Origin of the sequence: Paenibacillus thalictri (genome assembly GCF_004307995.1) — a bacterium.
GTDB lineage: Bacteria > Bacillota > Bacilli > Paenibacillales > NBRC-103111 > Paenibacillus_AF > Paenibacillus_AF thalictri.
The window spans coordinates 1-49951 of sequence record NZ_SIRE01000045.1 but is presented as its reverse complement, the minus strand read 5'-3'; the positions used below and the strand labels follow the sequence as shown (position 1 = coordinate 49951).

The following is a 49951-nucleotide window of genomic DNA, read 5'->3' as shown; positions in this document are numbered from 1 at the left end:
TTCCCTTTCCTCCTGTATCCCTTGTTGTCTCAGCAACTCCAAGGTTACAGGAAAGTGATGCTCAGGTGGTCATTTTTTTGATGAGCGAACCCCTGCAGGGTGGTCACAATTTAGATTAGCATTCACAGACTCGACTTTACGGCTTTTTACCTTTGTGTTTAATATTTTTGTAGACCTTCCCAATCGGGTCCCTTCATGTATGCCAATTCCCCAAATTTTTTGGCTGCTATTATCTAAGACCTCATACCCTACAACAACCTCACCTTTTACATGATCGGACAAAATCAACAGTTTAAGAAAAGTACAGTCCGATTGGGGGTTATAAATACCTTTGTTCAAATTGGTCGAGGCCTTATTCCCTTTACTGCCTGCTCTTTTTTCAATGGCAGCTTCTATCTTCTTTTCCTTTTCAGAACCATGATTAGTATGAGCCGTATTCTGACTCGTCAGTTTTTCCAAAAGTTCTTGCTGCATTTGCTGCTTCATCTTTTGCATATCATTGGATATTTTTTTCGTTATTTTCTGCTCCAGGTTCTCTTGGAGTTCTTTGGCATTACTAATATTACGGTTTACGCGTTTAGCGCTTGATGCCTTTCCTCGATTTGCTTTCTTGGAACTCCGTTTAGGTTTAGTTAGCGAATGAATAGTCGCTCTTATCCCCTGCAAGATGGACATCTTTCTCTTACTTTGCCGCGCCATATCCTCCCGCCTTCAGTAACATTCTTTTGTTATTACTATACCACTTTTAATCCGCTACGGAATCAACTTGCAAAAGGGAGGCGGAGCAGATCTTAAGAAATCAAAACCAGTACAGCGGATGCGAAGTACGGTTACATGGTGGGGGACGTTACGTGGGAAGGATTATTTTACTGGAATCATCACACTGTGGACTTTAAAAATGGATGCCCCTATTGCGCCCGGCAGTGGCAATGGCTGCACCTCATAAATTTCCAATGCCGATCCCGGGCGCGCTGCGTGCTTGGTAAGCCACCTCTTTTACGTCCATGACTTTGTTCGGAGGGATTCTCATTTACCCTGAGGCCGTTGTCACTTATGTAGAAGCAGCTCGCAACCGATATGGTTTTTTTGTTTCGCGGTCAGCGAGACTCACCATTACCGATTCAGGTTTTACCCGTGCGATCAAACCCATTGCTTCAATTCGACCAACCATTTCAGAAATGTAGGCTACCGTCTTATTTTTTGCTCCCGTCCCACCATCGATATCGACCATGAAACGAATATCCGCTCCTTGATCCAGATACGGCAATATGATGTCTTCGAGGCGATTTCGCTCAGCATAACTGAACTGGGCGGCAATCTCACTGGAGAAGGTTGTTTCTAATGACAATTTTTCTTGAACAGAACGGATTTCCCTCGGTAGTATCACTTGCCGGCTGCACAGCCATGCGCCACGGCCGACTCGATAAATCACGATGTAACTCACGAATTTCGTGTGTCCTGGATGGGTCTGAGCATCTGTAGTAACTACGAGATCATAAACCGCCCCCGGATCGCTCTCGATGAAACGAGAAATTCGGTCCAGAACGTCGTTAAACTCAAGGTTCTGTTCAGTCGTATTGCGGAACGTCGTTTCATGAATGAATGGGTATTGTCGTATTTTTGTTTTCATGGGATTCACCTGTAATGCAAGGCTGGCTTCTTCCTTTCGTATTGGTTTAGTGGGAGAAGACGGAATCGAACCGCCGAACCCCGAAGGGAACTGATTTACAGTCAGTTGCGTTTAACCTCTTCGCTACTCGCCTTTATTTGGTGCCGGCGAAAGGATTTGAACCTTTGACCTGCTGATTAAAAGTCAGCTGCTCTACCCATTGAGCTACGCCTAAACCCATTTCATGGCCAACTCACACTGTGCGAACCGCTTGTTATGTACTTTTCGTGCGGCCAGCGGGATTTGAACCCGCAACTGAGCTTTCGCTGCACGAGCCTTTGAGGCCCGCATGTCTGCTATTCCATCACAGCCGCATGGCTGCCCCTCCAGGGCTCGAACCTGGGATCGCGGCTTCAAAGACCGCTGCCTTACCCACTTGGCTAAGAGGCAATATTTTGGGGAGACCAACCGGAATCGAACCGGTGATAACGGAGTCACAATCCGTCGCGTTAACCATTTCGCCATGATCTCCATGGAGGTTCGGGCTGGAATTGAACCAGCGGCGCATGACTTTTCAGGCCATCACTCTGCCAACTGAGCTGCCAAACCATTGGAGCGGAATACGGACTCGAACCCACCGAATGCACGATTTTTTTCTGCATAGAAAATGCTACTCGCCCCGCCGTGGTACCATTTGAGTCGCTCATCAGGTTATTCGCCCGAAAGAAGACAAGCACAAACGGACCACTTGCTTGAGTGCAAGTAGCCTTTTACGTACAAAATCTATGGATCAACGGAATTAGATTCAGAACGGTCCGTGATTTAAGATCACGTTAGCACCGCTCCTCCTCTTTCTAGGATTGAACGGTCCAAACGTGGCACGTAAAAGCTACGAATGATCGGCTGGATATAGGCTTCAAGGAAGCTCAAAAATTGCCCTTTAATACCATTTTCGCGCCAAATATCGGCATGCTCATGATTGATCGATATCTCCGGATAACCAAATAACTGCTGCTGACAAGGCTTCTCGCATTGATTTATTAATAATGGCTTTCTCATGACCTATCCCTTCCTTTCATCGTAATTTTCTCATCAGTTCGATTTTGCACTTTAACGCTTTAATGTTTTACCGCTTTACTTATTGCGATATTATCATGGTGCATTTTTGATGTCAACCCTCTTTTTGTAATTTTTATATTTCACCCATCTATATAAATTAAACAAAAGAACTTCCAGGAAGAACGAAGTGCAGTGGAGAAAGGGAATTGTTTTGCCGGCAAGTTTTGGCTTTGAATTCCTGCCATCCGCAGGCCTATTCAATCAAAGGAATTCAAAACAAGCTGTCTGAAGCGGCAAAATAATCCCTTTCGGAACGGAACGGGCTTCCAAGTCATTTGTTCCATTTATATAGAAAAAAAGAAAAAAGACCGCTGAATGCCAGCGATCTTTTCATATCAGGACAAAACCGTCAAAAATGTCGTCTATTTTGTCTACACTTCCTCCCTGTCTTCAAGGAGTTAGGGATATCGAAAAAGTCCGCGTGGCAAGATATATGATTTTGGGACATTAAGAAATAAATGGTCGCCTTTCGTTTGGCTCCACTGCTCAATGCGCTCAACTCCAAATGGATATATGGCCTTTTTCATCCCCGCTCACGCTCCTTTCCATGTTCCTAAATTTTCCTTATCATAAATCAATTACAACTTCAGTGTCAATAGTGGGTGTGATCTATCGTCACAAAAGTAATCTTATGTCCGGACCGAGCTACCGCCGTGCCGGTTGCGCCGGTGGCGTCCCTGCTAACAACATTAGTACAACGAATTTTAAAGCGTTAATCATATGGCCTTAAGTTGTAAGACCATTTTTCTGAATGAGTTACTGCTTGTTGGATATTACGTGATCAAGAAACCGATCTGCGTCGCTATTAAATTTCCAGTTGACTCCAAATTTATCAACTAACATTCCAAAACACGAAGACCAAGGCGTATTGGATACCGGCATGATCACATGACCGCCAACAGACAAATGACTAAAATATTGTTCCAGTTTTTGCTTGTCATCCATGACCAGACTAATCAGAACATTATTCCCTTTCACCAGCTCGCCTGTTGCCGCCTTCATTGAAGGCAAAATGTCCGACATCATGATTTTACCGCCTGCTAATGCTATGGAAGACTCCATGATCATATTTAACTCATTTTCCGGCAGTGGGTAGTTTGGATCTTGCGGGATATCCCCAAATTTCGCTTTTTTTACTTCAATTGCGCTTAGAGCCTCCGAATAAAATTCAATCACTTGTTGTGCATTTCCATCAAAGTTTAAATAGACAATAGCTGCCATCGAGCAATACCTCCTTTTTGTTATAAATGTAGTATAATTTATAAAAGGTGACAGCTATATGTCACTGTTTCATACTGAAGCAGAAAAAGAGGGGAATCCGATGGAAAAGGTTGAGAGACTCATCTCTATCATCATGATCTTGCTGAAAAAAAATGTCGTTTCCACCAAAGAATTCGTTCAATTATTTAACGTCTCCAAAAGAACGATTCTTCGCGATATGGAAACCTTGAGTTTATCAAACATCCCGGTCTATTCGGTCACTGGAGTTCATGGCGGCTACGGTATTATGGATGAATACAAGGTTGATAAACGGCTTTTAAGCAGCTCCGACTTAGAGAATATATTGACTGCGCTCGGCGGATTGGAGCAAATTCTCATTAGCGAAGAAGTTGAAATAACGATCAAAAAAATAGAAGCCATGGTTAGTCCATTGGCTCCGAAAGGTTCGATTCAACTATCTTTTTATGATTGGGAGGGTCGGTCGGAGCTTCGTCAAACCTTGAAAACATGTCAGGAAGCCATATTAAAGAGAAGATTGGTTTCATTTGATTATATAGATAAAAATGGCACAGCGACAAAAAGAACTGTCGAGCCTTATCAGCTTCATTTTAGCGAAACGAGTTGGTATTTGAAAGGATACTGTTTACATCGCATGAGATATAGAACGTTCAAATTATCCCGGATCGAGCATCTTAAGATAAATGAACAAACGTTTAGCCCTAGAGGTGATGTATTGGAACAAGAGCAGGAAGCAAATTATGAGCCGGAGCTAGTCGCAGTCAAGGCGCTGATTTCACCCGGCATAAAAGATCAATTCATTGAGAGATACGGTCGAAAGAGCATTGAAAACTATAGCTCTGATTATTTATTAGCAACAATCCATGTTCCGCAAAACAGTCATGGATTTCAATTTTTAGCGAGCTTCGGTACAAATCTGCAAATCGTAGAGCCCAAAACCTATGTTGAACACTTTCGGAATTATTTAAATAAAATGATGGATAAATATGCTTAACGAGTACATGATCAACATACACGGCTTCTCCGTATTGTCGTGTAAACGAATAAGGATCTACTGTAAGATATACCTATATAAGTTGAACCAAAGAACTGCCTGGAAAGGCAGAGTGAAATGGAGAAAGGGAATGGTCTTGCCAGCGAGTTTTGGCTTTGAATTCCTACAAACCGCAGGCCCATTTCATCAAAGGAATTCAAAACAAGATGTCTGAAGCGGGCAAGACTATCCCTTTCGGAATGAAGCGGACTTCAAATCTTTGGTTCAACTTATATAGATCAAACCGAATTCCCGCCCCACCTTCTCCAAACTGTCGAGGGCAAAAGCAAGATCTTCTTCCGTATGCTGCGCCGTAACGATAAGACGCACGCGCCCTTTGTCCATCGCCACAGTCGGATACAAGATGCTTTGCGCGAAGAGGCCTTCTTCGAGCAATCGATCCGAGAAGTGTGTCGTCCGAATCGGATCACCGACGATAATGGGGATGATCGGCGTCTCGCTGGCACCGGTATCGAAGCCCAAACGCTGCAATGAGCTCCGGAAAGTGTCCGCATTGTGCCACAACCTGGCGACCAGATCCGAGCTATCGCGAAGCACCCGGATTGCAGCCAAGCAGGTTGCCGCAACAGCCGGTGGCTGCGAAGTACTGAAGAGAAACGGCCTCGCGGAGTGAATCAAATGCTCCTTCAGCAGCTGCGCCCCAGCCACATAACCGCCAACGGCGCCAATTGCTTTGGACAACGTGCCGATCTGGACATGCACCCGCCCGTGAAGCCCGAAGTGATCGGTCGAACCCTTGCCATTCTTGCCAAGTACCCCGCTGGCATGCGCGTCGTCGACATATACTATAGCATCATAGGCTTCCGCTAATTGCACGATGTCGGGAAGCGGTGCAATATCGCCGTCCATGCTGAAGACGCCATCGGTCACGATGATGCGTTTACGGTGCTTTTGCGTATTTTTCAGCACGACTTCGAGCTGGTTCATGTCCTTGTGCGCATAGATTTTGCGCGCCGCTTTCGTTAGACGAATGCCATCGATGATGCTCGCATGGTTGAGTTCGTCGGAAATAACAGCATCATCTGCGCCAAGAATCGCGGACAACGCGCCTTGATTCGTCGTGAAGCCGGATTGAAAAACAAGCGCCGCTTCCGTGCCTTTGAATGCGGCCAGCTCAAGCTCAAGCTGCTCGTGAATATCAAGCGTCCCCGTTATGGTCCGCACCGATCCGCTGCCGACACCGTATTTCTCAATTGCCTCAATCGCGGCTTTCTTTAATGCCGGATGATCCGTCAGCCCCAAATAATTGTTGGAGGACATTTGGAGAATACGGCGCCCGTTCAAATACATCCACGTGCCGGAACCGCTCTCCCATACTTTAATCGTACGGTACCGCCCGTCACGTTTCCAGCCTTCGATATCTGCCGCCAAATCATCTAAATATTTCATAGAGTTTCCTCCTAAGTGACATTGAATTAATGCATAAAAACAATTTTGCCGCACTGGCCTTCCTGCATTAAACGGAAAGCTTCCTCATATTGTTCCAGTGTAAATTTATGTGTGATCACCGAGGCCAAATCCACTCGTTTCTGGTTCAATAAACCCTTCATCTGATACCAGGTTTGGTACATTTTGCGGCCGGTGATGCCTTCAACTTTAAGCCCTTTGAAAATGATCTGATTTGTCACATCCAAACTGACTTCCTTTGTCGGAAGGCCCAGCAGAGACACTCTTCCCGCATTTGCGGCCGCTTCGAACGCGTCTGCAATAGCCAGCGGGCTGCCGGACATTTCGAGCACGACTTCAACCCCCTCGCCGTCCGTGAGCTTGCGCAGCTCCTCGGATGTACGCGTTTGCAGTGCGTTGATCGTCACATCCGCTCCCATCTGCAAAGCGATGCCGAGCCGATTCGGATTAATGTCCACGGCGTAGATCGCGCCTGCACCACATGCTCTCGCCACCTTGATCGCCAGCAAACCGATCGGCCCTACGCCGATGATCGCGACTGATTTCCCCACGATATCGCCGGACAACACGGTCTGAACCGCATTGCCAAGCGGATCCTGCAAGCAAGCGATTTCGAATGGCAATTCAGGTGCGTTACAAATAAGATTACTCGCCTTGACGACGGCGAATTCGGCGAAGCAGCCCGGTGCCGTAATACCAAAGCTTTTTGTATGGGGGCACACATGCCCGTTACCCGTCCTGCACGCTTTGCAATTCCCGCAGCTCATGTGCCCTTCAGCGGAGACGTGGTCGCCGAGCTTAACACCGCGAACCCGATCCCCGATTTCGACAACGACGCCGGCAAATTCATGCCCGAAGACATTCGGCGTAATCACCGTTTTTTCCGCCCAAGCATCCCAATTATAAATGTGCAGATCCGTTCCACAAATAGACGTCGCCTTAATTTGCACAAGCACTTCATCGTCGCTGCATGTCGGAATGGGAACTTCTTTTAATACAGCACCAGGTCCTCGATGCTCTTTAACCAACCCTATCATTGATCCGGCCATGATGATTCCCCCTGCGAAAAATACAATATAATATACATACGTACGTTTTAACGCTTATGTATACCATGTTACACGAATGTATGTTATATTGTAAATAGGCGATTTTATCAGACCCAATTTGAATAAAAGGAGTCACACCATGCAAGAACCGATACACAAGATGGTCGGCCGAAAGCTGCTGAACATCCGCAAAACAAGGGGCTTAAGCTTGGATCAGGTGGCCGAGCTGACAGGTGTCAGCAAAGCGATGCTAGGGCAAATCGAGCGCGGTGATTCAAACCCGACGATCTCGGTACTGTGGAAAATCGTAAGCGGACTGCAGATCTCCTTCACCTCGTTGATCGAAGACGATGAGCCGAAAATAACCGTCGTTCGTTCGGATGACTTATCTCCCTTCGAGGAAGAAGACGGCCAATATCGCGCATATCCCCTGTTCCCTTTCCACCCGCAAAAGAACTTCGAAATCTACACGGTCAAAATGTCTTCGCATTGCAGCCATACATCCGAAGCGCACAACGAAGGCGTCGAAGAATACATTTTGATGGTGGAAGGCAAGCTGCAGGTTACGATCGGGCAAGAAAGCTACACGCTGAATGCCGGCGACGGTATCCATTTCACCGCAGACAGACCGCATACTTATACAAATTTAACTGACCGCGAGACCGTCTATAAAACTATCATCTTTTATCCTTCCGCTTAAAGAAAGCAAGCATCACCGACCGGCGGCTTGTGCCTTTCTTTTGTTCTATCTGTACCAAAACGACGGTTTTATTGTACAAGGCTATATACATGTTATTGCCCATGCCGGACGCACAAAAATAAAGCCTAAGGAGGATATGCTCCTTAAGCTTTATTTATCAACTTGTGCTATTCCACGATCTCTTGAAACTGCTGCTTAGTCAATTTCAAACTCTTTTAAGTGATCATCTCCAGTTACGTTTACTTTTGTCGACTCGCGGCGTTGTTCCGCCTCATATTCCTCCCATGTGATACCATAAGGGAAACCGCCATCCGTGTATCCGGCGATAAAATAGAAATTCTCGTCTTGTTCAAGCAGCCTCGTATGATCCGTATTCTGATCGACCCGTTTATTTTTCTTCCTGGCGGGCATAAAACTCACCACCTAAAGCCATCGTAACTGACTATGCAGTTCAGCCAAATTGTCATAAAAACCCCAACCGATACCTTCTGTTTTGGAAACGATCGCTTCCAAACGTTCTTTGAATTCGTCGAACAATTCGCCCAATTCATCTTCATTCACTTGATCAATGATATTAGCATACATGGAAGCCATGCTGTAGTAAAAGCGCCCATCTATATCCCCGTAACTTAAGGTGAAATCAACTCCATTTTCGACGTAGATCAGCTTCAATTCCAGACTGTACTTGACGTTCCCGGTCAATCTCTCGAATTCCGAGATCGCATTTCTCGCTTCCTTCAGCCTAAGCTTGCCGAAACCCCGTTCAGGGAAAAATTCATTTTCAACCTTCTTGCGGTACTCTTGATAGAGGGACTCTACCGCCTCAGCGCCCAGTATTCTTACGGCAAGAAACTTCTCCATATCTTTACTGGCTCCATAACAAGCCTTGACCAAATCGATGAGCCGGTCATTGCTTAGCTGCTTCAGATGCTTATTCAGAGCGGACTTTGTTAGCTTCACGGGCTTTATATCCTCCGGTTTCTTAATCAGTGAAAATCAGCTTGTCCTTCTGTCGAATAAACTACTGATTTACTTCTTCGTATGAGAAATGTTCTGAATCATATCCTTCTTTGACCCAGCTCCAGATTCGCGTCAAAAACAACTTGAATGAACGGCTGGTAATGTCCCTCTGACATGAACATTTCCTCTATGTTATCATCAGTATAACATACGAGATCTTGATTCAGCTCATCTCCGTATGGACCAAGTGAGATCTATACAGTCAGACGGTGCATATTACCATTGACTTCACCCCAGAAGGCGCCTATTGTACTTGGGCTTGTCCGGATCCTCGACAACAACGAGCTTCAGTCCCGGTATGCTGGCAACGTACTTACGGTATTCGAGCCAATCGGTAGGATTTTGTTCTGGATGCTGCGGATTGCTCGGTTCGAACTGCGCCATAATGGTCTAGCCTGCCATCGGCCCCATCTGCGGCATAAAATCGCTAGTTTCTTCAAGGTTGAAGCTCTTTTACAAAAAACGTCTTTGCCCCGGTTCACAGCCCGGAACAAAGACGTTTGATTTTCCTAAATCAATCAGCCAGGTAAATAGGCCTTGGTATTTTGCAGCATCTGTTGAAATAAGCTTTGCGCACCCTTAACATCCAGCGTAACTAACGGATCTTGAATAGACGCTTGAAAGGCCAGTGATTTATCCTTCGTCAACGCCGCCTGAAGCACGGTTTGTTGATTCGCGAAGTGCCGGGCAACCAGGCTATGTGTGATCTCCACTAAAATAGAGCGCTACGTCAATAAAAATTCCACTTCGTTATTATTTATATAAGTAAGTTGATTCGCCCCAAGACCTCTGTAAGCGACCCTCGTGTTTCCTCTTTTAGTAATGACATGAATGGAACGCGGGTTCCACTTTTTACAGATTTGTATGTAGCGGCAGCACAGATTGAAGCTAAGTTCAAATAAATACACCTCACCGACCCGGATATCGGGAGCGCCCCATGTTCTATCATCCTCTGTATTCACCATGAGAATCTGATCCACCCCCATGGCCTCCAATCGTTTTTTTCCATATTTATTGTTAGTAATTGCCAAAAAATTCTCACCCTTTTCCCTAAGCAAACTGAGAAATTCTTTGCCCGCACGGTTTGGAGCGGAGACTATAATATACTCTGTCGCGCTGGATTCGGTTTGCATGCGAAAACTACTCAATGTGTTCTCCTCCTTTGGAGGCAGCACGCGTAGTCGAAGCCATATTTAAATTCTCTGACCACCCTGTTCTGCCTCTCCAAATAGTACGCTTACGAAGTTAGCTGTCGGATTCGGACGTGAGAATCGCCCTACCCGGCATATGCCGGGATTCACCCCACAGAGCATAAGTTTCATGCAGCTGATGTTGGTTCCCCCGCTCCTGCTCTAACAAAATGCAGAACTCAGCGATCAAGTTGCTTTAATGCCGGCTTTCCCTACATTGACGGCGATAAGCAGGACCTCCCTTGGGGCCCTGCTTTTTTTCGATTGTCTACAGTTTATGCTTCTCTTGATGCTATAAAGTCCGGACGTGGCTTTTGCCCGGAACAAGGTTCACCCAGCTTGTTGTGCACACTATTATACACGATAAATACGTTACTTCTAGGATCAGGCGAAATATTACTGTTGGATCCATGCATCAAATTGCAATCAAATAGCAGCACAGAGCCGGCTTTCCCAACAGGTGCAACAATCCCTCCCTGCCGCACCAAATACTTCAGGCTCTCCTGATCGGGAACCCCGTATTCTTGCTTTCTGAGCGACGATTTGTAGTTATTCTCCGGTGTCTGGCCTACGCAGGAGACGAAGATTTGATGCGACCCCGGCACGACCATCAGGGGTCCGTTATTTGCATGATTATCTTCCAAGGCAATAGAGCAGCTCAGTGCTCTCATTCTTGGCATCCCATCCTCCACATGCCACGTTTCAAAATCCGAATGCCAATAAAATTCTTTCCCCGTAAAGCCTTGTTTGAAATTAATTCTGGATTGATGGACATATACGTCACTTCCCAAAATTTGCTTGATGATAGCCTGCATGCTCGGATGCTGCGCCATTTGCTTAAACACCTCATCGTCGCGGTGCACGGCAAATATAGAACGGATTTCATCGCCTCCAGGCTCACGAATCACTTCAGGCTTCTTTTCGTGTTTATTCTGCTCCCAGAGCCTTGCGAGCTCCTCCTTCCACAATTGCACCTGTGATTCGTCAAAAAATTCCTCCAGGAATAAATATCCGTTCTCCTCATAGAAGGCCAACTGATCCTCATTGATCACCGGTTGCTCTATCGAGTGATTGTATACTACGGGGTCTGTCCGGGATATCAGCTTTGGCTCCGGATACACTCTCGAAGGATAGACGTCAGCTGCATTAGACACAGGTTTCAGTGTACTTTGCTCTTTCATGGTCATCGGAATGGCAACTCCTCACTATTATAGTTTAGTTTAAAGGATAGGTTCCTTCGGCATCGTGCACTTCCTGACCTGTGGTAGGCGGATTAAATACACAGATCATACGCATCTGGCTTTTCCCGCGCAGCAGATGCTTCTCGTGTCCATTCAGCACATACAGTGTTCCCGGCTGAATAGGATAGATCGTACCGGTAGCCAGCACTTCGATTTCACCTTCGCCTTCGATACAGTAAACAGCCTCAACATGATTTTTATACCATATTTCCGTTTCCGTGCCGGCTTTAATGATGGTATCGTGAAGCGAGAAGCCCACATTATCCGCCTTAACCAACAATCGTTTACTTGACCAGGTTTCTGTGTCCACATCGAATTTTGTCCCTGTAAAGTCATTGATATTTCTAACAATCATACTCCATGCCTCCTCGGAAATTTCAAATCTTATGCAAGGGCATAATGCCTTGCCGCCAATTCCTTCATGCACTGCTCCAAAATGTCGAGGCCGCGATTAAGACCTGTTTGGTCAATGATTAATGGCGGCATGATCTTGGCCACTTCACTGTCCGTACCCGAGGTTTCCATAATTAATCCTTTGGAGAAGGCAAGCTCGCATAAAGATTCAGCCACACCGTTTGTCTCAAATGCGATTCCTTGCATCAGGCCTCTACCTCTTACCTGACCCTTCAGTTGAGGAAAAGAAGAAACCATGCTGCAGAGTCGAAGGTTTAATAGCTCTCCCTTATCTATGATTTCTTTGGAAAAATCGTTGTTCTCCCAATAACGCAATGCCTCGGATGCTGTGATAAATGCCAGATTATTTCCCCGAAAGGTCCCGTTATGCTCACCCGGCTCCCATATATCCAGTTCAGGCCGGATCAATGTCAAGGCCATGGGCAGGCCATAACCTCCTATTGATTTGGATAAGCATACAATATCAGGCGTAATCCCCGAAGCCTCGAAACTGAAGAAAGTACCGGTTCTTCCGCAGCCCATTTGGACATCGTCCACAATGAGCACGATTTGGTGTTCCTTGCATAGCTTTTCCAGACGGCGCAGCCATTCGGCTCCAGCTACATTGATGCCTCCCTCTCCTTGAATAGTTTCAACGATAATGGCGGCGGGAAGGGAAATTCCACTGCCAGTGTCTTGAATATAATTTTCCATATAATCTATCGTATGAAAATTTTCACCCAAATACCCGTCGTAAGGCATGGATACGCTGTGATGCAGCGGTACACCGGCCCCGCTTCGCTTGAACTTATTCCCGGTAACCGAGAGCGCCCCAAGCGTCATGCCATGGAATGCATTAGTAAATCCTATCACCGTAGAACGCTCCGTAACCTTACGCGCCAACTTCAAGGCGCTTTCAACCGAATTGGCGCCCGTGGGACCTGGAAACTGAACTTTATAAGAAAGCCCTCTTGGCTCAAGGATCACTTGGCGAAACCGTTCCAAAAACTGTTGCTTGGCTTCCGTAGCCATATCCAGACTATGGGTCACCCCGTCTTCTTGAATGTATTGCAGCAGCTTTTGCTTCAATACCGGGTTGTTGTGCCCATAATTAAGCGCCCCGGCTCCTGCAAAAAAATCGATATATTCTTCTCCGGCTGCATCCCATAATGTATAACCTTTGGCTTTTGTAAATACGGTTGGAAACGAACGGCAATAGCTGCGCACCTCCGATTCAAGGGTGTCAAAGACGTGCAGAGATGGCTTTTCTTTTTGTAACGTTTTCATTTGTTGCCTCCTTCTAACTAGTTGGGATGGATGTCTTTTGCAATGGACCTAAGCGGATGAGGGGTTCTTCCTCGTGTTTACCCTCCGGAAACAAAGCCGAAGTATATCCTTTCGAAATGACCATGGAAGTACCGATACGCTCTGAAAGCTTGGACAAGACACGCCGAGAAGCGGAATTTCCAGGTGAGACCGTCGTTTCCAGATAACGAACCTTTTTACAGCTCTCACTCTCCATAAGATGATGAAGAAGCAGCTCGGCAATCCCTTGACCCCTATGCTCTTCAGCTACGGCCATTTGCCATACAAACAGCAGCTCCGGATTTAAAGGATGGATAAAGGAGGTTACGAAGCCTGCCGCTTCACCGTCAATCTCTGCAACAAAGCAGGTGTCGGAAAAATAATCACACAGCATAATGTAGCAATACGAAGAATTAACATCCAAACGGCCGCTGTCTACGGCTAACCTCCATATCCGTTTGCCGTCGTCAGCCTTCGTATTTCTTATGGATAACCTTGAAGCCATTGAGTTCACTCCTATCTATTCAACAGAGGATGAAACTTGTTCCATTCCTCCCATCAGCCAATTTTGTCGAAACCTGCTTAGAAATGATTGCAATCTCGGGCTCTGTGGATTCTCAAAAATTTGCTCCGGGGTCCCCTGTTCAATAATGGAGCCTCCATCAGTAAACAAAATCCGGTCAGCGATCTCCCTTGCGAAATCCATCTCATGTGTGATCAGCAACATGGCCATATCTCCTTCAGCGGCTAAATCCTTAATGACAGCCAGCACTTCACCGACCAACTCGGGGTCCAAAGCAGAGGTTGCTTCATCGAACAACATGACCTTAGGACGCATGACCACAGCCCTTGCAATCGCCACACGCTGCTTTTGCCCGCCGGACAGTTTGGACGGATATTCCTTCACTTTATCGGCGAGCCCGACTTTATCGAGCATTTCAATGGCTCGCTCCTCTGCCTCCGTGCGGCTCATGCCTTGCACATGGATCAGCCCTTCGGTTACATTACGCAGTATTGTCATATGAGGAAATAAGTTAAAATGCTGAAATACCATGCCGATATTGCTCCGTACTCTGTGTAAGTGCTTCTCCTTGGCAGGGATCAGACGGCCCTTGAATTCTTGGTGCCACAGCATTTCCCCGTTTACCTCTATGGTGCCGCTCGTTGGCTGCTCAAGTGTCATTAACATACGGGCAAGAGTCGTTTTGCCTGATCCGCTAGGACCGATGACAGCTACCTTTTCCCCGGGATAAATGTCCAAATCAATGTTGTTTAATACTTGTGTTGAACCGTACGATTTACTTACGTTGCGATATTTGACGATAGGCTGCAGCCCAAGCTTTCCTTCCGGTGTCATTCGTCCGAAAGGCAATCCGGTATCCCCCGTGATATTCAAAGGACAGTCCCCCTTATCGGTTTCTATGGAAGTGAATCTCCAGTCTTTGGATAAGCAGCGATGACGGGTAACTGAGCAGCAGGAACAATAGACCAACCAGCGTGAAGGCTTCCAGGTATCGGAACGAGCCCGAGCCGATCGATTTCGCCGTCTGAAGCAGTTCTACCATCGTAATGGCGGATAAGAGCGGAGTTTCCTTGAACAATGTGATCAAATAGTTACCCATAACCGGAATAACAGGAGTTAAAGCTTGAGGTAAAATGATGCTCATCCACGTATGCTTCGGAGTAAAATTCAATGCTTTGGAAGCTTCCCATTGACCTCGGGGAACGGCCTCAATTCCGGAGCGAAACACCTCTGACAAATACGTGCTGTAATGGTTTCCCAGCCCAATGACGCCTGCAACAAAAGGAGAGAGCGAAATGCCGTAGAGGGGCAGCGCGTAAAAGAGCACGAACAACTGCACAAGCAATGGCGTCGAGCGAATAAATTCAATCCAGCCTCTAGTAGAGCGGGACAACAACTTGCTTTTCGATCTTGCAGTCAACGCTAATAACAAGCCCAGCAGGCATGCGGTCACAAAGCCGAGCAGCGTAGCGCTAATCGTAATAGGCAGCACTCGAACCAGCTCAGGTAAAATTTGAATCGCATACTCCCAACTCCACATGCGCTAACCCCGCCCCCTAGCCGCTCTGCGCTCTGCAATACGAATCGCGCAGGTAAACGCATACGACATGATAAAGTATAGAATCAGCAGCAGAATGAAGATTTCCGGTGTTTTGGAGCTGTCGAAGGTACGCAACACCATCCCCTGATACGTTAAATCCATAAGCGTAATTAAATAGACGAGTGAGGTACCCTTTAGCAGCTCAATCTGCAGGTTGCCGAAGGAAGGAAGCATCCGTACAAGCGCCTGAGGAAGTATAATGCGCCTCATCCGTAAGCCCGGGCTCATATTTAATGCGGCAGCCGCTTCGTATTGCCCCGCAGGTACGGCGAGAATCGAACTTCGTACGACTTCTGATCCGTATGCCCCGTAATTCAAGCCGAGCGCCAGCATCGCTGCCGTCATGGCCGGAATTTGTATATTCAACAGCATCGGTAATGCAAAGTACAGCCAGAAAAGCTGTACCAAAAGCGAAGTGCCTCTAAAAACTTCGACATAGACGATCACCAGAGCACGAATAATTCGAAAGCGGGACAACCGCAGCAGTCCAGCTATAAAAGCAACAGCCGCAGCCAAAATGACGGAGAGAACGGTAATTTCCAGTGTCACAAGAGCTCCCTTCAACAGACTCGGCAGAAACTCTGCTATGGTTGCAAATAACGCCATCCGATCAGCCTTTGGATAGCTGCTCAGCCGTCATATCCCCTGGAAGCTCCTGCTCCGTAAATCCGAAGGGCTTTAAAATCTCAAGCAGCTGTCCTGATTTTTTTAATTTTTCCAATTCCTTATCGAAGGCTTCTTTGAAGGCGGTATCTTCCTTACGGAAGGCTGCAGCTCCGTAGCCTCTTACGCTCTTGCCGTCGATTTCCGGCTGCTTAAAATCCATGACCCGCTCGAGTTTGTCGTCCTTAGCCGACTCCATCATGGCTTGCAGCGATGGTCCTGTCATCGTAATGGCATCCACCCGGCCGGCTTGCAGGGCAGAAACCGCGGAGGGCTGATCCGGCGCCGTTACGATCTGCTCCTTGGCTACGCCGGACTTCATTAAGTAATCATTTTCAATTGCGCCGACCATCACAGCAACCTTCGCTTTTTTATTCGCTGCGATATCCTTATAGCTATGTAATTGCAGCGGATTGCTTTTCTTCACAGCAATCGCCTCTCCGATGCTGTATTCCGGATTGGCAAAGATAACTTCCTTGCTCCGGTCCGGATTAATAAACATGCCGGCAGTAATAATATCGAATCTTTTAGCCTTCAGCCCGGGAATCAGTGATCCGAATTCGGTCAGCACCCCGTTCATTTCTTGGATGCCCATGTTTTTCAAGATCACTCTGGCGACCTCTACGGCCTCGCCGGTCAGCTTGCCGTCCGGTGTAGCGTAAGCGTACGGCTTCTCATTAGCAAATCCGACTGTAATAAAGCCCTGTTTCTTCGCCTTCTCCTGGGTGTTCTCTTGTACCGAAGGCTTAGGTGCGGTATTGGCGGTTTGTGCGGGACTAACCGTGTTTTGGGCTCCACATCCCACAACGGCTGCCGCCAAGAAAATAGTCAACGGATAACATAACAACTTTTTCACGTGCACTCTCCTTTTTCCAATATTATGGGTCCCTTATATAGGGTAACATGATCCGAATTCGATCTCACCCCCGGTTATCCAGTGTCAGCCTTCATTAGCCCTGTTGTCCCTCCCTGAGAGAACATAAGCAGACTTATCCAAGAAAAACCTCCCATATCCCCCCAGATGCTCAATAATACGCAATATTCAATAAAATAATTAAAAAATGAAGAAAAAGAAACATATTAGTTATAATCTTGAGATAAAAGAGTATTTAATTGTGTATTTGGCAACATTTCATTTATATTAATGTTAAAGGAACAAATTTGGGCGTTTTCGCTTGAGCGTTGCCATAGTAGTTGTGGCAGAAATTGTCGCTGGGCTCATCAATGGAAGATGCGGTTGAGCCGATTGGAGATTGATCACAATAAAAAAAGAGGCTGTGCGTATGCATGCCTCTTCAAGGGTTATTCAAACAAAAGTAATAATTGATCTATTTTCAATAATTCTTCATAGACAGTCGGCTTTTTTCCAGAAGCCGCGGCCATTAATCAGGTTTATTTTGACGATGAAGAGGTACATCCCCGTTTAACAATGGATCTTGGGTGGCATACATCCATTCAAATAATTCCTTTGCCAATGAAACCTTGATTTCTTTATACCCTTCGCTATGAGCCAGATTCTCTTTCTCCAATGGATCAAGATATAAGTCAAACAGCATTTCTCGCGGTTTCTCCGTATCAAGAAATCCGTTTTCTACAAGGAAAGAACGGATTTCGCTCGTATCCAGATTGGGCAGCAAATACTCGGTGCGGCCAAAATTGTGAATGTACTTGTACCGCTCCGTGCGGATCGCCCGCATCGGCTCGTATTCCACATGATGGTTGATCTCCGCAAACACGGCGTCCCGGACCGACTCCACCTCTCGCCGCAGCAGAGGCAGCAAGGAGTGCCCCTGCAGCCAAGGCGGCGTCTGTAAGCCTGCCAGCTCGCATATGGTCGGGAACAGATCAAGATGCGACACAAGGGCGTCAACCGCCTCCCCGCGCCGGTCGTGTTGGGGCGTGCGTACGATCAGAGAAACTCCCATGCCGGTATCAAACAAGCTGCACTTCATCCCCGGGAAAGGAAGCCCGTGATCGGTCGTATAAATAAATAACGTATCGGCCCAAGTCCCTGACTCTTTAAGCGCATCCAGCACAATTCCAGCACAATCGTCGGCCGCCCGCGCCGAGGTCAAATATGCAGCCCACAGCTTACGGTTCTCGGCATTGTCGTAAAATTGCGAGGGCACGGCAATATGATCCGGATTGATCAAGGGATCGGCCTTGGGAAAATTGAGATGTGTATTAAACAAGCCCACCGACAGAAAAAACGGCTTCTTGTGCTCCTGCTTGATATAATCTGCGGCCGCCCGCGCATTCTCAAGGTCCCAGTCAACCGAATTAAAGTCAAATACGCTCATATCGTATGTGGGATTTCCGATAATACGGTCGTAACCGATCATCGCCGCTTCCGGAGCCTCATGCTGAATACCGCATAGAGCGGTCTCATAGCCGTTTCCGCCCAAATAGGCCGCTAAATGCCTGCCGTAATCGTCAAGCTGCGCCCCGAGATGGGCCAACCCAAACATGCCTGCGGAATGGGGGGCCATGCCGGTCAACAGCCCCGCCCTGCTGGGGGAGCAGGTAGGCCCGGCGCAATAAGCGTGCCGAAACAGCGCTCCTTCCTCCGCGAGCCGCATAAGATTGGGCGTAGGAACCGCATATCCGTATGGCTGAATATATCTCCCCGTGTCGTGAGTATGCAAATAAACGATATTCATGGTTGAACCAAGTCCTCCCTCTAGCCTTTCCAAGCGGGAGAGTCCGGGCTTTGCGGCAAAACAAACGTATCCTCCGTTTGCTCGATCCACGCCAGCAGCATTGTATGAAGCTCCCGCCTCTTCGCTTGATAAAATACATTATAAGCCAAATTGACTGTTTCGTAAGGGTCTTCGCCAAGGTTGTACATCAGCCAAGGCTGGCTCTCCATCGCCACGTATTTCCACCCGTCCCTCGTTACGATGCCGCGGTAAGGACGGTCGATTCCCTCTTCAGGAATCAGTCCGGTCTGCATGGCCGTCGGAACGGGGAGGCTTAGATAAGCGCTCTCCGGCAGATCCTGCTCAGGCGTGTTGCTGCTCACAATCCACGGCGAATAATCGAAGCCTTGCATGGAAGCAGGCGGCTGAATGCCGCAAAGTCCAAGCGTGGTCGGCGCGATGTCCACATGGTTGAGCAGTGCCGGGCATTCCTGCGTTTTATAGCTTTTTCGCGTCGGTCCGGAGACCAGCAGCGGGATGCGGATCGATTCTTCCCACGGGGCCATCTTACGGAATTGCCCGTGCGAGCCGTGCATGTCTCCATGGTCGCTAAAAAAGACGACATACGTATTTTGATCCAGTCCCAGACGCCTCAATTCATCACGAATCCGTCCCACGTTAAAATCAATACGTTCGATCGCGGCATAATACCCCGCCAGCTCCGCTTGCGCGCGCTCCCTGATTCCCGCCACCGGGGGGACGTTTGGCCTTAATTCGACATTGGCCGCTCTGTGGCGGGACATATCCGCTGCGGGCGCTACATACGGATCGTGGGGCGGCTGCACAGACAGCACACCAAAAAACGGCTGCTCCGGCGCAAGCTCGCTCCGCCGCTTAACCCAGTCCAAGAACAGATCGGTCAACGCATCGGTCTCGTAGCCGTTCAGGCGAAACAGCTGTTCTTCTCCGGACGGGCCGTCGGTATGCACATAGCAATGAAACGGCTGATTATTGTTTTCGTAGGCCCACCAATCCTCAAAGCCGCCCCTGCGCTCCCGCGGGATAAACCGGACCTCCTTGTTATTCCTCGGATCCTTCATATCCAGCTCCGGCCGGTTGCCGTCGACATGCCATTTGCCAATGTAAGCGGTGCGGTAGCCTTGGTCACGGAAGCAATGCGCAACCGTCACTGCATCAACCGATAGCGGGGAATTCAGAGCCGGAACGGAAGACAAGTGCGGATATCGGCCGGTCAGCATCGAACCCCTGAACGGGCAGCACAGCGGCGTGCCCGATACGGCCTGCGTAAAATTCACCCCGTCAATCGCCATGCGATCCAGATTCGGCGTGCTCACATTGGGATCACCCCGGTGGCTCATCGCTTGAGCACGCATCTGATCGACCAATATCCAGATCACATTAGGGCGCTGCTGCACGTTAACGTTCATATCCCCATCATCCTTTCACCGCGCTGCCAACGACGCCTTTGACAAAAAAGCGCTGGAACGAGAAATAAATCAGAAACACCGGGATGGAAGTGAGCACAGTGGCCGCCATCAGCATCGGCCATTCCATCGGAAACTGCGATTTCAACACGGCAAGTCCGACCTGAGCCGTCCGCATCTCATTGGTTTTCGTCATAACCAGCGGATAGAAAAAATCATTCCAGTTATACGTAAACGTAAAAATGACGACCGTGGCAAGAGCCGGCTTAATATTGGGCAAAATAATGCGGAACAACGTTTGATTGCGGCTGCAGCCGTCAATCATCGCCGCTTCCTCCAGTTCTTTGGGCAAAGAAAGCAGAAAATTGCGGATCACAAAAATTGCAAACGGATAGACCATATGCGGGATGATCAACGCTTTGTATTCGTTGATCCAGCCGAACCAGTTCAGCAAAATATAGCTGGGTATCATCGTCGCCTGATGCGGGATCATCATCGTTCCAAGAATGAGCAGAAAAATGAAATCCCTTCCTTTAAACTGCAGGCGTCCGAGCGCATAACCGGCAAAAATCGACGTAAAAGCAACGCCAATCGTCGTAATGACCGTCACAAATAACGAGTTGAACAGAAATCTCCCGACCGGAGCGGCCTGAAACGCCCGTTCAAAGCCGGAGAGGCTGAATACTTGAGGCAATAACGAGAGTCCCGAGGTGAACACCTCGGTTTGGTTTTTCAACGAGGTGCTGACCATCCATACATACGGATACAGGGTCAAGAGAGCGCCTATTGCGGCGATTATATAAACAATCCCATACCGCGATTGAAGTTTGCTCATTGGAGGGTCTCCTTCTTGTTAATAATCGAGTTTTCGGTTAACGAACTTAAACTGAATCAACGTGACAATAAAAATCATCGCAAACAACACAAAACCGATCGCGCTGGCGTATCCCATTTCAAAAAAGTGAAACGCTTTTTCGTAAAGGTAGTTTACAATTACGTTGGTCCGTCCGACAGGTCCGCCTTGGGTCATAATATATACTTGCCCGAATACTTGAAACGAGTTGATTACACCCATCACGCCGATCAGCAGCGTAGCCGGCAGCAGCATCGGCCAAGTAATGGAGGTAAACGTCCGCCAGCGGCCCGCTCCGTCCAACGAAGACGCTTCGTACAGCGATTCGGGAATACCTTGAAGCGCCGCAAGATAAATAACCGCGTAATATCCCATCATCTTCCATACCGACATAATAATAATCGACCATAACGCCCAATCGGGATCGCTGATCCAGCCGGGACCTTGAATGCCGAACAATTTTAAGAAACGATTGATTGCTCCGAAGTTCGGGTCAAATAACGAACTCCACACCATAGCGGCGGCAACCATGGAAACGACAACCGGCGAATAATAAACCGAACGCAATATCCCTACGCCGCGGAAGGTGCGATTCAGCGCAAGCGCAATCAGCAGCGCGCAGACCACGGTCAGAATAACCGATGCAACCGTAAAATGAATCGTATGCAGCACCGATTCCAAAAACTCGTCGTCTTGAAACAGCTGGATATAGTTGCCGAGGCCGATATATTTTTTGACGGGGCTGATAAAATTCCACTCGAAGAAACTTAAGTAAACCATATAAAACATCGGGAACAACATGAATATTAGCACCCAGAGCAGCACGGGGCTTAAATAAATGTATCCCCACACCGTGTCGGTCCGCTCAAGATGATATGCTTTCTTTTTACGCTCGTTGACGTTAGGGACCGCGGATGACATCGCCATCTTGCAACCATCTCCTTTGTGGTCAAGCGGCCCCGCGGACCGCTTGACTTATTGTTCGCCTTACCTGATTTGTCCTTAATTTGCCTTTGGCGAGCTGCTCGCTTGACTATTTGGCCAGCAGCTTGTCTACTTCCACCGCCGCTTTGTTCAAAGCCTCTTTAGGTGTGCTTTTTTGGTACAGCGCTTCATTGATCGCTTTGGACAGCGTCACCACAATGGCGCTATATTGGCCTGTTGCGGGCGGCGTCCAAACATCCGATTTTAACGCTTCATTAAATGGAGTCACAAGAGGCGTCGATTTTACATAGTCCTGATATTCCTTCGTATCGATAATCGCTTGCTGGGCCGGAAGTGAACCCATGCCGGTAATCCATTTGACATTATGCTCCGGTTTTGTCAGCCAAGCGAGAAAATCGTATGCTCCTTCTTTATTTTTGCCTTGTTCAAGCACCGTGATATACCAGCCGCCGAGCGTGCTTCCGGGCTGCTTATCGCCAGGCTGCTTGGCCGTAGCCGTCTTGAACGGGAATGTTTTCGACTGCTCGATCCACGTCGGATGGGATACCATCATGCCTACCGTACCGGTGCCGTACATTTGCGTAATCTGGTTGGCATCCAGCTGCTGAAGCGGCGCCACCTTATACTTGTTGATCAGATCTACCCAGAATTGCAGCGCCTTCTCTCCTTCCGGGGAATTAAACGCGGCTTTCTTCTCGTCCTCCGAAAGCAGACGTCCGCCGGCCTGGGTCAGGAACGACAGCCAGATTTGCCCCGTGTACTGCTCCATCGTGGTCGGCAGCACGATTCCCCATTTGCCCTTGGCCGGGTCGGTCAGCTTCTTGGCCGAATCCACAAGCTCATCCCAGGTTGCCGGCGCTTTGGCGATACCGGCAGCCTGAAACGCGTCCGCGTTGTAATATAATCCCGTCGCGCTAGTTTCTACCGGAACCGCGCGCAGCACTCCGTCTTTGGCGATCAAGCCCCTCAATCCCGGTTGAAACATCTCTTTGGTAATTTTGGTTTTGGCATTTTTGGCAAGATCGTCAATGGAGGCAACCGCCTTAAATGAAATCAGCGCCATCAAATCGGGCGGCCCTGCTGTGTACAGCTCGGGCGGATTGCCGCCGGCAATTTCCGCAGTGATTTTCTGCAGCCGCTCGTTTTGCGGCACGAAGGTAGCGTTTACAACATAGTTGCTTTGAGATTTATTGTATTCATCAACAAGCGCATTCACGATGTCACCCTTTGCGCCTGTAACGGAGTGCGAAAATCGCACCATTTTTGGCGCTGTGCCGCTTCCACCGGTTGGTGCTGCTGTGTTACCCGCGGGAGCGGAAGCCGGCTGTCCTCCTCCCGAACCGGAGCTGCAGCCTGTAATCGCAAGTGTTAAGGTTGCCGTAACGGCGATCATGGACTTTACATATTTCATCTTGAATTGCCTCCTCGTAGTCACTTTATAATTGAAAATTCTACACATCACCGCTGCGCATTGAAAAAGCAATCGTGCGAAACGGAGCCGGAAATCCGCCAGCCCTACAGCTTGGAGGAATCCTATCCATTTCCGCCTACTCCTCGGATTTCAGGAGCGGTCCCACTTCAATCTCCATCTGGGCTAATATATCGGGGATTGATCTTTCCCCGGTTTGGACCAGATCAAACAAAGATTGCATCTTCGTATCAATCTCCTGCCACCGGTAATGATTCGGAATCACCCTCAACCGCGTCTTAATCGGTTCAATGATCGTCTGTCGCAGTCCTTCCGGCGATGGCGGGGCCGCTTGGCTTAAGAAGATGTCGGATTCCAGCACCGATTTGCGGGGCGGTATAAACCAATCCAACTGATCGGTCATCCCCTGCTTGGACGTCATATACTTCACAAACAGCACCGCCTCTTTCATGTGCGGAGAATCTTTGATGACCGAATAACCGGCCAAACCGGTCGCCAGCGGAGCATCCGCTTTTGGCCCAGAGGGCATCGGGGCAATGTCCCAATCGAAATTTTTAATGTTTCGGGCTGTGGCCATATACGCGGGGTTGTCACGGTACATAGCCAGCTTCCCGGACTCGAAGGAAATCATCTCTCCAGGCTTGACGTGAGACTTGTCTTTAAACACCAGGCGCGAATAATATTCCAGGGCTTGAATGCCCTCCGGCGAATTCAGCACGAATCTTTTGTTTTCCCGGTCGAACACATCGGCTCCATACGCCCAGATGAGATCAATCAAGGAGTTCGCCCAATTTTTCCAATCGGGGAACAAACGGATGCCATAAATCCCCTTTGACGAATCGCTAAGCTGTTTGGCCAGCTTGGCCATTTCCTCGTAAGTCCAGCGTCCTTCCTGCAGCAATTCCAGCGGCGTTTTTAAACCTTTTTCCTTAAACAGGCTTTTGTTGAAAAACAGCGGGCGGGGACCCACGCTGAAAGGAATTCCGTACAAACCGCCACGCTGCTCATAAATCTCCAGCATGGAGGGAAGAATATCCTGAAAATCGTAATCGGGATCCGTTCTGAATTCCGACAAATCGACCAAATCCTCATTGTGAATAAATTGCGGGATCATCCGTTCCGTCAAAGTAACGACATCGGGCGCTGTTTTCGAAGCAACCATGATGGACAATTTGTTCTGATAGTCTCTTACCGGAATCGAAATCAGCTCGACCTTAATTCCCGGATACAAACTCATAAATTGCCTCGCCATCTTTTCATATTGCGTTTTTCTATCGTCATCCCCCCTGATGCTCATTCTGATCTTGACGGATTTGGCTTCCGCCGGATTCAGTTTCTGGTCCGGGGAATATGTGCAGCCGGATGTCCAAAGAACAGAAGACAAGCATATCAGGAAACACGCAATTTTTTTTACCATGGTGCTCCTCCCTAAAGACAAGCGCTTACATCAACAGGCAATCTTATTATATAGCAACCGCGTGCCGGTTCGAAACGGACCTCTTTTACGAAAAGGTACCGCATTTTCAGGTGATCTGTCTATTTTTACACCGCTATATTCCCATTATGCATGAAGCAACACGCCATCCCTTCAGCGGTTAATCATCAGCGTTCATATACTCGGGAAACGGTACAGGCAGCTTCTCTCCGCCGCCTACCGAAGCCGGGTCGGCCTGGGTGTACGACGAGATGCCGAGCGATATCCGTGTTTGCTCCTGAAACGCCTGCGCTCTTGTATCCACCGCCTCGGGATCGCATACGTCGAGCAGTCTGCTGTGGCATTGGCCTATGATTGCTTGCACCTCGTCGGACACGCTATCATTGCGGTTAAGGTCATGCATTTCGCGGGGATCGGCCTCCAAGTCGAACAACTGCGGCTTATAGCCCCCGGTGAAATATACATACTTATAATGCCGATAACGAATCATATACATGCCTACCGGCATGCCGTGAGCATGGTATTCGCTGAACACGTAATCTTCCCTGCCGGTATCCTGACGTCCTTTGGCGATGCCGAGCAGCGATCTGCCCTTAATATGCTCGGGAACAGGAACCCGCAACGCTTCGCAAACGGTCGGATATATATCCACCAATGAAACCAGCGTTTCCTCAACTGCGCCTTGTCTGACACCGGGGCCTCTCATAATGAGCGGAATACGTGCCGATTCCTCGAACATGCAGCACTTGAACCATAATCCGTGGTTGCCCAATTGTTCGCCGTGATCGCTGGTGTAAATAATCAGCGTATCTTCCTTCAGGCCTTGTTCCTCAAGAACAGTCAGCAGTTGCCCGATGTTCTCATCCATCTCGGCAATCAGCGAGTAATACCCGACATGCGATTTGCGAATCGTTTCTTCATCAACGCTTTCTCCGCCAAAATGCGTACGCAGTGATTTCAGCGGCTCGTTTAAGGACGCAAACGGCGGTTTGGCTGCCTCGGGAATATCCTTCACCCGCTCGTTGTAATCATCCCAATGCCGCTGTTTCGTCAGAAACGGAAAATGCGGATGCAGAAATCCGACATACAGCATCCAAGACTCATCGCCGGGTTTCTTTCCCTTTAACCATTCGATGGCTTCGTCCCGCACCCCGTCGTCGTAGGAGTCGCCCTGCCGGACCTTGATTTTCTTAAACCGCTCCTCCACCTTCGGTCTCGGCTGATTGCTGCTGCGGAAAAATGCGCCTGCATCCACCTGACTGCGGTGTTTGGGCCGCGGGGCATCCAGACCCGGATAACGTCCTTCGGGATGAAAATCCAGCTTGCCGAAGCTGGTCATCGCAAGCCCGTGCTCATGAAGCCTGTGCGAAATCCCTTCCATTTTGCCGTCATAAGGCGTGGCGTTGTCCCATGTTCCCATCTCATGGACGTATCGGCCGGTAAAAAAGCTGGCCCGTGCGGGAGTACATAGCGGACTGTTGGTGTAACATTGATTAAACATGACGCCTTCTCGCGCCAGCTTGTCCAAATTCGGCGTCTTCACGATGCCATGGCCGCTGCACCCCATTGCTTGATGGGAATGCTCGTCCGACATGATCACTAAGACATTCATGACAGCCCCTCCTTCATTCATGAATTCCCCCAGAAAAACAAAGCGTTTTCATATGTGAGCAAATTCATTATAAGGCATGCCACGCCAGGCTATAAACGGCCGTATTTTCAGAAATGGTGCCTAATTTTCAGGTATACCGGTTTCTCTATACTCGTTGGGCGTCTTTCCCGTCACCTGCTTAAACGTATTGTTGAAATGCTTGGGACTGGCGTAGCCGCAATAAGAGGCTACCTCATAAATTTTCAAATTGGTTTCCTTGAGCAGATGCCTGGCTTTATTCATGCGGATTTCCAGCACATAATCGGTAAAATTACGTCCCGTTTCGGCTTTGAACAAGCCCGACAAATATTGAGGGCTAAGTTGAACCTGCTCGGCGACATATTGCAGCGAAACCTCAACGCCCATCTGACGCTGAACGATTTCCTTGACGACCCGGATGATGCGGCGTTCTTCGCCGGTTTCCGGAGAAACACGGCTTTCATCGGACAAGCTCGTTCCCTGGGGCCATTTGTCCTGGCGAATCCGCTCCAATACACGCGTCAGCTCTAAGTGATCGATCGGCTTCAGCAAATATTCCGTCACATTGTACGTAATCGCTTTTTTGGCGTAGCCAAAATCGGCAAATCCGGAAAGAATTACGATTGCCAGATTTGCATACCGTTCGCGAATTCTCCGGATAAGCTCAAGCCCGTCCATTTCCGGCATGCGGATGTCTGTGATCATCAAATCCAGCCGGGCGGCTTCATTTTCCAGCAAAGACAAGGCCATTCTTCCTCCGGTCGCTTCCGCTACGACCTCGCAGTTTCCAATGACGTTTTCCAGCACGTCCTTTAGACCTTCGCGGATTGGCCTCTCGTCTTCAACAATCATGATCTTCAGCATTTACTGACCTTCCCCTTCCCAGCTGTAAGGAATTTTAATCTGAAACGCCGTTCCGATCTGCGGGGCCGACTGGATGTGAATACCGTACCCGTCCCCGTACAGCAACTGCAATCTTTGATGAATATTCCTCAGTGCGACCCCTTTGACGACACTTCCGAAATGTTCTCCTCCGTGCGAATGCCGCCTTCTGGCTAGCGAAGCCTGAAGCCGCTCCAATGTGCCCGCATCCATGCCTTTTCCGTTGTCCTTTACCCGTATGAGCAAATCGTCCCCCTCTACGGAGGCGCTGATCGTCACCGTAACCGGCTGTTCGCCGTCCATGGCATGTTCGATGACATTTTCCACAAAGGGCTGAAGCAGCAGCTTGGGCACCAGACAATAGTCGAAGGAAGGATCAACGTACATTTCACTGCGCAACTGCTCGCCCAACCGGAATGACTGAATATCGAGATAAGCTTCGACAAACTGCAGCTCATTGCGTAAAATAACCGGCTTCTCCTGCTGGTCCACCGTATATCTCAACAATTTGGCAAGACTGCGTACGATCGAGGATAATACGACGTCCCGGTTCTGCAGCGCCCGAATATTAATCGCTTCCAGCGTGTTGTACATGAAATGCGGATTAATCTGGCTTTGCAGCGCGGCAAGCTCCGCTTCCCTCTCTCGGAGCTTGCGTTCGTATACTTCCTTAACCAGCTGATTCAAGTCAACGACCATCGTGTTAAACACCTCGGCCAACTGGCCGATTTCGTCATTGCTGGTTACCGTCGCCTGCACCTGCAGCGAGCCTTGCTTCAGCAGCTTCATTTTGCTCTGCAGATGCCGGATGGGCTTCACCAGCCGGCCTGCCGCCGCCAGCGCGACCACATAAGCGCAGCCAAGCGCAATCAGGGACACGATGGCCAGAAACCGTATGATCTCATCGGCGTTTTTCCTCAGCTCTTTATACGGAATAATACCCAGTATGCGAAGATTGGCATCCTCCGAATCGAGCGCCATATGCAAATATTGCTCCGGAGGGAACTGCTCCTGCATCGCGTCTTTCACACCGGGATCGCCGGATTCAAAAGGGTAAATCGGCGTCTCCTGAAGGTCGGTGATGAACAGATGGCTGTTATTGCTCAAATTATTCATAGCTATCATGCTCTCCATGCCTTCCTTGGTCATATCCACCTTAATGATACCCAGCATTCTCTTTGTGCCCGGCTCCCGAAGTACCCGGGCAAACGAGATCATTTGTCTGCCCGGTCCTGCATAATAAGATGGCGTGTGCGGCGGAATGACGGTCAGCCCTCCATCCTGGGCCAAAACCCGCTCCCGCCATTCATTCTCCGCGCTATACCAGGCGCGATTGGTCTGGGTTTCAAGGATGGAGAACAACCCGCCGTCATTGGCCAAAATAACGACGTTAAAAATCTCCGCCCGATCAAAAGTGAACGCCGATAAAAACTGGTTCATGCGAAGCAGCTCATCCGAGTTTAAATAAGGCGGCGCGCCTTGCGGCCGATTGTGGCTTCTGAGTATGGCAAGCACCGAATTGTCGTACAGCGGGGATACGGTCAGCCTGTCCATATCCTTGACGTACCGCTCCAAATTAAGGCGGACTTGTCCCATAAGCTGCAGCGTATAAGCACTTGCATCGCGCTCGCTGTTATCGCTCAGCTTCTCGTACGCAAATACGCCGCTGATCACAAACGGCACGGTGATTAGAATGAAAAAAACCGCCATAAATTTAACCCGCAGCGGCATGTAGATACGGTATCGATTCATGCTCCCTTCCCCCTGTAGGCCAATTATAGCACAATCAATACAGGCGATGACGAAGCAAAGAGGAGCGGTCATACGGATCCGCTCCTCTTTCGCCTGCGCATTTTGTTTATGAAAGTTTCATTCCACAACTGGAAGCTGCGTTGCTTCCTTGGGCACCGTCCAGCGCTCGGGCTCGGGCACATCGACAGCCTTCCCCCATCGGGCAAGCAGCACATGGTGTTCCCTTTTTTCTATATATTTCTCTTTAATGGCGGAAATATGCCATGTACCGCGGAGATGTTCCCTGAACTTCAGCACCGCCTCATGGTCGGGACGGTACAGATTATTCAGTTCCTGCGGGTCTGTGGCAATGTGGAACAGTTGAGCGTACGCTTCATACCCTGCATACGCCACATATTTCCATTCACTTTGACGCAGCATGCGCGCAGGCACGATATTCCCGTCCATCTGGTAAACAAACTCGCTGACGATGGTCCGCTCTTGCTGTTGAACGCCTCCAAGCAGCTGAGCTTTCAAGCTGACTCCATCCGGTCTCGGGGCGGTGTCCGCTCCGGCAAAATCGCAGAACGTAGGTCCGATATCCATAATGCTGACAGGCTGCTCGACAATGACTCCCGCGGGTATGTTATCTCCCGCAAATACAAGCGGAATTTTTGCCGAACCTTCGTAGAAAGTGCTTTTCCCGATCAGTCCGTGCTCCCCGGCCTGTTCTCCGTGATCGGACATATAGGCAAAGACGCCTTGGCGGCCGCTGCGCTGTAAATATTGGTTCCATGCCTCGCGCACCTCGCCGATCTGTCTGTCCACATTCTCGATCATGCCAAAATACGCGGATCGCAGCTTAACCAGCACTTCCTCCTTAAGACCGGGGTTGCGAAGGCCGGACAATACGGGGTGAAGCTCTCCTTGTCGGAAAGATTCCGGAATATCGATCCTTTCCTTGTAGTAAGAGTACATATCCGGCGGGGCCACAAACGTATGATGCGGTCCGTAGGTGCCTACCACGATGCATTGCGGTTTGTCGTGATCTTGCTTTAAATAATCCAGAGCAGCCTGAATGACGGCTTTGTCGTATTCCAACACCGGGGACGTCCCGCCGCCGATAATTTTCAGCGATTGATTGGCCATCGTGCCTACATAAGGACCCAGATCGCTGCGAGCGGCGCCGTATCGGCCCCAGAACAAAGGCGTCAGCTCGCCCATGATGCGCCGGGTAAAGCCGTGCCTTTGATCCTCCCCAAGAAAATGCATGCGGCCGCAAAGCACCGTTTCGTACCCTGCCGCTGCCATTCCGTGCAGGAAGGTCGTCTGATCGCTGCCGATCGCTCCTTCGTTGGTGTAAACTCCGGTTTTTTCCGGCAGCTTGCCTGTCAGCATGGACACCCTCGAAGCGACGCAGATTGGCGCAGACGTATACGCGCAGCTCATGACGACTCCGTCTTCGGCCAATTGATCCAGGTTAGGCGTACGCACAATCTTGTGCCCGGCAAATCCGGTGTAATTCGCATGATGCTGGTCGCTTAAAAAAAGCAAAATATCCGGTCTGGACAAATTGATCGTCTCCCCTCTCTGCATGATCCCTTACTGAATATTTTTGCCCCAAGTGCTGGTGGGGTCCTCAATTGCCTGACGCGCAAAGCCGCCCGTCGCTTCCCACCATTCTTCCACCGCTAGCCGCAGCTGCCGCCGAGCTTCCTCCGCATACGCAAGGCCGGCCGCATTCACAAGCTCCTGAGGATCATTCTTCAGATCGTACATTTCCTCCATATCTTCCTCGAGATAATATACGTACTTCCATTCCTGCGTCTGTACCCCGATCAATGGATGGCGTCCCCAATAAGCCTTGTAATGCTCGAAGAAAACACGCTCATCCTGCGGAGCTTCCGCGCGCTCCAGAACGGGAAGCAGCGACCCTCCTTCGCATTCCTCCGGCACCGCAACACCTGCCGCGTCCAGGAGAGTGCCCGTCACGGCGGCTGTCGAAACGAGATCGGGAATAAGCTTGCGCCTAAGCTCCGTTCCCGGAATATGCAGGATCAGCGGCACATTGTACAGTTCCTTATACGGCAGCACTCCCTTTAAACGCAGCCGGTGCGCTCCCTGCATGTCTCCATGATCGCTAGTAAACAGGATCACGGTGTCCTCCAGCATCTGCTTTTCTTCCAGCTTGGCCAGCAAGCGGCCCAAATTCGCATCCATCTGCGCCAGCATCGTCCGGTATTTCCGGGCGTCGTTTCTGACCATATCCTCCGTCAGATCGGATTCGTCGGATGAGGAACGCTCCCGCTGAAACGGCGGTTTGCCGGATAAGTCGTCTTCGTAATAGCTGCTTGGCACCGGCATATCCTCAAGCGGAAATTTGTCCGCAAAACGCTCGATCAGCTCAAACGGCTGCTGCTTCTGCGGCGTGTTCGGATGCGGCATGTACCAGCACAACTTCATGAAGAAATGCTTGGATCCGTCATAATCGTCCAAATAATTGAGAGCTTTAGCCGTGGTGACTGCATCCTTGTGACTGTGATAGCCGGGATGCGCATTTGCTCCGCTGAGATCCAGCCCGTCCGTGCGGTAATCGGTCACCTGGAACTCGTGGTCGGCCGGTGACAAGCCAAGATGCCATTTGCCGAAATAAACGGTCTCAAACCCGGCCTTGTTAAACTCCTTGGCGATGCCCCACTCCTGAGGATCCAGCACATGTCCGATCTGGTACACGCCAACCTGATGCGGGAATTTCCCGGTCATCCAGCTGGCGCGCGAAGGTGAGCACTGCGCCGAAGTGCTGATCGCCCCGGTAAACCGCACGGACCGCTGCGCCAGCCGGTCCAGATTCGGGGTGTAATAGCTTGGGTCCGCACATCCCATCGCGTTTAGCTGCTGCTGGTCCGTGGACACCATAATGACGTTTTTCATTTTCGCCGCCTCCTTTATATTATTTACAGGCCAAGCCGAACAAGCTGCTCCTCGGGAGCTTTGACGTTGATCAGAAATTGCTTTAACCGGGAAAGCATTAACGTTTTGATCTCCGGGTATCGGTCAATGACGTTATGCTCCTGCTCGTAATCCACCGCGTTATGGAACAGCTCATCGTCAAGCGGAACGTAATCGCCGATATCAGTCACCTCAGTTCGAGCCTGCAGCTCCGCTTGCGTCACTCGCGGATTTGCCGCGTTGCTATGCTCGGCGTCAATACCGTAAGGGAACCGGCCCTCACGGAAATACGAAACACGCTCCTGCGATTGCTCGTGCTCCACCTTCTGGCCGAAACCCCATGACGAGAAGTGGGAATCCGTATACCAATAGAGCGGTCCGCGCTGCTGAGGTCTGCGCACATACGTCCATTCGCCGTCCGTAACATACACCGATCCGCCGTATACGCCGAAGCAGCGGTATTCGTCCGACTGCGCGGACGAGCCCGAAATAAACGGCAGCACGCTTTTGCCATGAATGCCTTCCGGAACGGGAACGTCCATCGCTTCCAAAATCGTCGGATACAGATCGGCCATCTGTACAAGCGACTCTTGGCGTTTACCGGTATATTGCGGATGATACACAAGCAGCGGCGTATGGCATATATGGTTGTACAACGTCTGGCTGTGCTTGCCGACCCAGTTGTGCTCGCCGAATAAAAATCCGTGATCGCTGGTAAGCACAATCATCGTATTGTCCATCATGCCAAGCTGCTCTAGCCGGTCGAGCATGTTCCCGAACCACTTGTCCATCAGGCTGATTTCGCCACTGTATAAAGCCCGCATATGCTTGAGCTCCTGCTCGGAGTATTTGTCTGCGGCACCGTAACGGGGCCAGATGACCGATTCGCCCTCATAACCTGGATCGTACCTGTCGATGTACGATTGGGGAGGGTCGAAAGGTTCATGCGGATCAAACAAATCGATCATCAGAAACATATCGTCGCGCTTCTTGTTTTTCGTCAGGCAATCGATCGCCGCCCGAAACACTTTTGGCGTAAAATATGCTTCCTCTTCCTCCATTACCTGCGTATTCCTCGCATACTTCTCCCAATTCGGATTCAGCTTGTCTTTCGAAGCCGGCCACCGGACTTCCGTTTCCGGGTCGGTAATGCAATTGTCGTTTTCCTGACCTCGAATAAATTCCACGCCATGGAAAGAGAAATGATAATTCCCCGCCCCCGCCTGCCACAAATGATAATGATCCGTCACGAGGAACGTCTGTTTCTGATGTCGGCGAAGCCGGGCGGCGAGATCGATCTCGGTATATTCCAGCGGCGACCATCCGCGCCATAAGAAGTTGAAGTTCCCCGTCCACAGGTCTTGTCTTGCAGGCATGCACGGATAGGAGCTCATATAGCTGTTCTCAAACACATGGCATTGCCGGGAGAAGCGATCCAAATTCGGCGTATCCACCCGCTCCATGCCGTAAGCGTTAACATAATCTCTGCGCAGCGTATCGGTCAATAAACAAATTACATTCATGGCATATTGCCTCCTATCGATGTTTCCTTGATGCTGAACCGGATGCCGTAGCGTTCGGTCTGACCCGGCTCCAATACCGGCAGCCGGCCTTCTGCCTTAGCGCTTGTTCTTGGCTTGACAAGGCAGTTGGAAGGTTCGATAGCACAGACATGCAGGCCATCCGTGAACTGGTTCCATCTCCATAAATGCGGGAGCGTCTTATGCGTATATTCGATCGAAGCCTCAAGCCCCAGACCGGGATTGGCGACAACCGCCCCGCCCCATTCATTGGCCTCGGTATATTCACATCCGTAATACAGAACCTCGGGCTGCTTAAGATGAAGGGGAAAGCTTCCCCATCGAGCGCGCTCAATCTCCTCTTGGCGCCCGCGGTCCAGAACGCGCCGAACCCCGGCGACGCTAAGCGAAGCGTCCGGGCCGATCAGCGGAAACCCAAAATTCATATGATATTGAATCATGCAAGGCTCGCTTTGTAAGCCCAGGTTGGTCGCTTCATCGACAATGGAAACGGTCAGGCCGTCGCCCTCCAGCCGGATGGATCTTTGCATCTGCAAATGCCGTCCTTTGGAATCCGCATCGTGAACCTTGCCGCTCACCGTCATGACGTAGTCATCGTCCTGCCATACGCCTTGACAGACAACCGCCGAAGCGGGCGTTCTGCTGATGCTGCCATGTTGCTCATGGAAGGTGTCGCCGTCCCGGCAAAGCGGGCCTACGTTATTTAAACCGCAGGTGGCGAGCAATCCCCCATGAAACCCCTTGGACCAGCCTTCCTGCTGCAAATAAGCAGGCTGCACATACCCTGTCCGGCTGCTCCACGTGAGGGGAATCCCCTTAAAATGCACCCTCCCGATATCCATGCCTCTATCCGGCAGCACCCATAATTGAAGACCTGCGGCATTCCACATATGAATCGCCTGGGTGCCATTCTCCAGTCCTTCCGTGCACTGAAGTTTCTTGAAGCCGCATAACTGGTCCATGCTGCCGATTCTGGCCTCCAGCTCTTGGCGTGTATAGCTATGTCCAAATAAATTCATATCCTCACCCGACCTTTATCCCGCTAAACATATGTTCGATTGCCAGCGAAGCGGCTCCCAAGGAGACGGAGTGCTCCCCGAATGGGGCCGGCATCAAAGTCAGTCCCTCCATTCTTAAGGGAAGCACATGCCTTGCGATGGATTGTTCTACCACAGCCATAAACGAATCCACACGATTCAGGCGGCAGCCCAAAATAATATGGTCCGGATTAAGCAGATTGATCGAACTCGCAATCCCCATGCCCAGCATCTCGCCGATATGCAGCACAGAACGCAGCGCTTTGGCCTCTCCTTGCACGGCAAGCTCAATAATTTCTCCGGCAAGCCGCCAAATGTCCCCACTATCCTCGTGCCGCATGTCTCTTTCCCAATAATGCTCGGCCAAACTATGCTCCGACGCGTACATCTCAAAGCAGCCGGACAACCCGCAGCCGCAAGCTTTCCCCCCGGCTGCAAACAGCGTATGCCCCAACTTCGGAGCAAAGCCAAGTCCTCCACGATACAAGCTGCCCTGGAGCATGATGCCGGAACCGATCCCGAGCCCAACATGAACGTACATGGAAGTGGATGAAGCGCTCATCTTGCCGAAATAATAAGCGCCGGCCAATGCCGCATTTCCGTTCTCCTCTACCGTGACGCTTCGTTGAAACCGTTCCTCAAGCGCACGCCGCAGCGGCACATGGGGCAACAGCGGGTAACGGTTGGAACGAACGATATCCCCGGTTGCGGTGTTGACGATTCCGGGGCACCCGATGCCGATGCCGACGACCCCAAGCGCCGGCATCGCAACCGAGTCCATGGAGGCGGCTATTGCGTCGCCGATATCCTGTATAAACAACTCGGCCGATTGAGCCCGCAGCGGAATGCGATTCTGGCACAATATATCTCCTTCCAGGTTGGCGACAATCACATCCGAGAAGTTAACACCCAACGCCGCTCCGACAACCAGACCTTCCTTGCCGTTAAATTGCAGCATCAAGGGAGGCCGCCCTTGGCTTGTGCTGGCAAAGCCAATCTCGCGTATGAGTAAATCCTGTTTCAATTGCTCCACGCATGAAGTAATCGTTGTTTTGTTTAAACCCGTGATTTGTGCAATTTGCGCTTTGGAAATCGGTCCGTTTTGCCGAATTAATGTAAGCACCGTCAGTTTGTTAATATCCCTCATCAGCCCATGATTTGCCGTCAGCAGTTCCAATTCAATTACCTCCCGGATAGAAAAGAGAGGCGCTGCAGCCTCTCCTACGCCTCACATCCCGTATTATTGCGCAAGCAGCTTATTGACCTCCGCCGCAGCCGCATCCAAAGCTTCTTTTGGCGTTTGCTTCTGATACAGGGCGGATACAATCGCTTTAGCGACACTCACTGTCAATTTACCATATTTGTCTGTTGCAGGGAACGGCTGAATATCGCTTTTTAATGCCGTGTTAAACGCCTCAAGCAGCGGAGTTTGCTTCGTATAATCCTGGTATTCCTTCGTATCCAGCGTCTTCTGCTCGGCGGGAAGATTGCCCATGCCTACGTTCCACTTTACTGCATTGGTGGGCTGCATCAGCCAAGTCAAAAACTCGTACGCGCCTTCGGTATTTTTCCCTTGCGCCGGCACAACGAGATACCAACCTCCCAAGCTGGTCGCGTATTTTTCCCCTTTCGGCAAACGGGCCGTTTTGGTCGTGAACGGGAAATCCTTCGTGGTCTCGATCCATTGCGGGTAACCGATGAACATCCCGGTCTTACCGGCACCGAAGGTTTGCGTAATATTGGCCGCATCCAACTGGGTCAAAGGCGCCACCTTGTATTTCTGAATTAAATCAACCCACAGCTGCAGCGCCTTAACCCCGGCTTCGGAGTTAAATGCGGCTTTCTTGTTGTCTTCGGTCAGCACACGTCCGCCGGCTTGCCCCAAGAAGGAAAACCAAATTTCCGCTGTATTCTGCACTTCCTTGGTTGGCAGCAAAATACCGTATTGCCCCTTGGAGGAATCCGTCAGCTTCTGGGCCGTTTCCACCAATTGATCCCACGTTTCCGGCGCTTTGGAAATACCAGCCGCCTTAAACAGATTTTCGTTATAATAAGTCGTTGTTACGCCAATACTGATTGGAGCGGCCCACAACGTGCCGTCCTTGACGATTACGCTGTCCAATACAGGGAGAAAATCGTCTTTTGTAATTTTCTTCGAACCGGTCTTCGCCAGCTCATCAATCGATTTCAGCACATGAGAGCCTTGCAGCGAAGCCAGATCCGGCGGGCCGGCGGTGAACAGATCGGGCGGATTGCCTGCCGCAACTGCAACCGAAAGTTTCTCCATTCGTTCATTTTGCGGTACATATACCGCTTCTACCTGTATTTTTTTCTGCGACTTATTGTAATCCTCTACAATTTTCTTGACGACATCGCCATTGGAACCGGACAAAGCGTACCAGAACTCCACTTTTTTAGCCGGACCATCCTGCGCTGCCGAACCGCCCGCCGCCGGCTGTTCCTGTTTGCCTGCGGAACTGCACGCAGACAGCAGCAGAGCGCTTGATAATCCCACAATTGCCGAACCTTTCAGAAACCGCTTATTCATTGAATACCATCCCCCTGGACTGGATTTGTTATATAAGCGCCGGCAAATGCCGGTTGCGCCCCACACCAATTAACTGCCAATCATTAACCTTTGACGCCGGATGAAACCGATCCTTGAACGAAGAACCGCTGAAACAAAATGTAGATAATAAAAATCGGAATCGCCGACACGACCGTAGCAGACATTAATAGCGGCCACTGCAGCGTAAATTCGTTCTTCAGCATGGAGAGTCCGACCTGCATCGTCCGCATATTCACTGATTTGGTCATAACAAGCGGCCAGAAAAAGTCGTTCCATACATGCGTAAAGTTCAGAATGATAATACTGGCGATAGCCGGCTTCGATAACGGCAGAAATATTTTATAAAGAATTTGCAGCCGCGAGCATCCGTCCAAATGGGCCGCTTCCTCCAGTTCCTTGGGTAAATTCAGCAGAAAGTTGCGCATCATAAACACCGCAAACGGATACACCAGGAACGGGATGATTAGGGCCTTGTAGGAATCGAGCCAGCCGAAGTTTTTCAGCATAATAAAGCTGGGGATCATCGACGATTGGTGCGGTACCATCATCGTTCCAAGTACGGCGATAAAGATGATGTTTCTACCCGGAAAATGAAGCCGGGACAACGAGTAGCCGGCAAGCAACGACGTAATCACAACGCCGATGGTGGTGACGACGCTGATCATGATGGAATTCATCAAATACACAAAGATCGGAGCGACTTCAAACGCTTTGATATAATTGGCTAAGGAAAGCGACTTCGGAATAATGCTAAGACCTGAGCTGTAGACTTCCCTGTTGGTTTTGAAGCTGGTTGCCAGCATCCACAGGAACGGAAATAAAGTGATCAGACTTCCGCCAAAAGCAAGCACGAAAAGCACAAGCTTCTTTAACTTTTTTTGTTTTTCAACCAAGCCGGGTCACCACCTAAAATTTGATTTTACGATCCATCATTTTAAATTGCACCAGTGTTACAACCATCATAGCAATAAACAAGAAGAGACCGATCGCACTGGCATAACCAACCTCAAAATCGTGGAACGCCACATCGTACAAGTAATACACAATCACGTTGGTGCTGCCCACAGGTCCTCCTGCGGTCAATACGTATATTTGCCCGAACACTTGGAAAGAGTTAATGATCCCCATAATGACAACCAGCATGGTTGCAGGTCTTAATAACGGCCAGGTCACATGGAAAAACTTCTGCAGCGCCGTTGCCCCATCCAAGGAAGCCGCTTCGTAATAGTCGCTGGATATTCCCTGAAGCGCCGCCAAATAAATGACTGCATAATAACCCATGTGTTTCCAAATACTCATCATAATGATCGAATTCATCGCCCAATTCGGATCGTCCAGCCATTTGGGCGAAGGTAATCCGAAAGCATTGACGATTTGCGTAAGCGGGCCGAACTGCGAATCGAACAGGAATCCCCAGATCATCGCCGCCGCAATAACCGAAACGACAACCGGCGAATAAAAGAACCCCCGAACCGCCGTAATCCCGGGTATTTTCTGATTCATCAGAATAGCGATCAGCATCGCCACAATCATCGTCAAAGCTACGTTGCCGATCGTAAAGTACACCGTATGGGCCAACGAGCTGAGAAAAACGTTGTCGGTAAACATTTGGATAAAGTTTTGAATGCCGATAAACGTTTTATTCGGCTCGACCAGATTCCATTTAAAGAAACTCAAGTAAATGATGTAGTACATGGGAAAGGCCATAAATACGCCGATCCATGCGATAACCGGCAGCAAGTAGAGATAGCCTTCGACGGTTTCCCCCATCTTGTAGCCATTGCGCTTCATCATCAGTCGCAGGTTGTTAATGTGAATCCCCTCTTTTCGGTATTAAGTCTAGAATATAGACTATATATGCAAAGTGTCGTACCATCCGATTCGCTTTATAATTCAACATTACTAGTAGTTAACAGTACACCAATCGGATTTAAAAAAACACTTGTCAACGCTTACAAAACGGGCGGTATGGGCTCTCAAGCCCATACCTGCACATCCTGTTCGCTGAGTATCAGCTCATAAATGCTCAAGCTTGCGGCGCCAACAACACCGACCATCTTGCCAAGTGCCGACGACTGCACGTCCACCGGCTCAAATTGGGTCAGAAACGATTTTTCGGCAACGCGATGACGGATCGTTTCTACAAAGGGCAACTGCTCATCCGTAATGGCTCCCGCCAGAATGACACTCTGGATATGAAAGATGTTGTTAAACGACGCCAGCCCTACGGCGATCATATCGGCTGCCTGAATGACGGCCTCTTCCACCCTTCTGTCTCCGGCTTTTATCGCGTGCACAATCTCATCAATATGAGTAAATCCAAGACTTTTGAGCAGCGCCGCTTCCGAGGCGTACCTTTCCAGGCACCCCTTATTCCCGCACCAACACGGGACGCCGCCGCGATCCAGCGTAATGTGGCCAAACTCGCCCGCCCCGGTTATGCCGCCGCGATAAATCTGGTTGCCGAGGATGAGTCCAGCTCCGATCCCTCTGCCGATGTAAACAAACAAGGAGTCGGCGCTCAGCTTGTTCTTGCCGTACATCTTCTCAGCAAGCGCCATCGTTCTGACGTTATTATCCAACAGAACGGGCATTTTTACCCTTGCGGCAAGGGGGCCCGCCACCTCAATATTCTTCCATCCCATATGCTCGGCGCTCAAGATAATGCCCTGCTCATGCTGCACGAGTCCGACGCTGCCGATGCCTACCGAAGACACCGGAAACTGCGAGTTTCTCTTTAAATACTCAACAATCACATTGCCCAAATAATCGACAAACGTATTGGCCGTATACGTCTCGTATGGCTGCATCTCCACATGCTTCACGTCGCCCGCTAAGTTCACAATGCCAAGCTCGATGCGGTCGGAACGAAGATGAACGCCAAGGCTCATATATTTATCCGCGTTGATCGACAACGCGATTGACTTTCTGCCCGAGCGGACCTGATCGCCCTCGACGTTGCCGATCTCTTCGATCCATTCGTGAGCAAGCAGCTCGGCCGTTATATTGGTAATGGTTGCCGGGGTCAGCTTTGTCATCTTTGCGATGTTTTGTCTGGACAACGGCCCGTTGAGCAGCAGAGATTGCAGCACCAACGATCTGTTTAATTGCTTCGCTCTAGCCAAATTATGACCGATTAACGACATCCCCAAGCAGCCTCCGAAATTCCTGATTTACTCATACCTTATATTTGTTTATGAAATATTCGGCCGCATCCTCGCGTCCTTCGCTGCGAAGACGGTCGATCCACCCATCTAGTGTAACATACTTCCATGGCCCCGTCTCCACTACCTGCTGCAGCGGATCCGGGCGGTGTCCTATTTTCCCCAGATTTTGCTGCTGCCATTCCATCATGCGGTGGTCCATTTCCTTGACGATCTCGGGATATTGCTCGGCGACATTGACCGTCTGGAAGGGGTCGTTCTCCATATCGTACAAGGTAACGTCATCAAAACGATATAAGCCGGCATGATACGTGCGAATAAAATACCATTTCTCGTCCCTAACCGCCCGCTGGCATGTATACAATCCGTGGTCCATCACCAGATAATCGCGGCCCTGCCAGTGTTCACCTCTTAAAGCCGGAAGAAACGAAGCGCCGTCCCAGCCGGAAGGAACGCGAAGACCTGCCAGATCGGTAATCGTGGCGATCACGTCCACATTGTAAATAAATCCGTCAACAACTGTCCCCGGCTTGGTCACTCCCGGAATATTGACAATCAAGGGGATATGGTGAACCGCTTCGGTAGCGCTTCCATGCTCCATATAAATGCCCTGCTCCCCCATCGATTCTCCGTGGTCCGCACTAATAATAAAGCATACTTCATCTTCTATGCCCAGTTCCTTCAACACATCGAGCAATTCTCCGACGCACTTATCCATGTAGCTGATTCCGCCGTCATAACCGTTCAGCAGATGCTTGAAATCGTCGCGGTTGCGAATCGTGCGCGGCATTGTGTCGGGAATTGTCGCTGCGGTATGCAGGAAGCTGGCGGAACGCGGGAAGACGTCTTTGGTGTGCTCCGCTATGATTTCTTCGCTTGGAAAATCCTTTGCCGGCGATTCCTGCCACTGATCGGCGTATTCCTTCGGATACGTGTACATGGTGTGCGGATCCCAGTACTGTATATGCAGAAAATAGTTATCGTCCTTGCCGTGCTGCTTCAGCCACGGTATAACCGCCGCATTCACTTCATGCGCGTCTTCATTGCCTTCTTTCAACGTATGGCTGTTCACCTGATCCCAGCCGGCAAAATACCACCATGCATGGTGCCTGTCGCCAAAGGAAGAAAATGTAACAGTCTTGTAACCGGCTTCACGAATGTATCTTGTAAAAAACGGCATGGTCTGGCTATGGCCGTCTCCTTCCGGATAATAGAAGTCATAACCCGGGCCCCAGTGTGTCAGCGCGCCGTGATTGACGGCGAACCGGCCGGACATAAAGCTGGCCCGCGAAGGCACGCATGGCGATGAAGCACAATAACAATCGTTGAATCTCGCGCCGCCTTCTGCGATTTTATCTAAATTAGGGGTCGTGTTGCGTTCGTAACCGTAACAGCCCATATGATCGGGACGAAGTGAATCAATGTCTAGATAAATAATTCTCATCCGAGTTCCTCCAGCGATTTTTCTTATATTAATTAAATTGATTAAATATATATTAGCATATTTCATTGTTTTGTCTACTGTTTTTTTTAATCTCCTCGCATCGTCCGAATCTTCGAAAACGCTAGTTTTCAGGGCGATTTCAGCATACCGAACCCAATTTCGGATATTTCAAAAAATGTGCAGACAAACATGAGAATCCCTCTATTATTTAATCAAATAAATTAATATGAAAGTTTGACACAAGAAGTGATCTCTGTTATTTATCCGAGAAGTTCCTAGCTCTACCTCAAAAAAAGCCCCGCTACCGCACCTGTATGGGTGTGGGCCTCAAGCTACGGTAGTAGCCCGATTCGCTGACAGCAAGCACTTCGCACATCGCCTTGACGGTCCATTGATCCGTCGTTCACGGATGTATGCATAGAGCTGGCGTGCCTTTACCGCTTCCAGTCTTTTGCGAAAAAACCGAGTGCGTCCTTGAGAATTTCATTGGCTCGCGCAAATCCCTATTTCCTTTTCTAATTCGATTTCACGCGCAGTCTTATCGGCAGGCGCATAAGCGTGTCCGCTCCCGATATGCGCTCCGTCGCCGTGCAGAGTTCTTCGCTTTCTCCATTCCTGCAGAGTAGCGGGACGGTCAACGACAGAAAAACAGGCCGAAAAATCAGAAAGCAGCCGTTCACTTCCGGACCCGAAGCTTCCGGATATGAGCACTGCTTCTGCCCCCGCTTCACGGGCAATACTTGCGCCATGTTGAGGGAGCTTGCCGTACAGCGTTTGGCTGTCGCTGCGTCCTTCCCCCGTCAATACCCAGTCCGCGCCGCGGACACAATCCTTGAGTCCAGTCATTTCCTCGACGAACTTTGCCCCTGGGACCAGTTCAGCTCCAAGCGAGAGAAAACTAAAACCTAGTCCTCCTGCTGCGCCGGCGCCAGGCCGATCCCTGTGAACCCCAAATTCATTCAAAGGACCTTGCACCCGTACCTGCCTAATGTTTCCGTTTAACGCCGTCATTAGCACATCAACGGTTCCTTCACCGCCATCTGCCATAGGTATTTTAATTACATGAGCTGAGGAAATCTCATGCTGCACAGCGCGCCCCATGATTTCCGCAACCTATGCGGCAGACAAACTGCCCTTATAAGAATCTGGTGCGATGACTACTCTCACTCTCCTCCTTTCCCAATAGTGCGACGTCGAGAACTCCTCGAAACACTCCGGGAAAGGCAAGCACGTTGTGTACCATATCCAATCTCTTATTTACCACTTTCGTCCCATTAATTAAGCCGGCCAAAGCAGCTATAGCAGGACCATGCTGATCATCATGAAAAACGGGAATATCGAGTTCCTTTTTGAGGCGTTCTTCAATCTCAAACAAGCGGGTGCCGCTATATCCTCTAAATTAATACCGCCAAAGACGGGTTCAATCAACTTGACAGTCTCAACCAGCTTATCGATATCTAAGGAAAAAAGGCATGCTGTTGGGACAACATGCCTTCTTAATCCACCCTCTTTGCGATTTACCCCTTTACCACATTTCGGATTATATCTACCGGAAAGTCCAAAATATAGTCCTCGTAGTTCTGGCCGTTTTGTTTTAATCGGTCTTGTACCGCCCTCACATCGATTTGATGATAATGAAGCGCGTGCAGCGTCGCGCCGTTGGCGATGGTACCATGCTATGTTGCATCCAGCCCCAAACAGATAATCCGGTAAAGCCTTGTTACGACTTGCAGATTGCCTACTTGAATGTATTATTTCATCGATAATTGCCTATACAGTAAAACTATTGAGCTTTCACTCGATTTCGAAGGTGTCCTATTCCTTCAATAAAACAATCCACCACATCGCCATCGCGAACAGCTTCCGACCCCGCCGGCGTTCCTGTCAAAATGACATCACCCGGCATAAGGGTCATAAATCGGCTGATGTATGAAATCATGACATCGATCGGTGTAATGATCCGTTCCATCGAGCTGTCTTGTTTAATGATTCCGTTAACAGCCGCTTTAATGCGTGCAGTCCGGTAATCGAAGTCCGTTTCAAGCACCGGACCAAGAGGACAAAACGTATCGAAGGCTTTACCGATCGTCCAGTGCCCCTCGGGGTGGAAATAATTGAATGCACCGAAGTCATTGGCAACCGTATAGCCGAAAATCGCCTCGTCCGCCTCCTCCGGATTTAGATTTCTCGCGGTTTTCCCGATAACGACGGCAAGTTCCGATTCGAATCTGATCTCCTCCGTTCCGCGAGGCAAGAATACCGGATCATCCGGACCAACCACCGTACCGAGCGGTTTGAAAAACAAAATCGGCATATCGGGAACAGGCGGTTTCTCGCCACCCTCCGCCGCAAAGTTTCTGCCGATGCCTATGATATGCCGAGGAACAAGCGGTGCCTTGAATTGAATATCTCCCAGCGGAAACGTTCTCTTTGTAAATGTACGGGAGCCAAACAGCTCTCCGGTAAATTCTTTAATCGTGTTCCCTTCGATAATGCCATTCAAAGTTTCGGTTTCTCCGGAAACCATAAATCGGGTAAACTTCATCTTTTATCCAACCTTTCATTTCCTCAGTGAGTTTCGATATTTGGCCTCGTTTAGAAGAAAAGAGACACTAATTATTCCTTCGTTGAAGCGACAAATTTCTTCACTTCTACACAGCGGGCAGGTTTAGGAAACAACTTGTCAGGGTTGCAAAGGCTGTGCGGATTGAAAACATCACGAATATCCGTTTGCACCTGAATTTCCCGCTCGTTGAAAATGAATCGCATATCCTCCATCTTCTCAATACCCACTCCGTGCTCCCCCGTAATGGATCCGCCTACGTCCGCGCAAACTTTTAGCACCTCTGAGCCTGCGGCCACCGCTCGCTCTGTCTCTCCGGGCACCCTTGAATCAAATAATATGAGCGGATGAAGATTGCCGTCTCCAGCGTGGAACACATTGGCAATGCGCAGCTTGTATTTAGCACTGATCTCCCCAACCTTCGCTAGGACTTCAGGAAGCTTGCTGCGGGGAATCACCCCATCTTGAACCAGATAATCGGGAGAAATGGTCCCCATTGCGCCAAATGCGGTTTTCCGGTTAGCCCACCAGCGAGCTCTTTCCTGTGCATCATCCGCTTGGCGCACCTCGCGCACCCGGTTTCTTTGGCAAACGGCAATAATGTGGTCGATTTGATCTTGCAAACCTTCCTCGATTCCGTCGACTTCAACAATGAGTACTGCACCTAAATCTCTCGGATATCCAACCGGATAGTTACCCGACTCAACACCTTCAATGGCGATTTTATCCATCATTTCTAGAGCCGCCGGAATGATGCCCGCAGCTATGATTTCCGAGACGGCCCTGCTTGCGTCGTTAACGTCCTCGTATAGGGCGAGTACCGTCTTGACTCCTTGTGGCTTCTTCAGAATTCGGACTGTAATTTCCGTCACGATGCCCATCGTGCCTTCCGATCCTGTAAGGATGCCAAGCAAATCATACCCAGGGCTGTCCAGCGTCCCTCCGGTTTTCACGATGTCCCCGTTCGGGAGAACGAGCTCGAGTCCCAATACGTGATTGGTGGTAACACCGTACTTGAGACAGTGTGCTCCACCGGCATTTTCTCCAACGTTTCCACCGATTGTACATGTTGCTTGGCTGGAAGGATCGGGTGCATAATAGTACCCTTTGGATGAAATGGAATTGGACAACTTCAGATTAATATAACCCGGTTGTAATACCGCTCTGCGATTCAAATAATCGATGCTTAGTAATTTGTTCATCCGCGCAAGGCTGACGATCACTTCCCCCCCTTGCGCTATGGCTCCACCGCTAAGGCCCGTTCCTGCTCCCCGAGGTAAAAAGGGAATTCGCCGTTCATGCAAATATTTGACGGCCCGCGAAACCTCCTCCGTCGACTTCGGGAAAACGACGGCCGCAGGTAGTGATTTTTCAAGCGTATAACCGTCACATTCATACGCAACCAAGTCTTCATACCTGTGCAGAACGGCAGTCGGTCCACCAGTTGCACCATCGCCCGGATGAATTGCTCACGCTGTTCGAGACTGGTGAACCCGTTAGTCGCCGTATTCTTAACGTTATTCATGAGCGATGCGCCTCCTCGTTGTTGTATGCCCAATCGAGCAGTTGTATTGTGTGAACAATTTTCTCCGTCCGGTTATGTCGTACGACCCCTACCTGAAACTGCATCATACATCCGGGATTGCCCATAGACACCGCGTCGCATCCACTAGGAATGTCGTTCATCTTGCGATCCAGAAGCTGTCCCGCCATTTCTGGTTGAGTCAGATTATATATACCTGCACTGCCGCAGCAGCGGTCGGCATCGGGCAGATCGACAATACGCAAGCCGGGGATGGCCGCAAGCAGCCGGCGCGGCTCTACCCGAATTCCTTGTGCGTGCGCCAGATGGCATGCATCGTGATAAGTGATCGTCATGTCGAGTTTCCCTTTTGGCGCGATCAAGCCAAGTTGATCGAGAAACTGCGATACGTCCACAATTTTTTCACTGAACAAATGCGCTTTATCGCGGTAGCGCTCATCACTTTTGAACAATTCTTCGTATTCCTTCAGCGTCGAACCGCAACCTGCCGCATTTACAATAATGGCGTCGATGTCATCGGATAAAAATAAGTCGATATTATGACGTGCCAGTTGCTTCGCTTGATCGCGGTCGCCTGCATGAACGTGCAGAGCACCGCAGCATTTTTGCGCTTTCGGAATCCATACCTCGCAGCCGTTGCGACGCAGAACCCGGATTGTAGCTTCGTTGATGTCGCTGAATACGACATCCATGACACAGCCCGTAAGTACCGCTACTTTCGCCCGTTTGACACCGATGGCCGGCAACGTTTCCGGGTGGGAACGCAGCACCGGAGGCCTGGACAGCTTCGGCAGCGCCTTCTCCATCTCGCGCAAATGCGCAGGAAGGATCCGCATCACGCCTAATTTATCCGCCGCAAAAGCGAGCCCGGACTTCTGGTACAGCCTTAGCAGCTTGCCCAGCATTTGCATTCTTGACGGATACGGGAACAACCCATGCAGGAAAAGCTTGTGAAGCAGTCCCGAGAAGCCTTTTGGAGGATCAGCCTTATACAGCTGACCTCTCGCTTCTTCGATCAATGCGCCCACTTGAACGTTTGCCGGGCAAGCGGTTTCGCAAGCCCGGCAGTCCAGACAAGTAGATACCGGATTTTTGAAAAACTCGTTCAGCTGCATTTTTCCTTCCGCTACAGATTTTATCAGATAGACTCGCCCCCGCGGTGAATGCGGTTCCAATGCAGTTTCCTGATAGGTCGGGCACGCCTCGAGACACATCCCGCAATGCACGCATTGCGAAAATTTTTCCGGATCGGGAGCGTCCTCCCATAAATAATTGGAACGGGTTAACGATACATCGTGGCATGCTGGGGAAACCACTTGCGTTTTTTTGGCACCGTGCTGCGACATTTCAAATCCCTCCTACAAACCGACCCGGATTCAAGATGCGCTTTGGATCGATTTTATTTTTGATCCCTATCATCAAATTCCAATCTTCTGCTTCAGGCCCCCATACATTCAGGTTCATCTTTATGTCGCGAGGAGCGACTTCGATCACCGACCGACCGTTAAGTTGACCGAGGAACGAATTGACTGTATGCAGCCATTCAAAAACCTTCGACTGTTGTACCCAATCCGCTCGTATCGTTGCTCTGCTGATGCCCGTATATAGCCCCCCGTGGAAATCAAGCAGCAGCCCTTTTTCATCAGCTGAATTTTGCAGGACTTCGTAAACGGCCGGCACTTCCGCGATCATGGAGAGCAGCTTGACGCTAACTACAAGCTTGTCGTCAGAAATGTCGTTCGAATTCGGAAGATGCTCCCTCAATCTGGAGAGCACGATCTGGGTTTCTTCTTGTCCCGAGATCTCCATCTGGACCGCAACTCCAAGGCTGTCACAAGTGTGCGCCAGCCAGTTCATTTGAAATCGTACCGAACGCTCCACGTCCTCGAACGATACCAGAAGCATAGGACCTGCAACAGCCTGACCAAGTATATCCTTTCCGAGTCTCCCGTTAACCCATTCTACTGCAGAAGGCTCAAGCTGTGAGTCGAGTAAAATTCCCTGCAGCTTGCGGAGCTTAAGCAATTCCGGGATGCGAATGACCAAAGCCCCAGCGTATACGGGAATTGGACGGATTTTAAAGGTGAGCTCGGTAAAAACCCCCAAAGTGCCCATAGAGCCGATAAATAGTTTGTTCATATCGTAACCGGCCACGTTTTTGACGACCTTTGCACCCGTGCGAATCATCGTTCCATCCGGATAACAAATACGGGATGCAATTAAATAATCTCTCGCTGAGCCGTACATCGCTCTTCTGGGACCTGAAGCATTGGATGCAATGATCCCTCCCAGGGTCGATTGCTCCCCCCATGCCGGATCAAGCGGCAGAAACTGCCCTTCTTTGCCTAAAGCTTGCTGAAGCTCCCTCAGGGTTGTTCCCGGTAGTACAGTGACGGTAAGATCCCCGACGGAATGGTGCAGTAGTCCGGACATTTTTTTTAACGAGAGTATCACATCCGGGCCATCGCCCTGATGTCCAAATGCATCTTTTGTACCTGCGCCCTGTGGTGCGACCCGCACATGGTTTTTGCATGCCCAGCCCAGAATTTCTTCAACCTTCCGTTCCTCGTCTGGAAACACCATCAACGGTGCCTGAAGCTGATATCGCTTCTCACTCTCCATGCGATCAACTGCAACGTTCTCCGGACCAACCATTTCGATCAAATCATGTTTCATATTTTCGGTTGTTAGCTTGACCGTTTCAGGCATTTTCTCACCCTCGCTTAAAATTCGGTAAAAATGTATGATTACTTTTCATTTTAACCATCCCTCACCGCTAATCCTCAATGGATCTCCCCTTCATCGGATCACCACCCCACCATTAAGTTCATTATTATGAACTTAGTTCATAAAATTGTTTATTGTTATTCTCCCACTGCTACTCGACCTTGTCAATAGCAGTGGAGTTTTAAAGTAGAGTCAAATTTCCTACCTCCCGCATATTAAGCTCAAGATAGAAGGCACTCAATTGATGCAACAATAAGTAAAAAAAATCGGCCCAATGATGGGCCATAAATGCTAATATTACTGCCGAACCCGGTGTCTCGTTTTTACTTTTCCCGGCGCCCCGAAACCACTAACTTTTGCCGTTTGGATAATTTGCTCTACCTGAGCTCCTATCGGTATGGCAGCATCGTTATCCTCTGCCATTTTCTTCACCAATACCAAGTCTTTATGCAGCAGATTTAGAGCAAATCCCGGCTGAAACTCATTTTTCTCTACAAATTGAGTACAATGCCGATCATAAATCCGACTCTGTGCGAAGCTATTGCTCAAAATTCGATGCAGCAAATCTTTAGGTAAGCCCATTTTATCGGCAAGCGTCATTGCTTCGCTTGCAGCTTGAGTGTGGATGCCAACCATGAGCTGATTTAACAGCTTAACAATAGCTCCGTTTCTAATATTACCCACATGATAGATGTTTTTTCCCAACTTCTCCAGTATAGGAAGAACCCGATCAAACACCAGATTACTACCACCGACCATGATAGATAACGTCCCTTGCTGAATCCTCTCATTGTCAAGTCATGGCGGCAAAACTGGGATGAATTAACGACCTTCTTCAAGTACCCACCAGAGCTGCGCAAGCTAATCTATACCACGAATATCGAGAGTTACCATCGGCAGCTGCGCAAAGCGACCAAGGGTAAGAGTGTTTTCCCAACGGATGAATCCTTATTGAAAATGCTGTACCTTTCTACGATGGACGTACTGAGAAAGTGGACAGGAAGGGTTCAAAATCTGCTGCAACTGACGGTGTATTGTCCTGAGCGCGTCAAAGTACGCTAAAGCGGCTTTATTTGGAGAGGCGGGCATGGTAGGCTGCCTGCCGGGCGAGGAGGCTCCAAGTCAAGCAGCGACGCAAACTTTTACTAGATTTGGTTTAAAAGGTTACACGATTTTCTTGACAGACTTGTGAATGTCAATGAAAAAGTTGACCACTGCGCTAATCAAAAAGTTGACCACCCGGGCAAAATGAAAACCACAGCTATGTGGTTAATTTTTTCATGAGCGCAAGGCTTGCATGCTCTGCTTGAAGC

46 protein-coding genes, 4 tRNA genes, 2 pseudogenes and 1 riboswitch are annotated in these 49951 nt (G+C 49.6%); of the genes and pseudogenes, 3 read left to right on the top strand and 49 right to left on the bottom strand.

The features are described from left to right. Nucleotides 1-69 precede the first annotated feature (69 nt). The 8 genes from EYB31_RS38180 to EYB31_RS38135 form a co-directional block, all read right to left on the bottom strand. A complete protein-coding gene (locus EYB31_RS38180; protein WP_131018860.1) occupies nt 70-675 on the bottom strand; it encodes a hypothetical protein in 606 nt (201 codons plus the stop codon). 376 nt (nt 676-1051) lie between these two features. Then, nucleotides 1052-1630 (bottom strand): ribonuclease H-like YkuK family protein, encoded by a 579-nt coding sequence (locus tag EYB31_RS38175; RefSeq protein WP_131018859.1) that lies wholly within the window; start codon nt 1628-1630, stop codon nt 1052-1054. 267 nt (nt 1631-1897) lie between these two features. Further along, nucleotides 1898-1983, bottom strand: a tRNA-Leu gene (locus EYB31_RS38160). A 1-nt stretch (nt 1984) separates the two neighbouring features. Then, nucleotides 1985-2059 (bottom strand) — tRNA-Gln (locus EYB31_RS38155). A 6-nt stretch (nt 2060-2065) separates the two neighbouring features. Further along, nucleotides 2066-2140, bottom strand: a tRNA-His gene (locus EYB31_RS38150). A gap of 2 nt (nt 2141-2142) precedes the next feature. Next, nucleotides 2143-2218, bottom strand: a tRNA-Phe gene (locus EYB31_RS38145). Between the two features lie 219 nt (nt 2219-2437). Then, nucleotides 2438-2668, bottom strand: coding sequence for a hypothetical protein (locus EYB31_RS38140; RefSeq protein ID WP_131018858.1), 231 nt, complete (start codon nt 2666-2668; stop codon nt 2438-2440). Between the two features lie 816 nt (nt 2669-3484). Beyond that, nucleotides 3485-3949: a VOC family protein gene (locus tag EYB31_RS38135; protein WP_131018857.1), complete on the bottom strand. Its 465-nt coding sequence runs from the start codon at nt 3947-3949 to the stop codon at nt 3485-3487. 100 nt (nt 3950-4049) lie between these two features. Between EYB31_RS38135 and EYB31_RS38130 the strand changes: the two genes are divergently transcribed. Beyond that, complete coding sequence (locus tag EYB31_RS38130; protein ID WP_131018863.1) at nt 4050-4961, top strand: helix-turn-helix transcriptional regulator; 912 nt, start codon at nt 4050-4052, stop codon at nt 4959-4961. A gap of 264 nt (nt 4962-5225) precedes the next feature. Here EYB31_RS38130 and EYB31_RS38125 read toward each other — a convergent pair whose 3' ends face one another. Together EYB31_RS38125 and tdh are read right to left on the bottom strand one after the other, a co-directional pair. Further along, nucleotides 5226-6410 carry a glycine C-acetyltransferase gene (locus EYB31_RS38125; RefSeq protein WP_131018856.1) on the bottom strand — a complete coding sequence of 395 codons (1185 nt, stop codon included), beginning with the start codon at nt 6408-6410 and terminating at the stop codon, nt 5226-5228. A 26-nt stretch (nt 6411-6436) separates the two neighbouring features. Next, nucleotides 6437-7477 (bottom strand): L-threonine 3-dehydrogenase, encoded by a 1041-nt coding sequence (gene tdh / locus EYB31_RS38120; protein ID WP_131018855.1) that lies wholly within the window; start codon nt 7475-7477, stop codon nt 6437-6439. Between the two features lie 139 nt (nt 7478-7616). On the opposite strand from tdh, the gene EYB31_RS38115 reads away from it, so the two are divergent. Further along, nucleotides 7617-8177, top strand: a complete 561-nt coding sequence (locus tag EYB31_RS38115; RefSeq protein WP_131018854.1) for a helix-turn-helix domain-containing protein — start codon at nt 7617-7619, stop codon at nt 8175-8177. Nucleotides 8178-8372: 195 nt separating this feature from the next. On the opposite strand, the gene EYB31_RS38110 is transcribed toward EYB31_RS38115, so the two are convergent. From EYB31_RS38110 to EYB31_RS37925, 39 genes and pseudogenes are all read right to left on the bottom strand, one after another. After that, nucleotides 8373-8588, bottom strand: a complete 216-nt coding sequence (locus EYB31_RS38110) for a hypothetical protein (RefSeq protein ID WP_240763207.1) — start codon at nt 8586-8588, stop codon at nt 8373-8375. A 12-nt stretch (nt 8589-8600) separates the two neighbouring features. Then, nucleotides 8601-9137, bottom strand: coding sequence for a DUF6155 family protein (locus tag EYB31_RS38105; protein WP_240763206.1), 537 nt, complete (start codon nt 9135-9137; stop codon nt 8601-8603). Between the two features lie 288 nt (nt 9138-9425). Next, on the bottom strand, nt 9426-9581 hold the full coding sequence (locus EYB31_RS40535) for a hypothetical protein (protein WP_165452827.1): 156 nt from the start codon (nt 9579-9581) through the stop codon (nt 9426-9428). A 134-nt stretch (nt 9582-9715) separates the two neighbouring features. After that, nucleotides 9716-9910 (bottom strand): family 4 glycosyl hydrolase, encoded by a 195-nt coding sequence (locus tag EYB31_RS38100; RefSeq protein WP_131018853.1) that lies wholly within the window; start codon nt 9908-9910, stop codon nt 9716-9718. 12 nt (nt 9911-9922) lie between these two features. Continuing rightward, the gene (locus EYB31_RS38095; protein WP_131018852.1) at nt 9923-10345 is read right to left on the bottom strand and encodes a hypothetical protein; all 423 of its coding nucleotides are present in this window, start codon (nt 10343-10345) and stop codon (nt 9923-9925) included. A 69-nt stretch (nt 10346-10414) separates the two neighbouring features. Then, a riboswitch (cyclic di-AMP (ydaO/yuaA leader) is annotated at nt 10415-10582 on the bottom strand. An 80-nt stretch (nt 10583-10662) separates the two neighbouring features. Further along, entirely contained in the window at nt 10663-11574 is a 912-nt protein-coding gene (gene thpD / locus EYB31_RS38090; protein ID WP_131018851.1) for an ectoine hydroxylase, read from the bottom strand. Between the two features lie 28 nt (nt 11575-11602). Continuing rightward, nucleotides 11603-11983 (bottom strand): ectoine synthase, encoded by a 381-nt coding sequence (locus EYB31_RS38085; RefSeq protein ID WP_131018850.1) that lies wholly within the window; start codon nt 11981-11983, stop codon nt 11603-11605. 29 nt (nt 11984-12012) lie between these two features. Next, a complete protein-coding gene (gene ectB, locus EYB31_RS38080) occupies nt 12013-13308 on the bottom strand; it encodes a diaminobutyrate--2-oxoglutarate transaminase (protein WP_131018849.1) in 1296 nt (431 codons plus the stop codon). 13 nt (nt 13309-13321) lie between these two features. Beyond that, nucleotides 13322-13831, bottom strand: a complete 510-nt coding sequence (gene ectA / locus EYB31_RS38075) for a diaminobutyrate acetyltransferase (protein WP_131018848.1) — start codon at nt 13829-13831, stop codon at nt 13322-13324. Nucleotides 13832-13846: 15 nt separating this feature from the next. Next, entirely contained in the window at nt 13847-14683 is an 837-nt protein-coding gene (gene ehuA / locus EYB31_RS38070) for an ectoine/hydroxyectoine ABC transporter ATP-binding protein EhuA (RefSeq protein WP_131018862.1), read from the bottom strand. Between the two features lie 52 nt (nt 14684-14735). Continuing rightward, nucleotides 14736-15389 carry an ectoine/hydroxyectoine ABC transporter permease subunit EhuD gene (ehuD, locus tag EYB31_RS38065; protein WP_131018847.1) on the bottom strand — a complete coding sequence of 218 codons (654 nt, stop codon included), beginning with the start codon at nt 15387-15389 and terminating at the stop codon, nt 14736-14738. Between the two features lie 3 nt (nt 15390-15392). Then, nucleotides 15393-16055 carry an ectoine/hydroxyectoine ABC transporter permease subunit EhuC gene (ehuC, locus tag EYB31_RS38060; protein ID WP_131018846.1) on the bottom strand — a complete coding sequence of 221 codons (663 nt, stop codon included), beginning with the start codon at nt 16053-16055 and terminating at the stop codon, nt 15393-15395. Nucleotides 16056-16059: 4 nt separating this feature from the next. Next, the gene (gene ehuB / locus EYB31_RS38055; protein ID WP_131018845.1) at nt 16060-16968 is read right to left on the bottom strand and encodes an ectoine/hydroxyectoine ABC transporter substrate-binding protein EhuB; all 909 of its coding nucleotides are present in this window, start codon (nt 16966-16968) and stop codon (nt 16060-16062) included. A 526-nt stretch (nt 16969-17494) separates the two neighbouring features. Then, nucleotides 17495-18772: a sulfatase family protein gene (locus EYB31_RS38050; protein ID WP_131018844.1), complete on the bottom strand. Its 1278-nt coding sequence runs from the start codon at nt 18770-18772 to the stop codon at nt 17495-17497. 20 nt (nt 18773-18792) lie between these two features. Next, a complete protein-coding gene (locus EYB31_RS38045) occupies nt 18793-20199 on the bottom strand; it encodes a sulfatase family protein (RefSeq protein ID WP_131018843.1) in 1407 nt (468 codons plus the stop codon). 7 nt (nt 20200-20206) lie between these two features. Further along, nucleotides 20207-21031 carry a carbohydrate ABC transporter permease gene (locus tag EYB31_RS38040; RefSeq protein WP_131018842.1) on the bottom strand — a complete coding sequence of 275 codons (825 nt, stop codon included), beginning with the start codon at nt 21029-21031 and terminating at the stop codon, nt 20207-20209. 18 nt (nt 21032-21049) lie between these two features. Beyond that, nucleotides 21050-21976 carry a carbohydrate ABC transporter permease gene (locus tag EYB31_RS38035; RefSeq protein ID WP_131018841.1) on the bottom strand — a complete coding sequence of 309 codons (927 nt, stop codon included), beginning with the start codon at nt 21974-21976 and terminating at the stop codon, nt 21050-21052. Nucleotides 21977-22082: 106 nt separating this feature from the next. Beyond that, nucleotides 22083-23405 (bottom strand): ABC transporter substrate-binding protein, encoded by a 1323-nt coding sequence (locus EYB31_RS38030; protein WP_165452826.1) that lies wholly within the window; start codon nt 23403-23405, stop codon nt 22083-22085. Nucleotides 23406-23541: 136 nt separating this feature from the next. Beyond that, on the bottom strand, nt 23542-24840 hold the full coding sequence (locus EYB31_RS38025; protein WP_131018839.1) for an ABC transporter substrate-binding protein: 1299 nt from the start codon (nt 24838-24840) through the stop codon (nt 23542-23544). Nucleotides 24841-25018: 178 nt separating this feature from the next. Beyond that, nucleotides 25019-26470, bottom strand: a complete 1452-nt coding sequence (locus tag EYB31_RS38020) for a sulfatase family protein (protein WP_165452825.1) — start codon at nt 26468-26470, stop codon at nt 25019-25021. Nucleotides 26471-26590: 120 nt separating this feature from the next. Next, entirely contained in the window at nt 26591-27352 is a 762-nt protein-coding gene (locus EYB31_RS38015; protein ID WP_131018837.1) for a response regulator transcription factor, read from the bottom strand. After that, nucleotides 27353-29122 (bottom strand): sensor histidine kinase, encoded by a 1770-nt coding sequence (locus EYB31_RS38010; RefSeq protein WP_165452824.1) that lies wholly within the window; start codon nt 29120-29122, stop codon nt 27353-27355. Nucleotides 29123-29239: 117 nt separating this feature from the next. Beyond that, a complete protein-coding gene (locus EYB31_RS38005) occupies nt 29240-30697 on the bottom strand; it encodes a sulfatase family protein (RefSeq protein ID WP_131018835.1) in 1458 nt (485 codons plus the stop codon). A 6-nt stretch (nt 30698-30703) separates the two neighbouring features. Then, nucleotides 30704-32032 carry a sulfatase family protein gene (locus EYB31_RS38000; protein ID WP_131018834.1) on the bottom strand — a complete coding sequence of 443 codons (1329 nt, stop codon included), beginning with the start codon at nt 32030-32032 and terminating at the stop codon, nt 30704-30706. 23 nt (nt 32033-32055) lie between these two features. Beyond that, nucleotides 32056-33573: a sulfatase gene (locus EYB31_RS37995; protein ID WP_131018833.1), complete on the bottom strand. Its 1518-nt coding sequence runs from the start codon at nt 33571-33573 to the stop codon at nt 32056-32058. Continuing rightward, nucleotides 33570-34610, bottom strand: a complete 1041-nt coding sequence (locus EYB31_RS37990) for a DUF4432 family protein (RefSeq protein WP_131018832.1) — start codon at nt 34608-34610, stop codon at nt 33570-33572. Before EYB31_RS37990 ends, EYB31_RS37995 begins: the two co-directional genes overlap by 4 nt. Before the next feature lie 4 nt (nt 34611-34614). Then, nucleotides 34615-35805: an ROK family transcriptional regulator gene (locus EYB31_RS37985; RefSeq protein ID WP_131018831.1), complete on the bottom strand. Its 1191-nt coding sequence runs from the start codon at nt 35803-35805 to the stop codon at nt 34615-34617. Nucleotides 35806-35868: 63 nt separating this feature from the next. Next, nucleotides 35869-37176, bottom strand: coding sequence for an ABC transporter substrate-binding protein (locus EYB31_RS37980; protein WP_131018830.1), 1308 nt, complete (start codon nt 37174-37176; stop codon nt 35869-35871). An 83-nt stretch (nt 37177-37259) separates the two neighbouring features. Beyond that, complete coding sequence (locus EYB31_RS37975; protein ID WP_131018829.1) at nt 37260-38090, bottom strand: carbohydrate ABC transporter permease; 831 nt, start codon at nt 38088-38090, stop codon at nt 37260-37262. A 13-nt stretch (nt 38091-38103) separates the two neighbouring features. Further along, nucleotides 38104-38991: a carbohydrate ABC transporter permease gene (locus tag EYB31_RS37970; protein ID WP_131018828.1), complete on the bottom strand. Its 888-nt coding sequence runs from the start codon at nt 38989-38991 to the stop codon at nt 38104-38106. Nucleotides 38992-39173: 182 nt separating this feature from the next. Next, nucleotides 39174-40343: an ROK family transcriptional regulator gene (locus tag EYB31_RS37965; protein ID WP_131018827.1), complete on the bottom strand. Its 1170-nt coding sequence runs from the start codon at nt 40341-40343 to the stop codon at nt 39174-39176. Nucleotides 40344-40374: 31 nt separating this feature from the next. Then, nucleotides 40375-41805, bottom strand: coding sequence for a sulfatase family protein (locus EYB31_RS37960; RefSeq protein ID WP_131018826.1), 1431 nt, complete (start codon nt 41803-41805; stop codon nt 40375-40377). 483 nt (nt 41806-42288) lie between these two features. Continuing rightward, nucleotides 42289-42906 carry a glycerate kinase gene (locus tag EYB31_RS37955; protein ID WP_131018825.1) on the bottom strand — a complete coding sequence of 206 codons (618 nt, stop codon included), beginning with the start codon at nt 42904-42906 and terminating at the stop codon, nt 42289-42291. 124 nt (nt 42907-43030) lie between these two features. After that, nucleotides 43031-43278, bottom strand: a pseudogene (locus EYB31_RS40530) (NAD-dependent malic enzyme); the annotation flags it as partial. Between the two features lie 310 nt (nt 43279-43588). Beyond that, entirely contained in the window at nt 43589-44350 is a 762-nt protein-coding gene (locus tag EYB31_RS37945; RefSeq protein WP_131018824.1) for a fumarylacetoacetate hydrolase family protein, read from the bottom strand. A 71-nt stretch (nt 44351-44421) separates the two neighbouring features. Next, on the bottom strand, nt 44422-45834 hold the full coding sequence (locus EYB31_RS37940; protein ID WP_131018823.1) for an FAD-linked oxidase C-terminal domain-containing protein: 1413 nt from the start codon (nt 45832-45834) through the stop codon (nt 44422-44424). A 55-nt stretch (nt 45835-45889) separates the two neighbouring features. Further along, nucleotides 45890-47257, bottom strand: a complete 1368-nt coding sequence (locus tag EYB31_RS37935) for a (Fe-S)-binding protein (protein ID WP_131018822.1) — start codon at nt 47255-47257, stop codon at nt 45890-45892. Between the two features lies 1 nt (nt 47258). Beyond that, a complete protein-coding gene (locus EYB31_RS37930; protein ID WP_240763208.1) occupies nt 47259-48566 on the bottom strand; it encodes an FAD-binding oxidoreductase in 1308 nt (435 codons plus the stop codon). Between the two features lie 369 nt (nt 48567-48935). Continuing rightward, the gene (locus EYB31_RS37925; protein WP_131018861.1) at nt 48936-49397 is read right to left on the bottom strand and encodes an NAD(P)-dependent oxidoreductase; all 462 of its coding nucleotides are present in this window, start codon (nt 49395-49397) and stop codon (nt 48936-48938) included. Nucleotides 49398-49421: 24 nt separating this feature from the next. Between EYB31_RS37925 and EYB31_RS37920 the strand changes: the two are divergent. Then, nucleotides 49422-49700: pseudogene (locus tag EYB31_RS37920) on the top strand (transposase); the annotation flags it as partial. Nucleotides 49701-49951: the final 251 nt, after the last annotated feature.

Bases quoted from the DNA above. Each gene is read 5' to 3' on its own strand.
- EYB31_RS38140 (WP_131018858.1), bottom strand. From the start codon at position 2,668: ATGAGAAAGCCATTATTAATAAATCAATGCGAGAAGCCTTGTCAGCAG.
- EYB31_RS37925 (WP_131018861.1), bottom strand. From the start codon at position 49,397: ATGGTCGGTGGTAGTAATCTGGTGTTTGATCGGGTTCTTCCTATACTG.
- ectA (WP_131018848.1), bottom strand. From the start codon at position 13,831: ATGGCTTCAAGGTTATCCATAAGAAATACGAAGGCTGACGACGGCAAA.
- EYB31_RS37990 (WP_131018832.1), bottom strand. From the start codon at position 34,610: ATGAATTTATTTGGACATAGCTATACACGCCAAGAGCTGGAGGCCAGA.
- thpD (WP_131018851.1), bottom strand. From the start codon at position 11,574: ATGACCATGAAAGAGCAAAGTACACTGAAACCTGTGTCTAATGCAGCT.
- EYB31_RS40535 (WP_165452827.1), bottom strand. From the start codon at position 9,581: ATGGCGCAGTTCGAACCGAGCAATCCGCAGCATCCAGAACAAAATCCT.
- EYB31_RS38135 (WP_131018857.1), bottom strand. From the start codon at position 3,949: ATGGCAGCTATTGTCTATTTAAACTTTGATGGAAATGCACAACAAGTG.
- EYB31_RS37970 (WP_131018828.1), bottom strand. From the start codon at position 38,991: ATGATGAAGCGCAATGGCTACAAGATGGGGGAAACCGTCGAAGGCTAT.
- EYB31_RS38015 (WP_131018837.1), bottom strand. From the start codon at position 27,352: ATGCTGAAGATCATGATTGTTGAAGACGAGAGGCCAATCCGCGAAGGT.
- EYB31_RS38180 (WP_131018860.1), bottom strand. From the start codon at position 675: ATGTCCATCTTGCAGGGGATAAGAGCGACTATTCATTCGCTAACTAAA.
- EYB31_RS38020 (WP_165452825.1), bottom strand. From the start codon at position 26,470: ATGAATGTCTTAGTGATCATGTCGGACGAGCATTCCCATCAAGCAATG.
- EYB31_RS37995 (WP_131018833.1), bottom strand. From the start codon at position 33,573: ATGAATGTAATTTGTTTATTGACCGATACGCTGCGCAGAGATTATGTT.
- EYB31_RS38175 (WP_131018859.1), bottom strand. From the start codon at position 1,630: ATGAAAACAAAAATACGACAATACCCATTCATTCATGAAACGACGTTC.
- EYB31_RS38125 (WP_131018856.1), bottom strand. From the start codon at position 6,410: ATGAAATATTTAGATGATTTGGCGGCAGATATCGAAGGCTGGAAACGT.
- EYB31_RS38115 (WP_131018854.1), top strand. From the start codon at position 7,617: ATGCAAGAACCGATACACAAGATGGTCGGCCGAAAGCTGCTGAACATC.
- EYB31_RS38010 (WP_165452824.1), bottom strand. From the start codon at position 29,122: ATGAATCGATACCGTATCTACATGCCGCTGCGGGTTAAATTTATGGCG.
- EYB31_RS38110 (WP_240763207.1), bottom strand. From the start codon at position 8,588: ATGCCCGCCAGGAAGAAAAATAAACGGGTCGATCAGAATACGGATCAT.
- EYB31_RS37960 (WP_131018826.1), bottom strand. From the start codon at position 41,805: ATGAGAATTATTTATCTAGACATTGATTCACTTCGTCCCGATCATATG.
- EYB31_RS38025 (WP_131018839.1), bottom strand. From the start codon at position 24,840: ATGGTAAAAAAAATTGCGTGTTTCCTGATATGCTTGTCTTCTGTTCTT.
- EYB31_RS38000 (WP_131018834.1), bottom strand. From the start codon at position 32,032: ATGAAAAACGTCATTATGGTGTCCACGGACCAGCAGCAGCTAAACGCG.
- EYB31_RS38035 (WP_131018841.1), bottom strand. From the start codon at position 21,976: ATGGCGATGTCATCCGCGGTCCCTAACGTCAACGAGCGTAAAAAGAAA.
- ectB (WP_131018849.1), bottom strand. From the start codon at position 13,308: ATGAAAACGTTACAAAAAGAAAAGCCATCTCTGCACGTCTTTGACACC.
- EYB31_RS37945 (WP_131018824.1), bottom strand. From the start codon at position 44,350: ATGAAGTTTACCCGATTTATGGTTTCCGGAGAAACCGAAACTTTGAAT.
- EYB31_RS38050 (WP_131018844.1), bottom strand. From the start codon at position 18,772: ATGAATATCGTTTATTTGCATACTCACGACACGGGGAGATATATTCAG.
- EYB31_RS38040 (WP_131018842.1), bottom strand. From the start codon at position 21,031: ATGAGCAAACTTCAATCGCGGTATGGGATTGTTTATATAATCGCCGCA.
- EYB31_RS37980 (WP_131018830.1), bottom strand. From the start codon at position 37,176: ATGAATAAGCGGTTTCTGAAAGGTTCGGCAATTGTGGGATTATCAAGC.
- ehuD (WP_131018847.1), bottom strand. From the start codon at position 15,389: ATGTGGAGTTGGGAGTATGCGATTCAAATTTTACCTGAGCTGGTTCGA.
- EYB31_RS38005 (WP_131018835.1), bottom strand. From the start codon at position 30,697: ATGCAGAGAGGGGAGACGATCAATTTGTCCAGACCGGATATTTTGCTT.
- ehuA (WP_131018862.1), bottom strand. From the start codon at position 14,683: ATGACACCGGAAGGAAAGCTTGGGCTGCAGCCTATCGTCAAATATCGC.
- EYB31_RS37955 (WP_131018825.1), bottom strand. From the start codon at position 42,906: ATGGGGCGCGCTGTGCAGCATGAGATTTCCTCAGCTCATGTAATTAAA.
- ehuC (WP_131018846.1), bottom strand. From the start codon at position 16,055: ATGGCGTTATTTGCAACCATAGCAGAGTTTCTGCCGAGTCTGTTGAAG.
- EYB31_RS38130 (WP_131018863.1), top strand. From the start codon at position 4,050: ATGGAAAAGGTTGAGAGACTCATCTCTATCATCATGATCTTGCTGAAA.
- EYB31_RS37935 (WP_131018822.1), bottom strand. From the start codon at position 47,257: ATGTCGCAGCACGGTGCCAAAAAAACGCAAGTGGTTTCCCCAGCATGC.
- tdh (WP_131018855.1), bottom strand. From the start codon at position 7,477: ATGGCCGGATCAATGATAGGGTTGGTTAAAGAGCATCGAGGACCTGGT.
- EYB31_RS38045 (WP_131018843.1), bottom strand. From the start codon at position 20,199: ATGAACGTTAACGTGCAGCAGCGCCCTAATGTGATCTGGATATTGGTC.
- EYB31_RS37930 (WP_240763208.1), bottom strand. From the start codon at position 48,566: ATGGTTGGTCCGGAGAACGTTGCAGTTGATCGCATGGAGAGTGAGAAG.
- EYB31_RS37965 (WP_131018827.1), bottom strand. From the start codon at position 40,343: ATGTCGTTAATCGGTCATAATTTGGCTAGAGCGAAGCAATTAAACAGA.
- EYB31_RS38085 (WP_131018850.1), bottom strand. From the start codon at position 11,983: ATGATTGTTAGAAATATCAATGACTTTACAGGGACAAAATTCGATGTG.
- EYB31_RS38030 (WP_165452826.1), bottom strand. From the start codon at position 23,405: ATGAAATATGTAAAGTCCATGATCGCCGTTACGGCAACCTTAACACTT.